This is a genomic window from Streptococcus sp. FDAARGOS_522 (genome assembly GCF_003812445.1).
Taxonomy (GTDB): domain Bacteria; phylum Bacillota; class Bacilli; order Lactobacillales; family Streptococcaceae; genus Streptococcus; species Streptococcus agalactiae.
In genome coordinates, this window is sequence record NZ_CP033808.1 from 634,385 (window position 1) to 692,055 (window position 57,671).

Consider the following 57,671-nt stretch of genomic DNA (forward strand, 5'->3'; position numbering starts at 1 on the left):
CAAGTGCTTTGTAGTTTTTAGTGTAAACTTTTTCTTAATAACCAATCCGTATCCACTTTATCACCTACTGAAAATTGGTGCTCAGAAAATTTTTCAAATCCGTATTTAGCGTAAAATGCCTGAGCTTTATGATTAAACTCCCAAACACCTAACCAAGCCCAATCTAAGCCTGATTTATAAGCTAAATCCAAAGCAAATTCGAAAGTAGCCTTACCTATACCTTGCCCTTGGTAGGCATCTAGAAGATAAATCCTTTGAATTTCAAATGCTTTATCAAGATCTTTTTCAGTTTGCTGACTTCCCCAGTTTACTTTTAAATAACCCACTAAATCTGTATCAAGATAAACAAAATAAGTATCAGATTCAGCATGGGTAATTTCCGATTTTAATACTGGTAAAGTGTAAGACTCATTGAAAAATGCTTGAAGTTGTTCCTCACTATTATCATGAGAAAACGTCTGCCGAAAGGTTTCTATAGCAATATTCTGTAAAATATTCACATTATCAAGGCCAACCTTTTTAAAAGTAATTTGAGACATTAGAAAACCTCCTATTGAGTAAGGTAATAGCGTTAACATAAATTTATCATCACACCAATGATGCTACTTGCTATCTAAAATCTTAAAATTGATCTGTGAAGCGAACATCACCTTGATAGAAGCCACGAATGTCATTGATACCGTAGCGTAACATTGCAATACGTTCTTGACCTAAACCAAAGGCAAAACCGGAGTATTTCTCAGAATCAATACCAGACATTTCCAAAACACTTGGGTGAACCATACCAGCACCCAATATCTCAATCCAACCTGTCTGTTTGCAGACATTACATCCCTTACCTCCGCACTTGAAGCAAGAGACATCAACTTCAACTGAAGGTTCTGTGAATGGGAAATATGAAGGACGAAGTCGGATTTTACGCTCTGCTCCAAACATTTTTTGAGAAATCAGTTGAAGTGTTCCTTTGAGATCGCCCATTGAAATATTTTCTCCAACAACTAAGCCTTCAATTTGATGGAATTGATGGCTATGAGTAGCATCATCAGTATCACGACGGAAAACACGTCCAGGAGAAATCATTTTTAAAGGCCCTTTAGAAAAATCATGTTGGTCCATTGTTCGTGCTTGAACAGGCGAAGTATGAGTACGTAGCAAGATTTCTTCTGTAATATAAAAAGTATCTTGCATATCACGGGCTGGATGATCTTTTGGTAAATTCATTCGTTCAAAATTATAGTAGTCTTTCTCAACTTCAAAACCATCAACCACTTGGAATCCCATACCTAAAAAGATATCTTCAATCTCTTCGCTAGTTTGTGTTAAGACATGACGGTGACCTAATGTCATTTGACGACCAGGCAAGGTAACGTCGACACTCTCAGACTCTAACTGTGCTTGAATCTTCGCAGCTTCCACTACTTTAGCTTGTTCCTCAAACGCTTTTGTTAAAATATCACGTACTTCATTGACTTGTTTTCCAACAACTGGTCGTAAATCATTAGATAAATCTTTCAGACCTTTTAGTAATTCTGTTAGAGAACCTTTTTTTCCTAAAACTTGTACACGTAAGTCTTGTAATTCTTTAGTGTGGTTCCCAGTCATTTCTTTAAGCTTTTCTTGAGTTGATATTTTCAACTCTTCTAATTGTTTTTGTAAATCCATCTTTCCTCCAAGTCAAAATAAGTAGCTTTGAAAACAAAAAAAAGCGTGCCACTACCCCTTAATCGGAGCGTTGACACGCGGTACCATCCGTTTTCTATCTGATCGACCAATCAGACCTTAATTATAGTCCTATTTGTGAGTGAATTCCACCCTCTTTCACTGATTCAGCTTGCAGTCACGGCTGAACTCCCTAAGCAGCTTCCCTTGGTTTACTAGTCTCACAGACCTCTATTCAATTAAAGACTATTTTATCAAATTTTTCAGTCTTTAACAAGCACTATTAGATAAAGATTACTTTGTCTGCTTCACTTTTCCTGTTGCATAATCAAATAATAATCCCGATTGTACATTAGGAATAAAAACGTTAAATTCTAAACTTCCATCTGAAGATTTAGCCTCAATATGTGATCCCGAAGATAAAAGATTATCTCTGTCATAAATTAAAGTCACACGATACCTAACAGTTTTATGACGATCCAATGCTTTACGAACTAAAGTTTCATAATAATTTTGCCCTGTTGATTGGTTGCTATTAGCTTGGTTTGCCCAAGCTGCTTGTGTGGCAATATTTTTAGGATTACTTGTGGAGGCATCAAATCCTCTTAAACTCCCTACTAAAGCATAACCAATTAAATGGCCTCTGTCCACAGCGTGGTTATAGCTCCCTTTTAATCCATTTATCTGATGCCATCCAGCGGGTTTCCAATAAGTTCTACCATTCCCTGTTTCTTCTCGATTTCGATATTGACGAGTTGCTTTTGTTAATAAGGCATTTGCTTTAGTCGGAACAATTTGGTTATTAACCTTCTTTATTTCATTAATAGCATATGGTGCACTTGACACTTTAGCATTCAAATCTGTTTTAATTTGATTAATGATAAAAGCACCTGACTGGTTCCAAGCTATATTTGTTCCCAATTGTTTTTTAACATTGCTAGTCAAAACAGATTCAGATAACTCTCTACTAGGAGTTCCTGATACATTTTTAAGGGAAGTATTTTTGCCAGATTCATTACTAATAATTAAATCTGTCACCTGTTTTAAAATGTGATCATTAGGCAAAGATTTGCTTTCACCTAACCCTATTGCCAGTAATGAAAAAAGCAAAGTTACAATCGAAGCTGTTATTTGTTTTTGTTTTTTTGTCATTGTATTATTCTACTGCTAAAATTAACTCTCAAAGGAAACCACTATAAGCATCAAATAACTTATAGTGGCTCTTTCTATTTTCCTAAAAATTTTCCAATAATATTTTGCCATTTATCCAGCGATAAAATAGAGTAAGCATGCTCTCCGTCACCAAAAACACTATAACCCAACATCAATCCAACCGCTAAAAACAGCAAGGCTAATAGTATGACTAATACTATTAGACCGATTTGTTTTAATACATATTTCCAACCACTAGATGCCATATTACGCCTCACTTACACGTTTAATATTAGCACCAAGAGCCGCTAATTTTTCATGGAATTGATAATAACCACGGTCTAAATGGGTTAATTGGCCAACTACTGTTTGCCCTTGCGCAACCATTCCTGCCAAGATTAAAGCTGCACTAGCTCGTAAGTCAGTAGACATGACCGGTGCACCTTGTAAAGCTCTCCCACCATGAATCATTGCAGTATCTCGTAAAATTTCCGTTTGTAATCCCATGCGACGCATTTCTTCCAAATGTTGAAAACGATTTTCAAAAACTGTCTCAATCATAGTTGATTCGCCATTAACTACTGCCATTAGAGCTGTAAATTGAGCTTGCATATCAGTAGGAAATCCTGGATGAGGGAGTGTTTTCACAGTCACTGGCTTCAATTTTTTAGTATCAGCTTTTACACGAATACCATCTTCTTCCTCTGACACTTCAACACCCATCTCCATCAATTTAGAGATTAAAGGACGGTTATGTTCCCAAATAGCATCCTTTACTAGAACATTTCCAGAAGTCATAGCAGCTGCCACCATAAAGGTTCCAGCTTCAATACGATCTTGGACAACATCATGTTCTGTACCATGTAAAGCATCAACACCAATGATCGTTAATGTTTCCGTACCAGCACCCTTTACTTTAGCTCCCATTTTATTTAGTAACTGCGCAAGGTCTACAATTTCTGGTTCACGTGCAGCATTCTCTATCGTTGTTGTGCCTGAAGCAAGTGTAGCAGCCATCATTAAGTTTTGAGTGGCACCGACTGAGGGAAAATCCATGTATATATTAGCTCCCTTAAGCTTTTCAGCTTGGGCAGTAATATCACCACCATTTTGTGTAATCGTAGCTCCCATAGCTTCTAAACCTTTAAGATGAAGGTCAATTGGTCGGCTACCAATTGTACAACCGCCTGGCATTGAAACCTTAGCATGGCCATTTCTAGCTAAAATAGGTCCCAAAACAACAATAGAAGCTCTCATTTGACTAACAAATTCATAAGGTGCAACATCTAAAATATCACCTGAGGCATCCACTAAGATTTCTTTTTTATCGCAATTAAAGTCAACTTGAATATCTAAACCACGAACAACATTGTTCATTGTAAATACATCAGACAAGATAGGAACATTGGTCAACAATGTTTTCCCTTGGCTTGGTAAAATTGTGGCTGCTAAAAGAGGTAAAACTGCATTTTTAGCTCCTTCAATAACAACTTGACCTTGAAGCTGCGTTTGCCCACCTTCCACAATAATTTTATCCATTTGAATCTCCATTCTTATAACAATAGTAAGTTGATTATATCATAGTTCAGCTAATATTTCCTTTATTGGAGAGCCCAAAAGATTGATTGACACAACTGAATCACTTCCAATAAAAAATGACTAACCACATAGCCACCAACTATACTTATCAACAAAATAAAAACTTTTAATTTTGAGATGTTTTGAGGGGACATTTTAATCATTTTAGACCAGTCAAATAAATCTACAAAAAGTTGATAAAAAAGGGCAATAAAAATAAAATTACTAACTATAGTTACTATATTTAATATCATATTCATGCCTTCTATTATACACTAAAAAAGCCTAATTAGTCACAAAACTAATTAGACCATTTTTCTACTTTTTACCGACGCTAATACGGTTAATTGCGCGACGAAGAGCAACCTCAGCTCTACGCATCTCATCAATATTCTGAGTTGTTTGAGCTTTTTCTAATGCACGCTCAGCGCGTTCCTTAGCCCGTTCTGCACGGTTAAGGTCTATATCACGTGCTCGTTCTGCTGAATCCGCAACAATTGTCACCTGATCCTCATTAACTTCAATTATACCACCATTAACAGCTACCCAGTCTACACCTTCTTGATGAGAACGATTAATCTTCATCTGATGAACATTAAGGGGAGCAATCAAATTTATGTGACCTGGTAAAATTCCCATTTCACCATCTGGCGTTCTAACAGTAATGAGACTAGCGTGATGGTCATATCTAATACCATCTGGTGTTACTACTTGAACAGTCAATTGTGCCATAGCATCACCTCATTAATAGTTCATTTTTTCTGCTTTTGCGATAACATCCTCAATACCACCAACCATACGGAAGGCATCTTCTGGAATTTGATCATGTTTACCATCTAGGATTTCTTTGAATCCGCGAACAGTTTCTTCAACCGGAACATATGAACCTGGTTGACCAGTAAATGTTTCTGCAACATTGAAGTTTTGAGAAAGGAAGAATTGGATACGACGTGCACGTCCAACTAACGTTTTTTCCTCATCTGATAATTCATCCATACCTAAAATCGCAATGATATCTTGTAACTCACGGTAACGTTGAAGAACACGCTGTACTTCTGTTGCAACTTCATAGTGCTCATCTCCAACGATTTCTGGTGTGAGTGCACGAGAACTTGAAGCTAATGGGTCAACGGCTGGATAAATCCCCATTTGTGTCAATTTACGTTCAAGGTTAGTTGTTGAATCTAAGTGAGCAAAGGCTGTAGCTGGCGCAGGGTCAGTATAGTCATCTGCTGGCACATAAATAGCTTGGATTGATGTAACAGAACCTTTTTTAGTTGAAGTGATACGCTCTTGTAATTGTCCCATTTCTGTAGCAAGTGTTGGTTGATAACCAACGGCTGAAGGCATACGACCTAAAAGCGCTGACACTTCTGACCCAGCTTGTGTGAAACGGAAGATATTATCAATGAAGAGAAGCACATCTTGTCCTTCTACATCACGGAAGTACTCAGCTATTGTAAGACCAGTAAGTGCCACACGCATACGTGCTCCTGGTGGTTCATTCATTTGACCAAAGACCATAGCCGTTTTTTCAATAACGCCAGATTCTTTCATTTCCCAATAAAGGTCATTCCCTTCACGAGTACGTTCTCCTACACCAGTAAATACTGAAATACCACCATGTTCTTGGGCGATGTTGTGGATTAATTCTTGAATAAGAACGGTTTTACCAACACCTGCACCACCGAAAAGTCCAACTTTACCACCTTTTAAGTAAGGTGCTAATAAGTCAATAACTTTAATACCAGTTTCTAAGATTTCTGATGATGTTGATAATTCATCAAACGATGGTGCTTTTTTATGGATTGGTTGACGTTCTGCATCTTCTGCAAAAGGCTCTTCAAGGTCAATAGCATCTCCAAGAACGTTGAAGACACGACCCAAAGTATCCTTACCAACCGGCACACTAATTGCGCGACCAGTATCTAATACTTCCAAACCACGTGTAAGCCCATCAGTTGATTCCATAGCGATTGTACGAACGAGGCCGTCACCAAGTTCAAGAGCAACTTCAAGTACTACTTTTTGTGACTTATCGCCATTTTTATAGACAATCAATGCATTATTAATCTCAGGAAGTTTGTCGCCACTTGCAAATACAACGTCAACGACAGGTCCAACTACCTGAGCAATTTTGCCTGAGCTCATGTATTTCTCCTTATCATATGATACAAAGGATTTAAAATACCTTTGTTCACTATTTTTTCTATAGACTAATTAATTATTCAAGTGCATTAGCACCTGCAACAATTTCTGTAATTTCCTGTGTGATAGCTGCTTGACGAGCGCGGTTATATTGAATAGTTAAATCATTGATAACATTTTTAGCATTATCAGTTGCAGTCTGCATAGCTGTCATACCAGCCGCATGCTCTGCTGTTTTAGCATCAATAATAGCTCCATAAATCAAACTCTCAGTATATTGAGGCAATAATTGCTCCAATATAACTTCACGGTTTGGCTCAAGTTCAAAACCAGTAATCACTCTATCCTCAGAAGCCTCTTCTGCATCCAATTCTTTGATAGGAAGCATTTGTTGCATTCTGACTTGGCTAGTTAAACTGTTAACATGGTGATTGTAGCAAACATATAATTCATCGAACAACTCATTTTTGTACATTTCAACTGCTTGAGCAATAATTTTACCAACTTGATCAAAACTTGGTTGGTCCTCTAAACCACGTAATTCGAAAGAAACATTCATTCCACGTGCTTTGAAAAAATCAGAACCAACACTACCAATTGAAATGATGGCATAATCATCATTCTCAGTATGATAGTCAGTTATAGTGTCCATCATCGCTTTTAAGATTTTTGAATTGTAACCACCAACTAAACCCTTATCAGAAGTAATAACAATATAACCTGTTTTCTTCACCGGACGTGAAGATAACATAGGGTTATCTGATCCAGATACTAAGTCTGACTTTAAGAGGTTAGTAGTAATTTGACGAATTTTAGAGGCATACACTTGAAAATCTCTAGCAGCTTGTTCAGATTTAACCAACTTAGCAGATGAGACCATCTGCATCGCACTAGTAATCTTACTTGTTTTTTCTGTAGAGAGAATCTTGTCTTTAATTTCACTAAGAGAGCCTGCCATATTAGAACCCTCCTATTATTTAAATTGTGATTGATCTTTAAATGCTTGAATAGCAGCATCTAATTCTGCTTCTTCTGGTAAATCTTTTGTTGTGCGGATTGTTTCGAAGAGATTATCATAATGAGCATCAAAGTAATCATACAAAGCTTCTTCAAAAGCTAAAATATCATTTACAGGTACATCATCAAGGAATCCATGTGTTAGAGCATATAAAATCACAACTTGTTTCTCAACTGGTAATGGTTTGTGTAATGGTTGTTTTAACACTTCCACTGTGCGACGACCACGATTTAGTTTTGCTTGTGTTGCTGCATCAAGGTCTGAACCAAATTGAGTGAATGCCTCAAGTTCGCGATAAGAAGCAAGATCTAGACGAAGCGTACCTGCAACTCTCTTCATCGCTTTAATTTGCGCTGCACCACCAACACGAGATACTGATGAACCTGCATCAATCGCTGGACGAATACCTGAGTTAAAGAGATTTTCTTGCAAGAAAATTTGGCCGTCAGTAATTGAAATAACGTTTGTAGCAATATATGCTGAGATATCACCTGCTTGTGTTTCAATGAACGGAAGCGCTGTAATCGAACCTCCACCTAAAGCATCTGATACTTTAGCTGAACGTTCCAAAAGACGACTATGAAGGTAGAAAACATCCCCTGGGTAAGCTTCGCGACCTGGAGGACGGCGAAGAAGAAGCGAAAGTTCACGATAAGCTACGGCTTGTTTTGATAAATCATCATAAACAATCAAAACGTGTTTCCCGTTATACATGAATTCCTCAGCCATTGCTACTCCTGCATATGGAGCAATGAAAAGTAATGGAGATGGTTGTGATGCTGAAGCTGTCACAACGATTGTATAATCAAGGGCACCGTATTTACGCAAAGTTTCAACTTGTGTACGTACTGTAGACTCTTTTTGACCGATAGCCACATAGATACAGATCATATCTTGACCTTTTTGATTCAAGATTGCATCAATCGCTACAGACGTCTTACCAGTTTGGCGGTCACCGATAATCAATTCGCGTTGACCACGTCCGATAGGAACCAAAGCATCAATCGCTTTGAGACCTGTTTGAAGAGGCTCAAAAACTGATTTACGTTGCATAACACCAGGTGCTGGTGTTTCAACTGGGCGTGTTGCTGTCGTCTCAATTTCACCTAGTCCATCAACTGGTTGACCAAGCGGATTGACGACACGTCCAATCATAGCTTCCCCTACTGGTACTTCCATAATTTTACCAGTACGTTTTACCACATCACCTTCACGAATTTCTGAGAAATCACCCAAAATAATGATACCCACGTCATTAGACTCAAGGTTTTGAGCCATACCGTACGCACCATTTGAAAATTCAAGAAGTTCTCCACTCATAGCATTATCTAGCCCACGAGCACGAGCAATACCATCACCGATATATGTAACAATACCAGTTTCTGTGACGTCAAAATTTGGCTGGAAGTCTTCAATTTGCTTTTTAATTAAAGCGCTAATTTCTTGTGCATTAATTGCCAAAAGTCACACCACTTTCTATTTTAATTTCATTTTAAATTGATGTAATTGATTACGAACACTTGCATCAATTACTTTATTGTTTGCATTGACAACAAATCCACCAACAATAGATGGGTCAATGTGCTCAACTAACTGTCCATTTGGTAAAGCTAATTTAGTTTTAGCAATATCAAAAAGACGTTCTTTTTGTTCTGGAGACAAAGCAACTGCAGTTGTAATTTGAATTGGATATTGACCATTCACTTTGATAAGTTCCTGATCAACTGATTTCAAAATAGGATATAGAAGTGCTTCACGTTCATTTTGTACAATAACCTCAAGGAAATTAACAAGATAAGTTGAACATGATGTTTGCAATGTCTTCACAAAATGTTGTTTTTCATCATGTGAAACGGCAAGACTTGACAGGACACCCTCAAGCTCGCTTGTTTCAAAAATATCAATTAAAGCTGCTACTTCTTGTTGGATTTTTTCAACAATTTTATGTTCAATGGCAACTTCAACAAGGCTTTTTGAATATTGCTCAATTAGAGCCTGCGTCTTTTTATTCATTAGGCGTCTCCTAGCTTTTTAATATAGCTATCAATGAGATTACTCTGAGCTTCTTTATCAAGATTTGATACCATAATTTTTTCAGCTAATAAAACTGTTAAATCTGCTACTTCACCCTTAACATCTGCTAGTGCTTCTGCCTTATTTTGGGCAATATCTTGATGTGCTTTTTCTTTTAATCGATCAGCTTCAGTTTTTGCTTCTGAAATAATTTGATCACCTTTTGCAAGACCTGTCTCTTTAGCGTTATCAATGATTTGATTAGCTTCAGTTTTAGCGTTAGATAGTTCTTCCTCGCGCTTAGTTGCAAAAGCTTCAGCTTGTTGACGTGCCTGTTCAGCAGTATCAATATCATTAGCTATCTTTTGTTCACGGGCTTCAAAAATACCTGTGATTTGTTTCCATGCAAAAGTCTTAATTAAGATAAATAAGAGAAGCACAGAGCCAGATACGATAATGATATCACCAATCGTTGTACTATTAATAAGTATTGACATATTTCTCCTCTCTTTTCTTATTCTTCTTCGTCACCATGAACTTTGTGTCCAATATAACTTGAGCTCAAGATAATGAACACATACGCTTGGATGAAACCAATAAACATTGAGAATGCTGTCCAAACGATATTCAATGCAAAAGCTAGTGGACCTGTAAATGGTGATAAAACTGCAAGTTGTAAAAGTAATCCAGTGACAACTTCACCAGAAAAGATATTACCAAAAAGACGCAATGCTAATGAAGCAACATTAGTAACTTCTTCCAATAAATTCATCGGAAGCATTGCTGGTGTTGGTGATAAGAAACCTTTGAGATAACCACCAATTCCTTTTTTGCGAATACCTTCAATATGACAAATAAATGCTACTAATAATGATAATGTAATATCTACACCAAAATTAGCGGTCGGAGATGTCCAAAAATTATGCTCATGTGTTTTCAATGATGTCATCAATCCTAAGTTGTTAGCAATGAAGACAAAACTGAATAAAATAAACATCAATAAACTATAATTTTTAGTATAGTGTCCTAAATTTTGTGAGATTGTATTATTAACAAGCTCATAGACATATTCCAAGACATTCTGCTTACCTTTTGGTTTTATTGTCATCTTACGACTAGCCCAGAAGACTAAGATAAAGATAATAGTAATTGTCAAGAGAGACATAGCTAGGATGGTTAAATCAAAATCAATGCCTAAAAAAGATACGGTTGGATTACTTGTAGATTCCAATCCTCATCCCTCCTTTTTTTCTAAATTGTCGTCTATCTTACTAAGAATGTAAACGCAAATAGAACGAAGAAGGTACCTTCAATGAAGGCCACACCTGTAAACATCAATGTTTGCAGTTTGCTAAACATTTCAGGCTGACGAGCCGCTGATTTGGCAATATTTGCAACCAAAATTCCTTCACCGATTGAAACACCCATCACGGCGAAACCAAGTGCTAAAATAGCTAAATTCATAATAGAATTCTCCTTTAAAAAATATTTACTCCGTTATTTTATTCCTATTTCTTGTGCATGTCAATGAATTTCCTCATTTGATTACGTTTTCATGAAATAGTTTGAGATGGTTTACACAATCCTTTTCAAATAACAATTTTTAGTTTTTTTAGCTTTAATTTAATCCCTTATTAAGATATGACAACACTTTATTTTTGATATAGTGTCTCTTTACATTAATAATATTTTACCTTATAGGATAATAAAATCTCTATACTAAAGTGGTTTTACATAAGAAACGTTTAGCATAGAGATTCGATAAGCTTATCAACTAATCACTAAAATAGGGTGATTATTGTAGTTGCTGATACAGTTGTTCGTAAGCAACACATGCTGTATCCCATGAAAAATCTTTTGACATAGCTTGCCATTGTAACTTTTTCCACGCTTCAGGATAATCATTATAAACTTCTAATGCTAGTTTTAGAGTTTGCATTAACCAATAGCCTGAAAAATGATTAAATGAAAAACCTGTACCACTACCATCAAATTGATTGAAGGCTACCACAGTATCTTTTAATCCTCCAACTTCATGTACCAAGGGCAAGCTACCATATCTCATAGCCATCATCTGCGAGAGACCACAAGGTTCAAAAGCACTTGGCATCATGAAGATATCTGAAGCCGCATAAATCTGTTGCGCTAATCTTAAGTCAAAAGTAATATTAGCAGATAGTTTTTCAGGGTAACGACTAGCAAAATAAGAGAACGTTTCTTCAAAATGGTGATAGCCTGTTCCTAAAATAACCATTTGAATATCTTGTTGAAGCATATTGTCCAATTCAGAAGCAATAATATCAAATCCTTTTTGATCGGTAAGTCGTGAAACAATACCAATTAATGGTACATTTTTATCTTGAGGTAAGCCCAAATTTTCCTGTAAAGCCAACTTATTTTTAATTTTGCCCTCTAAGTTGCTTTTTGGAAAATGATATGGCAAAAAAGCATCTGTTTCTGGATTTAACAAATCGCTATCAATACCATTTACAATTCCAGATAATTTGCCTGCTTCCATACGCATAATTTGATCTAAACCTTTACCAAATTCTGGAGTTTTTATTTCATTTGCGTAGCTTGGTGATACCGTTGTCACTCTATCTGAGTAAAGAATTGCTGCTTTCATCCAATTAAGACAATTATTCCATCTAAGAGTTCCATCTTCATATCTCTCAGCGCCAACTCCAAATAAATCTCCTAACATTTCTGGACCAAACTGCCCTTGAAATTCAATATTGTGAATAGTAAAAACTGCTCTTATATTATTATAGGCCTGAATCCAGTGGTACTTCTCTTTCAATAAGAAAGGAATCATTGCTGTATGATAATCATGGACGTGTAAGACATCGGGAATAAAATCGATTTTCTCCATCAACTCTAAAGCAGCTAATTGGAAATAAGCAAAACGCTCCCCATCATCCCAATCACCATAGACATGACCTCTATAAAAATAATATTGATTATCAATAAAGTAGAACGTAACATTATCTTGAGAAAGTCTCTTAACTCCTACATATTGATGACGCCAGCCAACATCTGTATAGAAATACATGAGGTTTTCTATTTGGTCTCCAAATTTTTGGTCTACCATATCATAATATGGCATGACAACAGCGACATCATGACCTTTTTTACTAAGTGATTTTGGGAGTGCGCCAATCACATCTCCCAAACCACCTGTTTTAGCAAAGGGAGCACCCTCTGCCGCAACAAACATTATTTTCATTGTATAATATCCTCATTAATCTCTGAAAATTTAGGAATCACTAACGGTTTATCTAAACTACCTTTCAATGTAACTCCGGATGCAACCTTAACGCATTTGTCAATAATAGTATTTTCAATGGTTGCCCCTTCTCCGATTTTTACTTTTGGAAAGATAATACTATTGACTACTCGAGTCCCTTTTTCAAGGAGACAATTTCTAGAAACGATAGAATGGTCTAAATAACCTTTAATAATACTTCCAGAGGCTAGTTGCGAATTAGAGACATTTGATTGTTTATCAAAATAAGTAGCTTCCTCATTTTTCACCTTAGTATAAACTTTTTGGTTTGAAAAGAAGAGCGAATAAAATTTATTTGGTGTTAACATGTCCATGTTAGCATCATAATAGGATTTAATAGAAGAAATGTTTGACAAATAACCAGTGTATTCAAAAGCCAAAGCATTACTTTCAACAATTAAATCACGAAGTAAGAAGCGGAGTTTACGTGGTTCATTATTTTGAGCTTCCTCTTCCATTTTTTCGATTAACCAAGGTGTATCGATAACATAAATCTCAGCAGACATTTTTTGGTTATCGTCATTATCTACAGCTTTACCTAGACTCACTACATGATCAGATTCATCAATGGTCAAGACTTGATTAGCCTCTGCAATAGCTGATCTCGGCATTTTTTTATAAACCACGGTGGCTTGCGCACCATTTGCATTATGCAAGTGGATTACTTGACTTAAGTCAATATTACAAAGCATATCACAACTCATATATATCGTCTGGTCGCTACCCGAACGCCTCAAGTAAGTTAAAATTTGATCGTAATAATCCCCATTGACTGTACGAGTATCATCGTCTGTATCATAGAATCCTAAAGAATAGTGACTCAACAGTGTACCTAAGCCCCACTCACGACCACTTCTAATATGGTCAAAAACAGAGCGAACATTATTCCCACGAAAAATACCATAAATACTTCTAACGCCTGCATTAGCTAAAGAGGATAATTGAAAATCAATTAAACGATACTTACCATCAAAAGGTAGAGAAGCAAGCGGACGATTATCCGTCAAACTGTGCATATCTGGGTAACTAACAGTATTTCCTAAAATCGCAGTATATTTATCAATCTTCATTTGGAACCCCCGCTACTTCTTTATAACCAATAACTTCTACTTCTTTACTTCCATCAATCACAACACCATCACCAATAACAGCATCCTCACCGATAATAGCTCGATTTATCTTTGCACCTTCACCGATAGTCGCGCCACTCATAACAAAGGAGTCTTTAATAATAGCATTTGGTTTTACCTGGACATTAGTTGATAAAATGGAGTGCTCAACATTTCCTGCAACAAAGCATCCATCTACAACTAAAGAATCTTTAACATTTGCATCTTCTGTCATGAAATTAGGTGGTGCAATCAAATTTTTAGAATAGATTTTCCATGAACGATCACGACTATGTAATTTGTTATCTTCTCCAATATATTCCATATTAGCTTCCCAAAGGGATTCAATAGTACCAACATCTTTCCAATACCCATCAAAATTATAGGTATAAACACGTTCACCCGATTCAAGGTATGCTGGTATAACATTTTTACCAAAGTCTGACATGTCTATGCCGTTCTTTTCACCATCAATTAAAACTGTCCGTAATCTCTTCCAGTCAAAAATGTATATTCCCATTGAAGCCTTTGTTGACTTAGGATGTTCAGGTTTTTCTTCAAATTCGACAATACGGTCGTTTGAATCAGTATTCATAATTCCAAAACGGCTTGCTTCTTTTAAAGGAACATCTAAAACAGCGACTGTTAGGCTTGCTAAATTATCTTTATGCGTCTGTAGCATGTCATCATAGTTCATTTTATAGATGTGGTCCCCAGAGAGAATGAGTACATATTCTGGATTAATACGATCAATGTAGTCAATATTTTGATAGATAGCGTGGCTGGTACCTTGAAACCAGCGATTACCTTCTGTTGCAGAATATGGCTGTAATACAGTTACTCCCGAATCGATACCATCTAGTCCCCAGCTAGATCCGTTTCCAATATGAGTATTGAGTTCCAGCGGTTGATACTGAGTAATAACTCCAACATTATTAATACCTGAATTCGCACAATTTGAAAGCGCAAAGTCAATAATACGGTAACGACCTCCAAATTGAACAGCAGGTTTCGCAATGCTCTGAGTCAATTTTCCGAGTCGAGTGCCTTGTCCTCCGGCGAGAATGAGTGCTAACATTTCATTTTTCATATTATTCTTTCCTTTCAAAATGAGGTTACTAAATTGCAGACTTATTTACGAAGCCGACGTTTTATTCTCCAAACACTTGCCCCAAGGGCTGGTAATGTAAAACTTAAAGTATGATCATAATCTTTCCATGTAGCCACTTGTGTTTTCGTTACAGGATTGTGGTTTTTCCAAACACCTCCAAACTCTTCCATTTCAGTATTTAAAACTTCTTCATAAATACCCGCTTGCGGAACACCAATAGTAAAGTTAGGGCGTTCTACAGGAGTCATATTAAAGACACAAAGTAACAAATCGCCTTTATCATCTTTTCGTATAAAAGATAAAACAGTTTCAGATTTATTATCCGCATCAATAATTTCTAGCCCGTCAAAGGAATCATCAATACGCCATAGGCACTTATGATCTTTATAAAATTGATTCAATTGTTTAGTATAGCGTTGCATCTTTTGGTTCATATCATCATTTAAGTTTTCCCATTCTAGTTGATCATTATATTTCCATTCTAAAAATTGACCAAACTCACTTCCCATAAAGAGAAGTTTTTTCCCAGGATGACACATTTGATATGCATATAAATTACGTAAACCAGCAAATTGATTATAACGGTCACCCCACATTTTATGCATCATACTCTTTTTACCATGTACTACTTCATCATGTGAAAAAGCTAGTACAAAGTTCTCATTGAATATATACATAAAACTAAAAGTCACTAAATTAAAATCATATTGCCTATAGAGAGGATCTTCTTCATAAAAACGCAGGATATCATTCATCCAGCCCATATTCCATTTAAAGTCAAAACCCAATCCTCCAGACTCTAAGTCTTTAGTTATTGGGGTAGAAGCTGTTGACTCTTCAGCAATCATCATAACATTAGGATGACGCTCTTTAATTACTTTGTTAAGTTTCCTTAAAAAGTGATATCCTTCCAAATTACGATTATCCCCAAATTGGTTAGCTTCCCATGGTCCTTCATCATAATCGAGATATAACATATTACTAACCGCATCAACACGAATACCATCAATATGATAATGTTCAATCCAGAACAAGGCACTCGAAATCAAAAAGGATTGTACTTGATTTTTTCCTAAATCAAAGTTCAGAGCTCCCCATCGATAGTTATGCGCACGATCATGATTTTGATACTCATAAGTAGCAGTTCCATCGAAATAGGCTAAAGCATCGTCATTCTGAATAAAGTGTCCTGGAACCCAATCTACAAGAACTCCTATATTATTTTTATGACATGCTTCTACAAAGTCTTGAAATTCTTCTGGAGTACCATAGGTATGTTCAAAAGCAAAATACCCCATTAATTGATATCCCCAACTCATATCAAGCGGATGTGCCATTAAGGGCATAAATTCAACATGAGTATAATTCATCTCAACAAGGTAGGGGATTAAGTAATCTTTTAACTGAGAAAAAGTCATAGGATGTCCAAAATCATCTTTTTTCCATGAACCAGCATGAACTTCGTAAATATTAATTGGACGCTTCTGAAAACCCAGACGTTTGCGCCTTCCCATCCAAAGACCATCTTCCCACTTTTTATTTCTAAGAACTTTAATAACACTTGCAGTTCCAGGACGTCTTTCCATATAAACTGCCATAGGATCGATTTTCTCAACTACTTGACCACCTTTACGAGTAACCAAATATTTATATAAATCACCTTCGCGCGCATCCAAACTGTTAGCTTCCCAAACTCCTGCTTGATTTTTGTTCATTTGGAGAGGTCGATTTCGCCAATCTGTAAAATCTCCAATAACTTGAACATTTTCAGCATTAGGAGCCCAAACTCTGAAACAAAAGCTTCCATTTTCGCTATGTACGCCTAAATAATTCTGGAGATGAAAATTTTCACCTATTCCAAAAGTATATAACTCATCTTTATTGGACATCTACTCACCTCACAGGTCCTACTAGTCAATATAAGACAAAAATATTTCCTCAATGGTACAAAAAAAGAGGAATACATTTTCCTCATACAGACGCATCTGAAAATATTTCACCCTCTATATTTCCGAAAAATTAACTAAAATATAAGAAACTCAAATTCAAATCAAATTCCTTAATATACACAAAAATAACCTGAATGTTTTCAGGTTATTTTGTGATATCAAGGATCATTACAGAAAGCTCATCATCTAATGAATCTATCGCTTTTCCTTCTTCATGATTTGATATTATTATATCACCTATGAAAGAATTCTGCAAGCGTTTTCCTTTAATATTGAAAATTATTTTTAATTTCTTATGTTCTTCGACTGTAAAACTTATGAAACCTGAATGGTATTGAGCAGACTCTACAAAAACATGTTTGCGAATCTCTTCAAAGCTAGAATAAGAAAAGTAAGGAGAGTTTGTCTTCAAAGTAATTATTTTCCTAATAAAATTAATAGTACTCTTATGAAAGGTAACATTATCCCAGTTGACCTGATTAACTTGGTCTGGGGCATTGTAAGAATTCATAGCCCTTTCTTTATCTGCTTGAGTAAGTTGACCTTTATCACCTGTAGGATAACACTTTGTTCGAAGAAACTCCTGACCTAATTGCATGAAAGCCATCCCTTGCATCAATAGATTCATAGCACTAGCTACTTCAACTCGGTAAATATGTTGTTTCTCGTTGTCATTAGGATGTAATTCCCATAGCAAATCATTTAAGTTGTAGTTGTCATGTGCTTCAACATAATTTAAAACTTGACTAGGATCAATGTATGATACTAACTCATCACTTCCTAAAATGCCTTTTGCAACAATATCTTCTGTACTGTTTCCAGAAACTAAGCCTTTTTTAAATTCTCCGTAAATTTCCGCACCTTTGACAGCGTCTCTTACATCATCATTGAAAAAGCCAATTCCAGGCATCTGATAAGCATTATCTTTTTTAGCTTTATTTTGAGGCGTGAGACCAGCTCCCATGTCCCATCCTTCTCCATAAACCAAAATACGAGGGTCGATTTTATTTAGCTCATTTCTTATAATGTTCATCGTTTCTACATCATGTAGTCCCATCAAATCAAATCGAAAACCATCAATATTATATTCTTTCACCCAATACAAAACTGAATCAAGAATATACTTACGACACATTTCTTTTTCACTAGCTGTTTCATTACCACAGCCTGACCCATTTTGAAATGTTCCATTGTGATTCATTCGATAATAATAATCTGGAACCGTTAGTTGAAATGCAGAATCAGTTGATGAAAAAGTATGATTATAGACAACATCCATAATAACACCAATGCCTGCATCATGGTACGCTTGGATAGCAGATTTTAATTCTAAAATACGCGTTGCAGGTTCATGTGGATTACTAGAGAAGCTTGCTTCTGGAACATTGTAGTTTTCAGGATCATATCCCCAATTATAAGCATAGTGACCATCATCATCAAATGTCTGATGATGATCGAAAATTGGTTGAAGTTGGATATAGTTAACTCCTAGGTCTTGTACATAATCAAAGGTCGTTTTATCACCATGCTGATTAACCGTACCTTTTTGATGCAATCCCTTAAATTTTCCGTGATAATCTGTCTTAACTCCTGAAGTCTCAGATATCGAAAAATCACGCACATGCATTTCGTAAATGACTGCTTGATTGGGGTTTTCGAGCCGCCACTTAGCTTCTTTTCCATGACTTATTTTAAACCCTTCCGGAGTTAATGCTTCTGGAGCAATAACAATAGACCTTTTACCATTTGCAGTCGTTGCAATGGAATAAGGGTCTCTCGTAATTTTAAAGGTACGTCGTCTATAGTAGACTCGATAAGTATATGCTTGGTAATTATAGTTTCCTTCAAGTTCAGTAAACCAGACTCCATGGGTATTTTCTTTATGATTTTTATAATTGACGGCTGTCCCTCTTTTCATAGAAAGAACTTTTGATACACTTGCTGTTTCATCTGTCGAATGATATAAAATCAGTTCTACACGTTCCGCAGTAGGGGCCCATAATCTAAAAGCCGTTTTAGTTTCTGAATATTCAAAACCTAACCAACCATCAAATCCCCATTTTTTGTCAAACGCTCTACTATTGATTGCCATGTCGTAGGCATGAGGTTGGCGTCTACTATAATGATGGCTACTAACTGCTGCTTGACGAGAATAATACAGATTGTCATCCCCATCTACAATCCAAACTTCTTTACGTGCACCACCTTGAGTACAATCAATGCGATAATCTATTGTTTTATGATGCCAATTTTTATCCTTAACAATCACATAATAATGGCTTAAAAAATATGGCAAGGGATATTTTAGTATCGCAACAGCACCGAAACTGTCAAACCGTGAAAAATGAGCATCTTGACCCTCTGAGCCATCGCGCCACTGCCATAAACTTAAATTAAAGTAATTTTTCTTTCGGCTATGGTAATGTACAATGACAGTATTATCCATTCATCAATCTCCTAATCCTTCTAAATCATCTACCTCATTAGCAAACTTCTGTGCAATAGCTTCTATCGCTAGTTCATCTTTATCTAAAACTAAAGCATCATCTGAAATTTCATCAGTATTAGCAAAGAACCTAATATGATTTTTAAGGTTTGCTAGAGTAATGGGAGCATCTCCTCCATATTCTCCATCTAAGTTAATCATCATACGCTCGTCTGATAGGGGTTCGATAGTTAGATAAGACGTTTTAATATACTCTACTCGTTTATCATTAATATGTTTTCCACCTGCTAGCACCAAACGAATGAGATGCATAATCTCAATAAGATTTGCAGTTTTTACTAAAATAAGGGTAAATTTCCCATCATCCAATTTGGCATCAGGTGCAATTTGTTCAAACCCTCCTACAGAATTTGTGATGGCAACAAAAATCATTGAAGCATCACCGATAAATTCACCCTTATCGTGAGTAATTTTGACTGGTACTTTTCGAACTCGAGGTAATAATTCAACACCCTTTGCTAGATAAGCAAGATAGCCAAACGTTGTTTTCAATTGACTTGGTACACTATAAGTTAACTCTGTCAAACTACCTGCAGCTGCAATATTAATAAAATAATTGTCCTCTTGAGCTTGACCAATGTCCATCTTAACGATTTGATTTTTACCAATTAATTTAGTTGCTTCAATAGGATTACCTCGCGGTATTTTTAAGGCACGAGCAAAATCATTAGTTGTTCCAGTTGGAATAATTGCCATCTTAGGACGACGTTTCAAAGGTGCAATACCATTAACAACTTCATTAATAGTACCATCTCCACCTGCTGCAACAATCAAATCAAAACCAGCTTGAGCAGCTCTAGTAGCTTCATCTCTGGCAGAATTTTTAGTTGGTGTTGTTTGAAAGGCTGATGTTTCATACCCAAATCCTTCAAGTATATCAAGAACTTCCGCTACATTTTTTTTCATAATTTCTTGACCAGAAGTTGGGTTATAAATTAAACGCGCTTTTTTTTGTTTCTTCATTTCTTCCTCACTTAAAGGTTGAGTAACCAGTCTTCATCTTGTATTGTAATCCCTAAATCTTGAGCCTTGGTTAGTTTACTTCCTGCATCGCTTCCTGCAACAATTAAATCAGTCTTTTTAGAAACGCTACCTGTCACCTTAGCACCAAGGTTTTGTAATTTCTCTTTTGCTTCATTACGAGTCATTTTTTCAAGCTTACCGGTTAAAACGACTGTTAAACCTGAAAGTTGTGCATCTGTACTAACTCGTTTTCCTAGATAATTAAAATTAACGTTATAGGAAGTTAATTCCTCTAGTAGTTTATCTACCTCTTCTTTTTCAAAGAAGGTATGAAGTGATTTGGCAATAACCCCTCCTAGTCCATCAATTGAGGCAATACTTTCTTGACTTGCTTGACTTAGTTGCCTCAAATTACCAAATTCCTCCAATAAAAGGCGGCTCGCCTTGCTTCCCACATGACGAATACCTAGGCCAAAAAGAAGTTTTTCAGCAGAATTTTCCTTTGAAGATTGGATTGCATGATAAATCTTAGTTGCAGATTTCTCTTTAATACCATCTAAAGTTAATAAATTCTCTATACTTAAACGATAAATATCTGCAACATCTGCTATTAAATGAGCATCAAATAATTTTTCGACTAAGGATGGACCAAAACCTGTAATATTCATAGCATCTCGGCTAGCAAAATGAGCTAAACGTTCTTTGATTTGGTTGGGGCACAGCGGATTAATACAACGTAAAGCCACCTCACCTTCAAAATGAACTAATTCACTACCACAAGAAGGACATAGTTTAGGAATAAGCATGACTTCTTGCTGGTTTCGCTTACTCATAACGACATTTAAGACTGCAGGGATGATATCCCCTGCTTTGTATACAACAACAGTATCTCCAATACGGATATCTTTTTCGGCAATATAATCTACATTATGCAGAGTGGCCCTACTAACGGTTGTCCCTGCTAGTTGAACTGGAGTTAGGTTAGCTGTTGGTGTTACGACTCCTGTTCGCCCAACTGTCCAATCAACAGATAATATTTCTGCTTCCTTTTCTTCAGCAGGAAATTTATATGCAATCGCCCAACGAGGTGCCTTTACAGTGAAGCCCAGCTCTTCTTGCATTGCTAAGCTATTAACCTTAATAACAATACCATCGATATCATAAGGGAGGGAAACTCTATCTTTTTCTATAGTTTGGATAAAATCCCAAATTTTCTCCATAGACGAGCTAATTAAACGATGATGATTGACTGAAAAGCCATAGCTTTCTAGCTCTTTTAAAACATCATCTTGTGTTTCTTTTTGCGTAGGGCTAGCTTCTTGATAAAGAAAAGTTGCTAATTTACGTTTCGCAACAATTCCTGTGTTTAATTGGCGCAAGGTTCCTGCTGCTGCATTCCTAGGATTAGCAAATTCCTGCTCACCATTTGCTCGTTTTTCTATGTTAATAGCTTCAAAAGATTCTTTGGGAAGGTAGCACTCTCCGCGAACAGTAATATCTAAACTTTGGTCTAAATGTAGAGGAATATCATGAACACGCTTTAAATTTTCAGTAATATTTTCTCCAATATTGCCATCACCACGTGTTGCCCCAACCTGTAAAACACCATTTACATAAGTCAACGAGACAGATAGACCATCAATTTTCAGCTCTGCCATATAAGCAGCAGTTGGAAACTCTGCTTTAACACGTTTATCAAAGGCTATCAATTCTTCTTTTGAGAAAGCATCCTGCAATGAATACAAAGGATATTCATGTTGGTATTTTTCAAAGCCTTCTAAAACTAAACCACCCACTCGATGTGTGGGACTATTTGGCAAAATGTTTTCTGGATGTTGCTTTTCTAATTCTACTAACTCTCGATATAACTGGTCATATTGACTGTCAGAAACTGTGGGATTATCTTGTGTATAATACTCTTTTGCGTACTGATTCAACAAAGATACTAATTCATTCATACGATTTTCCATATTTCTATTTTATCACAAAGACTAAGGATATTAGTAAAAATTGGAGCATTTCTCATAAAAGTTGCAGCATTTTCTAGCTATGCTAACTATAAACCCAAACAAAAAAGCCGAGATCAATGTCTCGCGCTTTATAATATATTTATTTTGTAAAATCGACGTGTCTACTCAACTTATCCACAAGGACTGCTCCAACCAAAAGTGAAGCCAATTCACCAACAGCTGTCGTTAACCATGTTAATAATAAAGGTAATCCTGCTACAATTTTCAATTCAACTGCTACCGTAATCATTGAAGCAGCAAAGAAGAAAGAAAAGAAAAAGAATGCTTTGTTAATAAGGCCATTAAATAGATAATCTTTTTGATATTGCTTGAATAAAATGGTTCCAAGATAAACAAAAAGTAAGGTTGAACCACCACCTACAAAGACATCAATCATTCCAAAACTATAAAGATTAGAAATCATACATCCTAACGTTACCGCAAAAAGGTATTTTCGGTGGTAAAAGGCCAAGAAATTTAGCATTTCTGAAACACGGAATTGATAAGCACCATAAGCAATAGCATTAAAAGGTGGCGTTATGGTTAAAACGATATAGATAGCTGTTACAATAGCCATGTGAGCGTAATCGCGAGTTGTAAATGTGTTCATAATTTCTCCTTTAACGTTTAGATAGTTAACACTTCTAACGTTTGTAATATGCTTGATGAAAGGGAACTAAGCATCAAGGGTTGTGTAAAACAACTTACTAAGTATATCACAAACAAAAAGTAAAGCCAAGCTTATGGGAGATTTCCTCATCACTTTGAAGCATCCGTGATATAATAAAAATATGGTTAAATTAAAATCGTTACTGAAAAAAAGTATTCAAAATGAAGTCAGCTTATATTTACTGTTCGGACTATTAACATCCCTTCTTTATTTAGTTATTCGACAAGGGATTTTTAATTTCTCGCAGGACGCTCCATTCTCTGCAATAGTTGCTAACATAATAGCTATACTTTTTGCTTTTTTTACAAATGATCGATTTGTTTTTAAACAAACTAAAATTGGACAGCTTCAACGCTTACAAACATTTGTCATCGCTAGATTAGGCACATTAGGATTAGATTTGATATTAGCTGTTATTTTTGTTGATCAATTTCCTTCTATTATCGGACAATTCGTTCAGCACAATTTAAATAAAATCAACACCATTGAAAGCCTTGTATCTCAAATATTAATTATTTTACTCAACTACATCTTGAGCAAATTTGTTATTTTTAAAGACAAAAAAAGACAACTCTAACAAGAGCTGTCTTTTCTTATTTTTCTTCTTTGGATTTTTGGATAAGAGACATAATATCTCCACGCCTTGATTCAATTTTTCCTGTCGCAATTTCTTGAACGCTGGCATTCAGTATTGCACCTAAAATCATAATGTGGGCTAAGAAAATAAACCATAGCATTAAGATAAAGATAACGACCGAACCAAACGTTTTAATATCTACCATTTTCTCAACCCTATTTAAGACGTATTGGCTAATTAAATTACTAAAAAAACCAATAACAAACGTTGAAAATAATGTCCCTGGAATGACATAACGTACTTTTCTAATTCGTGCGTTAGGTAAAATAAAGTATAAAATTCCAATACCTAAAAATATAGTCAAAAATGTAACTGGTTGTGCAAGATTTAAAAGCCACGCCGTTAGAGTATCTCCCAAATCATACATGTTTACAATTATCTGTAAAACTGGTTTTGAAAAGGTTGAAAAAATTAAAACAAAAGTCAGTAAAAATAGGATGATCAGCCCAGTCCCCACACCCACTAAACGACTAATCACAAAGTCTCTGTGTTGGTCAACACCGTATGCTTTATTAATGGCTTTTTGAAGAGAGGTCAAACTTTTAGACATTGTCCAAAAAGCTGTTAATGACGCGAATCCCAAAATGCCGGTAGACGGTTTCGAAAAAGCATCTACTGCTAAGCGTGAGGCAGGTTCATAAATATTTTTCGGAAGATTTTTTTGCATAAATGACAATAAATCCGACACATTAATATGAAAATAAGGAAAAATATTAGCAGCAATAACTAGTAATGGAAAAGCTGTCACTAATAGATAATAAGCAACTGCTATGGCTGATAAGTCCATCTCTGCACTTTGAAAATGACGCATAAAAACTTGAATGGGTCTATATTCTAGTTTAGCCAGCAAATCCTCAAAGAATTTTTTTAATTTCATTTTAGTAAGTTCTTTCTTCTCCTTGACTCGTTAAAATAACAGGACCATCTTTAGTGATAACAAATTGATGTTCATATTGACAAGAAAGACCACCATCTAAGGTTTTATGTGCCCAACCAGTTTTCATGTCTGTATCAATTTCCCAAGTACCAGTATTAATCATTGGTTCGATGGTTAAAACCATCCCCTCACGAAGACGGAGACCTCGACCTGCTGTACCATAGTTAGGCACCATAGGCTCTTCATGCATTGTTGGACCAACACCGTGACCAACCAAATCACGAACAACTCCATAACCACGACTCTCTGCATAATCCTGAATAGCAGCTCCAATATCACCAATGCGGTTTCCGATAACTGCTTTTTCAATCCCAATATACATTGCTTCTCTTGTCACAGACATTAAGTCTTTCACCTCTTGTGAAACTTCACCTACAGCATAAGCCCAACACGAGTCTGCCAAACCACCACTATATGTTTCCGTGTACTTTTTCATTTGAGCCACGTTGTCAAAGTTTAACGATGAAACGTCAACAATTGATTTATCTAAAGGTTCGCTTAAAACCATATCTACTTTTAAAAGGTCACCTTGTTTTAGGGTATAATGACGAGGAAAGGCATGAGCCACTTCATCATTAAGCCCACAACAAGTAGCATATGGGTAATCCATAACTGCACCATCAACCCCGATTTGCAATGGCAATACGTTTTCTTCTTTACAACGTCTACGAACGTATTCTTCAACTTCCCACATATCAACTCCTGGTTTGATAATATCACGAAGTCCAATGTGGATGCTGGCTAAAAAATCACCTGCTCTATCCATTGCTTCAATTTCGCGTGCTGACTTTAATGTAATCATTTTCTATTTATTCTCCTTATATCTAATTAATTTTTACCGCTATCATAGCTTTAGCAATAATTTTATTTTCTAATTTTAATTCTAAATCGAGTGTAGCTTCGCGCCGTTTTTCTGAAATAATTGTTGGCGTTACCATTATTATTTCATCAATTTGAACAGGTTGCAAGAAATAAAGTGTCATTTGTTTAACAACAATACTGCGTTGATGCTTACGAGTTAAGACACGAATACAAATTTCTTTTAAGAACTCCGTCAAAACTCCTTGTGTTAAGCTACCTGTATGGTCAATCATAGCGGGTTCTACTAAAAACGAAAAGTGACCATCTTCAATTTGTAAATTAGACAAGATTTGATCACTATAGGTGTATAAATCCGTCCCTTGCGACATCGATAAATTTTCTACAGCTTGTCGTCTTGTAATAACGCCTAATAATTCAAAGTCATCCGATACTACTGGCATCATATTCAAATCTTCAAAAATCATTTTTTGACTGATATTAGCTAGACTCATTCGAGGTTTAGCAACAATGATATTTTTTGACATGACTGTTGCCAATTTTACTTCTTTATCTTTTCCAAGAATATCTTGAACACTAACAACACCAACGACAACATTAGCTTGGTTGACTATTGGAAAACGAACATTTTTAGTTTGTTTAACAAGAAGATTAAATTCTTTTACGGTATCATCCTGCGCTAAGAAACCGTAATCCATTTGCGACTGATAGACTTGTTCAACGGTCTTTAAATCAGTACGAATTTTGGCATTTGACAAAGTGTGATTAATCATCGTTGATACTGTGAATGTATCATAGTGTGTTACCATTACGGGAATTTGAAGTTTATCTGCTAAACGACAAACAGATGGGGAAACATTAAAGCCACCTGTAACTAAGATAGCGTTTTGATGTTGTAAGGCTAAATGTTGTATCTCATCACGGTCGCCAACAATCAATAACCCTCCTTGCACCAAATATTTTTCAATATTTCTGTGAGTCATTGCACCTATAGAAAATTTACTAAACTCCTTGCTGAGTCCCTCTATTCCTGCAACAACTTGTGAGTCACTAATCCTTGCAATTTCAGCATAAGTCAGTTTTTCAATATTAACCTTTGCTTTTTGAGCAACACGTACTGTCCCACTACGCGGTCTAGTCTCAACAATACCCCTATTTTCTGCCTCTTTTATAGCGCGGTATGCAGTGCCATCACTCACCTTTAAATGATTTGAAATACTGCGTACACTAACCCTCTTACCAACAGCTAAATTTTCTAGGTACTCCAAAATTTCTTGATGTTTACTCATAACGATAATCACCCCTAGTTAATTGAAACTCAATATAGTCTCTTATACGGCGTGTGTAACGGTCGCTTCCTTTAAAACTCCTAGATTGTTTGAAATGCGCCTTCAAAGCAACCTTCTGACTAGCAATATTCTCTTTATGTGTTACTATGATCAATTTGTCCATCCCAAACTCTCGAAAAGCAAAAAAAGAAAGTGTCTTTAGACATTCAGTCATAATGCCTTGACCCCAAGAACTTTCTTTCAAAAAATAGCCAATTTCAGCTGTCTTTTTAGATAAATCAATGTTTTCAAAACGGATAACTCCAAACATTTTATGACTAACTTTATCTTCAATCGCCCAAACTCCCAATGGCTCTTTCATAAAAGAATGAACTAAAAGAAAATCACTTTCCTTCTTACTGGTTTGAACAGGAAAAATAAATTGTAAATTTGTCCTTTTTGAAGCTATTCGCCAAAAAGCTTCCCTATCAGTGTAGGCAACAGGACGTAGGTTAACATGTTCTGTTTCAATGAATGCAAACCGTCCTAAATTTGTCCATATATCCATGATAATATTATACCACAAGAGATTTCAAATACCTATAAGTGACTTAATCTAAAACAAGAAGAAAAGAGCTAAGAAATATTCTCAACTCTTTGTTATATATACTATTCCTCAACCAATTGGATATCCGCACCCAATGATGTTAGTTTCTCGATGATATTAGAATATCCACGTAAAATAAACTCGATATTCGTAATTTCAGTTCGTCCCTCTGCCATTAAGCCAGCGATAACTAAAGCAGCGCCTGCACGCAAATCTGTCGCTTTTACAGGTGCACCAGATAATTGATTAGGACCACTATAAACTATTTTGCCCCCTAGGGTAGAAATATTAGCTCCCATACGTGCTAATTCGGGAACATGATTAACACGTTTCTCATAGATAGTATCTAATAAACTCCCGTTTCCTTCTGCTGTTAGTAATAAAGGAGTTAGAGGTTGTTGTAAATCTGTAGCAAATCCTGGGTAAGGTGAGGTTTTTATGGATACAGCTTTTAACCTTTCTTGTTCTTCGACAAAAATTGAATCCTCTTCAACTGTCATTCGAACTCCCATCTCATCTAACTTAGCAATGAAACTCTCAAGGTGTTCATATAACACATTGGTCACTTTTATTCCTCGTCCGATAGCTGCTGCCATAGCAATATAAGTTCCTGCTTCAATACGATCTGGAATTACTTGATGACGCGTGCCATGGAGCGATTTCACACCTTCAATTGTAATAACATCAGTCCCAGCACCACGAATATGAGCTCCCATATTATTTAAAAGAGTAGCCACGTCAATAATTTCTGGTTCACGTGCAGCATTTTCAATAACCGTACGGCCATTTGCCTTAGCTGCTGCGATTATAGTGTTAATTGTCGCACCAACACTGACAGTATCCATATAAATATTTGCTCCTTGCAAAGGCTTTCCGTTTGTTGCTAGACGCATTGAATCACCTTCATAAGAAACACTAGCTCCCATCGCTTCAAAAGCTTTTAAATGTAAATCAATCGGACGGGGGCCTAAATCACAACCACCAGGTAAACCTAATGTTGCTTGACCATAACGCCCCAATAAGCTTCCATAGAAATAATAGGATGCACGAAGACTATTGATTTTGCCATAAGGCATTGGAATATCTTTAACGCCACATGGATCAATTTCAAGCGTCTCACCATAACGCTTAATCTTAGCTCCCATAGTTTCCATAATGTCAACTAAACTGTCAACATCAGAAATAGCCGGAACTCCATCTAAGACCACAACATCATCAGCAAGAATAGTGGCAGGAATCAAGGCAACTACACTATTTTTGGCACCCGATACAGCAACTTCTCCCGTCAGTTGCTTGCCACCGTTAATAATAATTTTACGCATACTTTCAAATCTTTCTTTAACTAGAATTCAACTCTACTATATTATCATAGTTTAAATTCTTTTTCAAATACCAGTATTGTGTGATGATATAATATCTTAAAAATTCTTATAATTAACGATGTAGCCTTATTTGATTACATCACTGTGTTTTTGCCTATTAACCAGAGCTTTTTCAACTTCATAACGCAATTGTCTGGTTGCATCTACAATATGATTTGCTTTTGAAATAGCCGATATAACAGCAATCCCATCTGCACCTGATTCTATAATATCATGAACAAAATCACTAGTGATTCCGCCTATTGCAACGATTGGAATATCTTGATTAATTTCTCTAACTGCCTTTGTTGTCCTATTGCCAACAGCAGGCTTAGCATCTGCTTTTGATTGTGTCGGATTAAAAGGACCAATTCCGATGTAATCAACAACAGATAATTGTGATTTCTGATATTCATCCATTGTACTCACAGATAAACCGATGATTTTATCTGGTAAACGTCTCCGTGCCTCATCAACAGGTAAATCATTTTGTCCAATATGAAGACCATCAGCATCAATTAACTCAACTAAGTCAATGTCATCATCAATAATAAAAGGAACTTGATATTGCTTACAAAGTATTTGGAGTTGCTTAGCCATAGCAATTTTTTCCTTACCTTGTAATGCTGTAAAACCTTTTTCTCTAAATTGAAATAGAGTTATACCTGCTTGTAAGGCTTCTTCAACAACAGTCAATATATTCTTCCTAGAGCAATCCACAGTTCCACAAACAAAATATAATTTCAATGTATCTTTCATCTACTGACACCACCTATTTGTCCATAATCATTTCTGATTTCATCTGGGAAAGGGCATCTAAAAATGCAACTTGGAAACTTCCCACCCCCTTACCTTTTGCCACCTTCTCTGCAATTTCTCCAGCAACATTATAAACAGTCATGGCCTCTGTCAGACAAGCAAGATCATCGCTTCTGTCAGAACTACCAATAAAAGCAGCCAATACTGCCCCTAATAGACATCCAGTTCCTGTAACAAGTGGCATTAAAGGACTACCATTTTGTAATAAGCGAACTTCTCCTCTAACAGCGATAGCATCAGTTTCTCCTGTGACAACCACTGGCACATCAAAAACTTGATTGGCTTTTACAGCAATTGATTCTAAATCAGCCACTTTTCCGCCATCTGCCCCTTTAGACGCTTGTTTTTCACCAATCAAAGCAGCGATTTCACTACCATTTCCTCTAAGTAAACTAATAGAATAATTCTTCAATAAATCAAGTGACACTTCTAATCGAAAACGACTTGCTCCTGCCGCTACAGGATCTAATACAACTGGAACTTGGTTTTTATTTGCTATTTTGATTGCTTCTTGGTAAAGTTGCCAACTTTCTTTTGTTAGTGTTCCTATATTAATTAATAATGCATCTGCAACTTTTAACAAGTCTTCTAAGTCCTCTATGCACTCGCTCATAGCCGGAGAAGCTCCTAAAGCTAATAAACCATTGGCTGTAAAGTTTTTGACCACATTATTAGTGATACAAATGGTTAAAGGATTTACCTCTTTTAATTGTTCTAAATACATTTTAGTCTCCTTGATAGCTAGTATGATTGACAGGACCGTTTCCAAGGCCCAACTCAGGCGCTGTTTCGATAGCTGAAGTAATAAATGATTTAGCGGTACTTACCGCGTTTAGAATTGATTGCCCTTTAGCTAACTCCGCTGCAACGACTGCTGCAAATGTACACCCAGTCCCATGAGTATGAATAGTATTGATACGTTGATTACTAAGAGTTATCAACCCTTCTTTTTCCCAAAATAAATAATCTTTAGCCAAGCCATCTAGATGTCCTCCCTTTATAAGAACATTTCTAACAGAATATTGTTTTTGAATATCGTAACCTGCTTTAATAATACTTACTTCATCTGATAAGTCATATCCCACTAAAACCTCAGCTTCTGGTAAATTTGGTGTGATAATAGTTGCTAATGGCAATAAGTCTTCTTTTAATGCTTCTACGGCATCTGAATCAATTAAACGATGTCCGCTAGTTGCCACCATAACAGGATCTAATACATAAGGTTGCGGATATTTTTTTAAATATGAAGCGACTAAACTAATTGTTTCCCTCTCCGCTAACATTCCTGTTTTAACCGCCTTTGGCTTAATATCATCATAGACACAAGCTAGTTGTTGATCAATGATAGCTGTTTCTATATGCTGAACGCCTCTAACCCCACAAGTGTTCTGAGCAACAACACTAGTCACAACAGCCATCCCGTAAGTCCGACGAGCTTGAAATGTCTTTAAATCCGCCATAATCCCTGCTCCACCGCTAGGATCAGTTCCTGCAATAGTTAAAACTGGTGCTAAATAAGTCATATTAATCCTCCCATTTTTCTTGATTTATTGCCATTTGAAAAAAACGTCTCTCATGCTGACAAGATTTCACAAAAGCATCTACCAAATCAGCTTGCTTCTCTTTTGACAAATTCTGCGCATAATAATCCATCATACGAAAATAGTTTTCCATTAACTCTTCAACTGTATCGTTAGCATAAAAAGTTATCCAATTATTAAAAGGGTTACCATTCAAAAACTGGTTCTCCTCAATTATTTTTTTAGCCAATTGATGGTAAATCCATGGACATGGGCTCATTGCAGCTAAAGCACCAGCAATACCATTTTCGTAAAAATGAAAATACATATGTTTAATGTAATGATCTGCTGACGGGTACCATACACCCTTTTCGATAATATCCTGATAAGATCGATTAGTATAAGCGGCCAAGGCTTGATGTGGGCCTTCACCATCTGCTAACTCCCGATTTAATGTAAAGTCAATTTGTTCAAGGAAAAATTGTTTATCTCGTAAATTATCAGATTTTGCCAAGCACAGGGCATAAATATCAGCAAATTTCCCAAGGTAGATATTATCTGCCTGTAAATAATGGCAGATTACGTCATGGTCTAAACGCCCTTTTATAATTCCTTGAATAAATGGATCTTGATAGATGGATTGGATATATTTTGCTCCTTTAGCAATCATCTTATCTTTTAACATAGTAATCTCCTTTGTTATGATCTCATGAGCAGAACACGCTCATTCTATATAAATGCACAATTGTATTACTAAACTAATTGTACTTATTTAAAAATCATTCCTATAGACAATAAAATACTCATACCAAGTAAACTATAATCTCGAAAACGAACGGGATAAGTTGAAGCATGTGTTCGCTCTTTACCCACTTCAAAACCTTTAGAAAGCATTGCTAACTCTAACTGTTCTACCCAATATATCGTCTTTAATAAAACTGACAATATTAGTCTAGGCGATAATGCCCAAGTTACCTGATTCTTCAGTCGGAATGCGAGTCGATTACGTTGGTATTGTAATTTAATTAATGGTAGAAGATTAAAGACCGCAAAAATACCATATGCAAAATGACTAGGCACTTTGAAAGTTTGATAAAGAGATTCTATAAAATCATAATTAGAATGTGATGCATGAAATAACAAACCCACGTTCATAAAAATAAGCGGACGACAGGCCACTAGACTAGCTAAGACGAATTGATGGGGTAATTTTCCCCAAAAATACGTCCCTAGAAATAAAGAGAGTCCCATCACAAATGATATCAGATTGACCTTCGCCCAAGTTTTTAAAGAAACCTTTACGAAGCATTGCAGTGTTACTACTATAATTAGAAATAACAAAGACGTTCTTAACCTCAATGTGAAACTAAACGAAAAGGTTGGTATTAATAAACATAGGAAGGTAATAGCTGGATGATAGTTTTTCAAATTGAACAAGATGACACCTCCAAGAAACGTGTTGCAAAACACTCTTTTAAGTGAGGATCATGGCTAGTAAAAATAACCCCACAATGATTTTTGTGACAATAACTCAAAAGAAGAGTTGTAATCATATTAGCGTGATAGGCATCTTGTCCATAAGTTGGTTCATCTAATAATAGAAGTTTACTATCACTAGCTAAAATACTGCCAATGGCTAATCGCCTCTGTTGGCCTTGACTTAGTTGAAATGGTGAAAACTGTTTCTTATCCCAAAGATTTATGGTTTCCAAAATATCCCTCGCTTTGTTACTATCCTTGCAAACCTGAAAAATTTCGTCATAAACTGTTGAAAAAATAAATTGGTCTAAGGGATTTTGAAATAAAAAGCTTATAGGAATTTGCTTTCTATGAGTAAATTGTTTTTTCCCTTTAGTCCTATAAAGCCCTAACAATCCCATAAACAAACTAGACTTCCCCACGCCACTTGGTCCATCTAAGCACAACCTCTCCCCACTTGCTAAATCAAAATCAAGGTAAGAGATGAATTTGTTTTTTGAAAGTTTAACTTGGAAATCTTTAATTGATAACAGTTTGTCACCTGTATTATGACTTTTCTTTTCTAATTCGAAGACATTCAAACGATTGAGCATATAATCAAAATTGACCCTTGTCAACCGTTTTTCCAACCAAAAATAGTGATCCATTATATCTTGATAATAAGTAATCAAATGATCGATTACAATCAGCATTGATTGATTGTTTGCTTGATAATTAAGAACTAATTGTAATAGTTGACTGGCACTCTCTTGATCCAAATTCGCAAAAGCTTCATCTAAAATAATAAGTTTAGGAGATTTTAAAAAAATGGTCGCCAATGCTAATCGCTGTTTTTCACCTTGAGATAAAGTATAAATCAACCGATTCTGAAATCCTTTTAAACCAACTTGTGCCAATACAAACTCACTTCTATCTTGCATTTGCTCCGGTTCTATTTGTAAATTTTCTAAAATAAAATACAACTCATGCGCCACAGTATCCATACAAAATTGCAAATCAGGATTTTGGAAAAGAAACCCCACATCGCTTGGTTCTATTAATGAGCCGTTTAATAAAACTTGACCTTTCCCACTTTCTTTTAACCCTGATAGTAAAAGAGCCAATGTACTCTTACCACACCCTGAATAGCCACTGATTAAAATTCGTTCTCCTGGGTTAAGACTAAAAGTCACTTCATCAAATAAATAATGACTATCGCCATGGGTGCAAGCTAATTTTTCAACAGATAGCATAGGCTACTTCCTTTCATGAATCCCATAAGCATTCAGTACACCACTTCTATGCAATTGGTCGCATATATTCTTTGTTAATAAGAAGAAAATAATAGATGAAACAGTTCTTACTATAAGCATCAGAATGTTATATGAAAATGAAAACGCACTAAGTCCATTGGCATAAAAACTCCATGCAAAACTAAAAATTGATGTCAAAATAGCAGACAATATAAAAGCTGGCAACTTGTAATTATGATACCTAAATAGTGTAAAGCCTAATTCTGACCCTAAACCTTGAAGGGTACCAATAACGAGTACACTTGGTCCATAAATTGATCCAATTAAAACCTCTATCAAAGCAGCTAACAATTCTGCTACAATAGCGGTTCCTGGTTTCCTCAATATATAAAGAGCCATTGGACCTGCCACAAACCAAATACCATAAATAACTTCATGCGCTATAGGGCCTACAAAAGGTACAAAAGCATTTGAAATATAGCCTGCTCCAAAGTAAACAACGCCCAGAACAACCGCTAATAGAGCAATCAATAATACATCTTTTAAACTCAATTTCATTTTACTTTTTCTCCTTTAAATAATGCTTGTATTGTCATAAATACAGGAACCCGCTTTAATCCCTGAAGTAGCAACAAAGCAATAACACCGCCAATTATAGTCGCCCCTATAAACCTTGGCATAAAAAGAAAAATGGATTGAGCTGCAGATGCTTTAGCTAACACTTCGTGATTTCCATCCGCTGTCCAAGTCCAAAACCAGACCATAATTGGAGCTGATAAAAGTGCTCCAATTATCCCTGTTCCTATAAACTCACCCACCCAAGACATCCAGTCTTTCGCATAAAACCGATAAAACCAACCCGCTAAGAAAGCTCCTGGACCAGCTCCTAGAATAGCTAAAGGTGCAACAGATGCTACTCCTGCTTGAGTTAAAATACGAATAAAAGCCGTTACAAGTGCCATAACTAATGCATAGATTGGTCCCATTATAACTCCAGCGATAATATTAACCACACTAGACATAAAGGCCATGCCTTCTATTCTAAAAATGGGCGTTAAAAAAACATCTAAAGCAATCATAATTGCTAAAACCGTTAATTTTTTTGGTTTATGATTAGTCATCATAACTCCTTCTCTATGACAGATAAGGGGCAACAACCTACAAAAAATTTTGACAACAAAAAACTCCATCTGCAAGCAAACGGAGTTTATTATCTGATTAACTAGAGCTAGCTGTCTACTAAGAAGACACTACGCCCTTTTCCACCACAAAAAACTTGTAATGGCACACATTTCCCTTCGACAGTACTAACTGCATCAAGTTCAATGGGTATAATCTCAGCTGTTACGCACCCCAAATGTCCTATTTAATTTACTTAAGAATAATAACATAGTTCCTTTGAAATGACAAGGCTTACATTCTGATCAGAAAGCTATTTAAAACAGTAAAACCCTACTCACTAATCAATGAGTAGGGTTTTATGTCTTATATTTAGGAATGTTTGTTAGTTTAGAAACTAATTATATTTTTGGATATTTCTGTTTATCGCCTCCACTCTACTTTCATTGAGATAAACATGTTCATACATATCGTCCAACTCAGCATAAAAGTTTTTTAAGTCTGTATTATCTTGATGCGATGCAAGTAAGACTTGAACCTTATCACGTGTAGATTTGATTTTTTCAAATAAATCATAGTTACGTTTATACAAAGCCTGAGCTTCATTAACAATATCTGAGACATTTTCCAAAGAATAGGCATTATCAATACGTTGGATGAACCCTTTAGACTCCTGAGAAATAAGAATGCCTAAATTGTAGATATCATTTCTAGCCTTTTCTTGTTTAAGAGGTAGTTGATGCCTTATTTCTGAATTATTAAAAGTCTTCACAGTAGTATGTGCCTTACGTTGTTTTTCTTGTAGTCTTTGATAAAATGCTTTTGATTTTTCACTCATTTTAACATAACGCGTTGGCATTTCAAAGTTATCATCAGCTTTAACCGATGTCGTTGCAACTAGTAATAAGCTACTAGCTAAGATTAAAGTTGTTATTTTTTTCATATTAGTCTCTTTCTATCTTTTAGGTTAGTTTAATACAAAAGTTTAAGATCGCCTTGATAGCAGTGTCTACTCTTTTATACGCGATGAGATTGATTTACTCATCTCAGTAACTTCTAATAAACTAGCTACAAAAGCTTGATCCATGTGGCGCGCTCCGATACGATTGTCCAAATGGCTAATTTTAGCTTGAGAACCTGCTAAAATAGCTTCAATATCATTATCAACTGGAACTGTTTCTGTCTTGATTTGGTTATTATAAGTATTACGAGCGACGTTGAATTCTTCAATAGCTTGGTAAGCACGATTCCAAATCATATTCTCAAGACGAGCTGTATCTTCTCTCAATACATTGACTGCACCATTATTAACCTTATTATTTCCTAAAGCTTTCTCAACATCAGAAAGATTAGAAGTTTGAGTATTAATGAGCGTGGTCATTTCCGCAGTTGTTACACCGGCTGTATTAGCAATATTGACTGTTGATTTATACGCCGAAATAGCATCGTGTGCTGCATTAATCTCCTCTTGAGAAGCTTTGGATTCTTGAACAACTGATTGAACCGGAGCCGGCTGTTGGACAGAAGTTTGCGCAACTGAACTTTGTTGTGGAGTTGCCACAGTTTCAGATTTCTTTTCTATCTCTTGAGTATTTCCAGATACTTTTTGCTCAGTTTGTTCTTTTACAGCCCCTTTTTGAGGAGCTAGCGATTTAGTTTTTTCCTGTTCTACTTTTTGGTTTTGAGCATCATTTTCTACTAGTGAGTCATGATTCAATACTTCTTTATTAGAAATTGTAAATGGGGTGAGTAGCTTCACTTTTTCAACTTGCTTTTGAGGCATAAGTACATTAGACGTTGTTGTCATAATTACTTGCGGGACGTAAGGTAATCTTTTGACTGAATAAACAAACTTTTTAGTAGACCCATAATTGGAACTAATTGCTTGCATGTCTAATAAAATATTGTCATTAGAAATTACTTTTGTTAACTCTGCATTTACTAATTCTTTTTTAGAATAACTCTTAGTAGCTTTTCTTACTTCTTGTTTATACTTAGTTACAAATTTTCGAAGTGACTTAATAGCAGTATCTAATTTATTATATTGAATGTCCAATGTATTAAAATTATTTTCTATGGGTAAATCCACAGTGTTATCGAGTGCCTTTTTTAGATTTATCTCTGAACTTATAACTATTTGAAGAAGTTGTAAATACTGATTAAAAATTGAAGGGCTTAGATTCATGGACTTAATTTCATTATAATTATCTTTTGCAATCTTCACTTTTTGAAGCAATTCTTTTGCAGCATCAATTTCTTCACTATATAGTGCATAATGAGCAGACGTATAAATTTTAGAAGACTTTTTGTATCCATATTCCAATTTTTTTATTTGCTTTTCCTTCAATTCTTTATAATTTGAAGGTAAGTTAGTTTCAATACTATACGGTTCAGTTGAATTAAGATATTTTTTATGGAATTCTGTGTCCTTTAACTTTTCAAGAGAAGGCTTATCTTTTCCTGTATTCTTAAAAAAGTCATTGATAACTCCATCTAAATCTTCAATTATTTTCGCTGCAATTCTTTTATTTGGAATATATTTATATCCAGGAGCATCTTTTGAAACAAAAGTTATATCTCTGATTAAAATATCCAGTATTTCTGCTTCATCTTTATGCTCCCCATCTTTATGGTTATTTACAATTTGATATCCTAACCTTGCTTTTCGTGTAATTTCATTTAATAAAGCAATGTACTCTTTAAAATCTTTATTATCCTTGTAGTTATCATTATTATCTAAATGTTTATCATACCATACAGAGAAAGGAAATAAAGTACTATCTAAACGATAAATTTTATCTACCCCATCCGAAAACTTGTGCTTCGCTGAACTAATTTCTTGATATATATAATTATAAACACCTTGGTCTAAATTATATATTCCACTTTTTTCATATTTATCTAATGATTGAAGAATATTTCTTTGATGCGCATCTTCTTTAGCAATATTACTTAAGTTAATTAAGTAGTATTCAATACTATCTATTTTATCTTTAAATTCTGATAAAATAGTTCTATACTCAGGTTCCTGAAACTCACTTCGGTTAATCCATTCGTTTGCTTCAATGAGCTCATAACTTAGATAGTTATAAATTTTTTCACCCCATCTCTCATCAATTTTCTTTCCAGATTTTTTTGAATCAATATACCCAAGTTGCTGTCTTAATTTCGTTTCATCTTTTCCCACTATCGCCCCTACCGGCTGACTTGTAGATACTGCTGTTACTGCTAGCGATAGAATCGCTGCTGATTTTAAAAATTGTTTTTTCATTTCCATCTCTCTTTTCCTTTTCATTATAATTTTTACATCAAAAACTTATCACGAGATAATATATTAGCATAAGATTAGTAACATGGCAAATCAATTAAATTACGAACTTTTGTTTTTGTTTTCATGTTTTAAGGACAATAATGTTCGGTTATAATAACTAACGCTGTTTGTCGAGATGGAATTTTTACTTTTTTTAGAAACTTTGTATTTTTATTAAATACATTTAAATCAAATAAAAATATCATTTTTTAATTTTTTTACATTTTATACTTATATAATATTTTTATAAAGGCTATATTTATTTGATAATCAAATGATTTGAGTGTGAAATTATTTTTTTGGAAAATTTTTCGATAGGAAAATTCAATTAACTTGGCCATCATTTTATTCACAATATACACCATATTTTCAAGAAATATGCAGTATTTCCTATACTTAACCAGTTTATTATAAGATTTTATAAATGTTCTATAAATTATCATGAGCAAAAAAAGCGTAAACTTTCGTTTACGCTTTTTATTATTTGCTAGCAATAAAATCCTTTAAGGCCTGGACTTTATCAACTCGCTCCCATGGCAAATCGATATCAGTACGTCCCATATGCCCATAGGCTGCTGTTTGTCGATAAATAGGTCGTTTGAGGTCCAACATATTAATAATGCCTGCTGGTCGCAAATCAAATATTTGACGTACAGCTGCCTCTAGGTCTGCTTCTGCTATAACACCTGTTCCAAATGTATCTACACGCACAGAGACAGGCTGGGCAACACCAATTGCATAAGCAAGTTGTACTTCTACTTTTTTAGCTAAATCAGCTGCAACAATATTTTTTGCAATATAACGAGCTGCATAAGATGCTGAACGATCTACTTTAGTAGCATCTTTACCTGAAAATGCACCACCACCATGACGAGAATAACCACCATAACTATCTACAATAATCTTACGACCTGTTAGTCCTGAATCTCCTTGAGGGCCTCCAATAACAAAGCGCCCTGTAGGATTGATAAAGAATTTTGTTTGGTCATCTAAATAATGGCTTGGAATAACTTCATTGATAACTTTCTCAATCACGTCCTTATGGAGTTGGTCATTAGTTACATTAGGATCATGCTGTGTCGAAATAACTACTGCATCCACACGAATTGGTTGATCATTTTCATCATATTCAACCGTTACTTGAGATTTTGCATCTGGTCGAAGATAAGTGAGTTCCCCAGACTTACGTAGATCTGTCAATTTCTTAACTAACTGATGAGCTAAAGAAATTGGCAATGGCATTAACTCAGGTGTTTCATCAACAGCAAACCCAAACATCAAACCTTGGTCACCTGCACCAATTAAATCTAAAGGATCTTGTTCAAGAGAACCACGTACCTCAAGAGCTTCATTGACTCCCTGTGCAATGTCTGGCGACTGTTCAACGAGTGACGGATGCACTCCAACAGATTCAGCTGAGAAGCCATATTCAGCTTTATCATAGCCAATTTCAGCGATTGTGTTACGGACAACTCGGTTAATATCAACATAGGCTGTCGTTGATATTTCGCCAAATACATGAACCGACCCTGTATAAACAGCTGTTTCGGCTGCTACGTGGGCATCTGGATCTTGCTCTAAAATTGCATCTAAAATCGCATCGGAAATTTGGTCAGCAATCTTATCAGGATGTCCCTCAGATACTGACTCAGACGTGAAAAGTTTACGTTCTGACATAAAAATGTCCCCCCTAAAATGTAAAATGTGTCGAGTTACAAAGAACTAGCCTCTAGGCTACCTTTTCGGGACTCATATAGCTATTGTACCACTATTTCATCTTTTGTGAAATAAGTTACCAATAAATAAAAAAATATCTCTATTTTCTTTAGTCTTTTTTCTCGATTTATACTATACTAGATTTATGAAAACCTACGAAAAAATTTATCAAATACTATCAAAAAATAACAACTTTATTAGCGGAGAAACTATGGCAAATCAACTTAATATTTCCCGCACAGCTATTTGGAAAGGTATAAAAACGTTAGAAGAATTAGGCCTAGAGATTGAGTCTGTCACTAACAAGGGCTACCGATTGGTATCAGGTGACATATTATTACCAGAACAACTCGAACAAGAAATTGGTATTAAGGTTAGTCTTAATAATAATAGTGCTTCAACCCAACTAGATGCTAAAATGGGGATAGAAAGTAAATTAAAGACTCCACACCTTTTTTTAGCTCCTAATCAAAAAAAAGCTAAAGGACGTTTTGATAGACCTTTCTTTACATCAAATCAAGGCGGCATCTATATGTCTCTTTTATTACAACCTAATGTACCGATTGAAGATATAAAACCTTATACTGTCATGGTAGCCTCTAGTGCTGTAAAAGCTATCTCACGGTTAACAGGAATTACTCCTGAAATTAAGTGGGTCAATGATATTTATTTAGATAATAAAAAAATAGCTGGTATTTTAACCGAGGCTATCGCTTCTGTTGAGAGTGGGTTGGTAACGAATGTTATTATAGGATTAGGTATCAATTTCTATATCAAAGAGTTCCCTAGGGCGTTAACTAAGCGCGCAGGTAGTCTCTTTACAGAGCAACCGACCATAACTAGAAATCAATTGATTACAGAAATCTGGAATCTCTTTTTCAATATTCCACTAGAGGATCACTTAAAGGTATATAGAGAAAAATCCCTAGTCTTAGATAGAACCGTTAGCTTTATGGATGGTCAAACAATGTATTCTGGGAAAGCTATTGATATTACAGATAAAGGATATTTAGTGGTTGAGTTAGATGATGGTCAGTTGAAAACACTTCGCAGTGGCGAAATCAGTCTTTCTTCTTGGTAGATTTGATAAGCTCTTTTGTGAATTTTGAAATCGCATACACCTTTTGAAGATCTCGAAGTAATAAAACTCCCCAAAAAATAGCAAAAATCCAGGAGCCATCCATAACGGATTGATTAAAAAAATAAGTTTCAAAAGAGCATAAAAGCGCCATAAAAATAAATTGTCGTTTTGTCATATCACCATTATAACAGAATCTACTAAATAATTAAAAAACTTATCAAAAAAATAGTTGCCTGTAACAGGCAACTATTTTTAGTTACGTTTTAATCTTCAACGATTGCTATTCGTTCTGCTAGATAAGAAAAGTCTTCTGGAATTTGATGATTAACTTCAGGTTCTGTTTCCGTCTTTTGAGCTTTCATTTTCTTTGCAAAATCGCTCCGAATTTGATTAAAATCATTTCTAGGTACAGCTAAAATATTAGGTGAAAAACCTGCTGCTTTACTCATAATATTACCAAATATATCATTGAGATCGGTACGTTTCATAGCTTGTTCAGCATTAAAGGCCGCATCAAATGCCAAAATAGCATTCTCGCTATTAGCTAAGACAGGTTCAGATCCCATTAATAAGGCTCTATCTTGAGCCGTAATATTATCTAATATCTCGTTCCAAGCGCTCTTTAAAGCTTCTAAGTATTCACGTGAACGTTGACTATCTACAACCGTTTCTTCCATAATGGTCAAAATCTTTGTACGGTCAACTTTAAATGTGAATGTCTTATTATTAACCTTTACTTTTTGAGTTGATGAACTTTGATCTGCTCGAGAGAGTTGGCTCATTTCGTTTTTTAACGATTTTAACTCTCGACGAAGACTATCTAATTCTGCTGTCACATCTGCGGGTATGTTTGACGAATTTTTTTCTACCATTTCAGACAATTGGATGGTCATCATCTCTGCATAAACTTTAGGATGGCTACCATTTTTTATCTCAGGAAGAACAGATGTCACTTTATCAATCATTTCAAATAAAATATCTTGTTTAACATTAAGATTGGCTATAAAAGTATCACTTGAATGACTATCTTCACCACCTGCTTGAACAACAAGTAAATCTCTTAAGTACATCAATAAATCTGTTGCAAAACGACTCATACTTTTGCCACTATCAAAGATTACTTCAAGTTTAGCGAGTGCTTCAGTTGTATCGTGAGCCAATATATTCGATACATAATCATCTATAGCAGATAAGGAAATGCTCCCTGTAATTTCTTCTGCTACATCTAAAGAAATGTGGTTATCTTTCGCTAAACTCAAGGCTTGATCGAGAATTGATAAAGCATCACGCATACCACCTTCGGCTCGTCTAGCGACTAGTGTCAGAGCATCCAAATCATATGAAATAGCTTCTTTATCTAAAATCTGTGCTAAATGATCTCGAATAGCTAATAATTTAATCGCTTTAAATTCAAAGCGCTGGACACGAGATAAGATTGTTGCAGGGATTTTATGGAGTTCTGTTGTTGCTAATATAAAAACAACATTTTCTGTTGGCTCTTCAAGTGTTTTCAATAGTGCATTGAAGGCACCTGTAGACAACATATGAACCTCATCAATAATATAAACTTTATAGGTTGCCCTACTTGGAGCATAAGTTGATTTGTCCCTGATATCACGAATTTCATCGACACCATTATTTGACGCAGCATCAATTTCAATGACATCCTCTAAACTACCATTTGTAATATCTCGACAAATATCACAATGATTACAAGGTTCGCCATTAATTTGATTTGGGCAATTCATCGCTTTTGCAAATATTTTAGCAGCACTTGTTTTTCCAGTTCCCCTAGGTCCTGAAAAAAGGTAAGCATGGCTAATTTTTTTGCTGGACACAGCTTGCTTTAAAGTAGTTGAAATAACACTTTGTCCAACCATTTCATCAAATGTTTGGCTACGATATTTCCGATAAAGGGCCTGATACATTACTTTTCAACTCCAAACATATCCAAATTCCAAATCGTATGTTCTACTAGAATACCTACAAATTTTTCTAAGTATTCTTGATCAATCTCATCATAATCTGCTACTAAAGAAGAATCTAAATCTAGAACTCCTAGAAGTTTGCCATTTTTAAACATAGGTACTACGATTTCACTCATAGCTTTTGAATCACAGGAGATATAGTTAGCATGCTTTGTAACATCATCAACGATCAGCGTCTTAGCAGTTTGTGCAGATTCACCACAAACACCTTTTCCTAAAGTAATATGCACACATGATACACCACCCTGGAAAGGGCCAAGAATTAACTCTTCTCCATCAAATAAATAAAAGCCTGTAAATACAGAATTTGGAAGCATAGCATTTAGCATAGCTGAAGCATTTGATAAGTTGGCAAGAGCATTTGTTTCATCTGAGAATAGAGCTTGCGCTTGTAGTAATAATAATTGATAATTTTCGATTTTCTTAGACTTGTTCATAGCACTTATTATAGCATAATTTGAAAGTTACTAAAACTAAATAACCATCCTATATAAAACAAAAAAATAAACACAAACCATTGTGTTTATTTTGCTTCATTTAAGATGCTAGCCACTTTGGTATTGATTAAATCAATAGCGACAATATTACTTACTCCTTCTGGAATTACAATATCCGCATAACGCTTTGTTGGTTCGATAAATTGATGATACATAGGTTTTACAACTTCTGTATACTGTTCAATAATACTATCTAAACTTCTATCGCGCTCTTCCATATCACGCTTAATACGACGAATAATACGAATATCATCATCTGTATCAACAAATAATTTGATATCCATTAAATCACGCAAACGCTGATCTTCTAATACCAAAATTCCCTCAACAATAATGACATCCTGGGGTTCTTGGCGGATAGTTCTATCACTACGGGTATGTTTTGTGTAATCATAAACCGGAATATCGACCGGACGTCCCTCAATCAATTCGTTCAATTGCTCAATCATCAAATTGGTATCAAAAGCAAGGGGATGATCATAATTGGTTTTTACACGTTCTTCAAAAGTTAAATGACTTTGATCTTTATAGTAAGAATCATGTTCAATCATGGTAATTTTTTGATCTGGGAAATTTGATAAAATCGCCCGAGAAACACTGGTTTTACCACCACCAGATCCACCTGTAACACCAATAATAATAGGTTTTTTACGCATTTGTCACTCCAAATTAAATTTATCCTCTATCTATTGTACTATAAACTTATTTTTTTTAAAGTCTAAATTTTATTGAAAACGCTCTAAAAATTAAAAGCATGTTATAATAACAATGATAATATATAAAATAACAAGAGGATTCTTATGATAACAAAATTTCCAGACCAATGGCAGGATAAATTAACCCAGCGTCAATTTGATGATCTAACAGATATTCAAAATAAACTTTTTCAACCTATTACTGATGGTGATAATATCCTTGGAATTAGCCCTACAGGTACTGGTAAAACTCTAGCATACCTTTTCCCAACGCTTCTTAAGTTGCAACCTAAAAAGAGCCAACAACTCTTAATTTTAGCTCCAAATTCAGAATTAGCTGGACAAATCTTCGACGTTACAAAAGAATGGGCTGAACCATTAGGACTGACCGCACAACTATTCCTTTCAGGTTCTAGTCAAAAACGCCAAATTGAGCGACTAAAAAAAGGACCAGAAATTCTTATAGGAACTGCTGGACGCGTATTTGAACTTGTGAAACTAAAAAAAATAAAAATGATGAACATTAATACTATCGTCCTTGATGAATTCGATGAATTACTCGGCGACTCACAATATCATTTTGTGGACAATATTATTAATCGCGTTCCTCGTGATCAGCAAATGATTTACATTAGTGCCACCAACAAACTGGACAATAGTAAACTTGCCGATAACACTATAACAATCGATCTATCTAATCAAAAACTTGATACTATAAAACATTATTATATTACAGTTGATAAAAGAGAGCGTACTGACCTACTTCGTAAATTTTCAAATATTCCTGATTTTAGAGGTCTTGTCTTTTTTAACAGCTTATCAGACTTAGGTGCATGTGAAGAACGTTTACAATTTAATAGGGCCTCGGCAGTTTCTTTAGCAAGCGATATTAATATTAAATTCCGTAAAGTTATCTTAGAGAAATTTAAAAACCATGATATTTCATTACTCCTAGGAACTGATTTGGTAGCTCGTGGCATTGATATCGACAACCTAGAATATGTGATTAATTTTGATATCGCACGCGACAAAGAAACATATACACATCGTTCTGGACGAACTGGTCGTATGGGGAAAGAGGGATGTGTTATTACATTTGTAACACATAAAGAAGAGCTCAAACAACTTAAAAAATACGCCACCGTTACAGAACTTGTACTTCACAATCAAAAATTACATTTAAAATAAAAAAAGAAACAAGTAACTTGTTTCTTTTTTTATTAAGGCGTTGAATATAATTCACCTACAGTAACAAAATAATAGCCCTGGGTTGTCAGATAATCCATAATTGTAGGCAGAGCATCTATGGTTGTCTGGTGAATATCATGCATCAAAATCACTCCTCCAGGACGTAATTGTTTTTTGATATTGGTCATCATTGCTTGTGTATTATGATTTTTCCAGTCTTCTGTATCAACTGACCACAACATTTCTTTCAATCCTGTCACTGTTTTTACAGTAGCATTTGTTGCTCCGTAAGGGGGACGTAAGTACACCGGTTTTTGTCCTGTTGCTTTCATAATCAGATCATTAGTCTTATGAATCTCTTCCTTGATTTTCTCCGCTGGTAGTTTGGTTAAATTAGGATGATCCCATGTATGATTACCAATCTCATGACCTTCAGCATGCATCCTTTGTAAAATATCTGTGTGCCCTACAGCACTTTGTCCCATTACAAAGAAAGTCGCTTTAGCATTATATCTTTTAAGGATTTCTAAGGCTTTAGGAGTCGTTTTTTCATTTGGTCCATCATCAAAGGTAAGTGCAACACGTGGTGCTTTAGCTTTTAAATTAGAAACTAAATCTAGATCACTTGATTTTAAATATGACTCATCGATCACATTATATAATTTATCAAGTGGTAATTTTAAATCATTAATAATTAACTTACCATCTTTAACATCTAGCCCATCTGTTACTCTTCCAGTTTTTAAAAATTCTTTATTGCTATCATGTTCCTTTAGTTGAGTTCCTGGAGCTATATTTTCTAAAATAGCCTTAAATCCAGATATATTATGAGCTAAAAGCTCATCTAATTCAAAAGGTTTCTTATTTTGATCAAGTAAGTAGGTTCTCAAAAGGCGACTTGATTTTTGAAACATACTTCCTTTTTCCTTTTGATATAAGATTTGATAAATGGATAATTTTTTAACATTTGCAAAGTTAGAATCTGCTAATTGAGGACGTAGAATAATGTATTGATTGTCATAAAATTTTTTATGCTCAAAGCTTTTTTGATTCCACTTTAAAATATCAGCGCTTAGACTTTTGTCATATCCTTTAGGTTCAAGAAAAAGAACACGTTCAGTTTTCTGTCTTTTCACCACTTCTACCGTTTTCTCGGCTATGCGAATTTCTTTTTCAACAACAGCTTGTTGAAGTTTTATTTCTTTATGTTTCAAAAACGAAAAACCTTGCCAAGCAAGAATCGCTATAATAATTAGACTAAAAATACCTATAATTAATTTCTTCATATAATGACTCTTTTGTTATTTTTTATGACAATTATATCACAAAAATAAAACCACTTTAGAAGATTATATAATTCTTTATTTTTAATGTAAAAGAGGTTTATAAAACGACTCAACTGACAATAGTTGAGTCGTTTTACGTCTATTTCATATCAAAAACTATCGATTTTACATTTGTCATTGCTTCAATTGAATATCTGATACCTTGAACACCTGCACCAGATCCTTTGAGTCCTAAGAATGGGAAATTATCAGGACCACGTCCAGTCTTATTGTTAATGTGAACTGTACCAACTTCAAGTTTATTTGCTATATCAAATGCTTTTTGGAAATCACGTGTAAAGACTGATGATTGTAATCCAAAATCAGATTTGTTGGCAATAGCAACAGCTTCTTCTGCATCCTTGACACGAATAATTGGGAGAATTGGTCCAAAAGGCTCTTCCCAAGCTAGTTTCATATCTAAAGTAACATGATCAAACAATCCTGGAGTTAATAGACGACCATCACGTTTAAATTCATTCAATTCTTTCGCACCTTTTTGACGTGCATCTACTACTAAGCTTTCAATAAAGTCGGCTGAATTATCATCAATAACCGGTGTCACCGTTGCATTATCAAATGGATCACCTACTGATAATTTTGCTACATTTTCAGATATTTTTTCTGCCAATTCATCTGCAACTTCTTCAACGACAAGTACACGCTTAATTGCCGTACAGCGTTGTCCGGAGTAATCATAAGCACCTGCAACGATTTGTTTAGCAGCGTTGTCAAGGTCAGCATCAGCTAAGACGACACCTGCATCCTTACCACCCAACTCAAGCATAATTGGACGCATTCCTGCTAACTTACCAATACGTTTTCCAACTGGCGTTGATCCTGTAAAGTTAATAAAATTAACTTCTTCATGCTCAACAATGTAATCTCCAATCTCAGAACCGCGTCCTGTAATAGTATTAAAGACACCTGCTGGAAGACCTGCTTCTGCAAAAGCTTTTGCTAAAACAAGTCCTGAGACTGAACCTTGTGTTGGTGGTTTAAACATCACAACGTTTCCACCAATTAGAGCTGGCGCAATTTTTGATCCTGAGAGGTTAACAGGGTAATTATAAGGTGCGATTGCTAAAACGATACCTACTGGTTGACGACGAATAACAGCCAACTTATGACCTGTTGAAGCATCCATTTTTCCACCTTCGTCAGCTGAAGTTGATAAACGAATTCCTTCTTCTGCTGCATAACGAATAAGATCAGCTGTCCTTACAACCTCAGTTACTGAAGCATTGTAAGCTTTAGAAATTTCTTTTGCTAAAACAGTAGCAATTTCTTCTTTATCACGTTCAATAATGTCTGCGGCTTTATGAAGGTATTGTGCACGTTCATATACTGTCAAAGCAGCCCAGGCTGGTAAAGCCTCACGACCCGCTTTCATAGCATGATCAACTTCTTCTCGAGTCATCGCTGGCACGAATCCCAATGAAGAATCATCAATTGGTGACAAAATCTCAATCTGATTAACAGATGATTTCCATTCGCCATTGACATAATTTTGATATTCTTTTGTCAAAGTAAATCTCCTTTTACATTGTAATAGGTTTATTCTATCACTTTATCTATTTATTTCAATTATCTGACATATTTTTCTTAGAAACTTAACAATATCCAAACTTTCAATAAAAAAGTAGAGATTTTTTAATCCCTACTTTTTTATTATTCTCAGTCAAAGTCAACGTATTCTTTTTGAAGTTCGATAACTTCTTCCATAGTTGAACACTCTGAAAGAGCACGATTAGCGTATTCTTCCATTTTAGCTGTGTCCAATTTTTTCATTAAGCTACGTGTACGAAGTACTGAGGTTGCTGACATTGAGAATTCATCCAATCCCATACCAACAAGAAGTGGAACCGCAGTTTGATCACCGGCCATCTCACCACACATACCTGCCCATTTACCTTCAGCATGAGCAGCTTTGATAACGTTGTTAATCAAACGAAGGATTGATGGATTGTATGGTTGATAGAGGTATGAAACTTGCTCATTCATACGGTCCGCAGCCATTGTGTATTGGATAAGATCATTAGTACCAATTGAGAAGAAATCAACTTCTTTTGCAAATTGGTCTGCAAGCATAGCTGCCGCTGGGATTTCAATCATAATACCAACTTCAATGCCTTCAGCTACTGCTACACCGTCAGCTAACAAGTTCGCTTTCTCTTCTTCAAATATAGCTTTAGCAGCACGGAATTCTTTAAGCAAAGCAACCATTGGGAACATGATGCGTAGCTGTCCATGAACTGAAGCACGAAGAAGTGCTCGGATTTGTGTGCGGAACATTGCATCACCAGTTTCAGAAATTGAAATACGCAATGCACGGAATCCTAAGAATGGGTTCATCTCTTTTGGAAGATCAAAGTAAGGAAGCTCTTTATCTCCACCGATATCCATTGTACGAACAACAACTGGTTTACCATTCATACCCTCAAGAACTGCTTTATATGCTTCATATTGCTCATCTTCTGTTGGGAAATCTTGTGAATCCATATATAAGAACTCTGTACGGTAAAGACCAACTGCTTCTGCTCCATTTTCGTTAACACCCTCAACATCTTTAGGTGTACCGATATTAGCAGCTAATTCAAAATGTTTACCATCAGCAGTAACTGTTTGTGCATCCTTAAGAAGTGCCCATTCAGCTTTTTGTTTGGCATAAGCTTCACCTGCTGCCTTGAAGGCTGAAATTTGAGCTTCAGTTGGTTCAATGATAACTTCACCAGTAATACCATTAACAGCAATCAACTGACCATCTTGAACACGTTCAGTAATATCATTTGTACCAAGAACAGCTGCGATTTCGAGTGTACGTGCCATAATAGCTGAGTGACTTGTACGCCCTCCAATATTTGTTACAAAAGCTTTAACAAATTGTTTATTTAATTGAGCTGTATCAGAAGGTGTCAAATCGTGTGCAATAACGATTGATTCTTCATTGATAGTTGCTGGGTTTGGTAATTTAACACCCAAAAGATGTGCTAAGACACGTTTGGCAACATCACGGATATCTGCTGCACGTTCTTGCATGTATGGGTTATCTTCCATACCTTCAAAGATAGTGATGAACATATCAGTCACTTCTTTAAGACCTGTTTCTGCATTTACTTGTTTTGCACGAATAGTCTCTTTAATTTGATTAATCATTTCTGGGTCAGAAAGAACCATTAAATGAGCATCAAATACAGCTGCGGCTTCTTCGCCTAAGCTTTCTACTGCCTTCTCACGGATAACAGAAAGCTCGTCTTGTGAAGCTTGGAGTGCAACATCAAGGCGAGCTTCTTCTGCGTTTGTATCTTCGACTGTTACAGTCTCAAATGACAAATCCGGTTGGACAAGTAGATATGCTTTAGCAACTGCAACACCATCAGAGGCTGCGATTCCTTTAAGCATTTCTGTCATTTTCTTATGCCAATCCTTCTTTTGTCATTGTTTCTTCGATAGCTGCAATTGCATCATCTGCATCTGCACCTTCTGCTGAAATAGTAACATCAGCACCTTGACCAACACCAAGACTCATAACACCCATGATTGATTTAAGGTTTACTGCTTTACCTTTGTAATCAAGCGTGATGTCTGAAGCAAATTTGCTAGCTGTTTGGACAAGCAAAGTAGCTGGACGTGCGTGAATACCTGTTTCTGCAACAATGTGGAAATCTTTTGAAGCCATATTATGGTTCTCCTTTTGTCATTTGTAAATATTTGAGTCACCTATTGGTAACCCTTACAAGTTAAAAGTATAACATATTGCTTTTTAATTTTCAAGATTAAATGTCTCAAACAGAAAAAAACTTGAATGTTTTCCACAGCTTTTCATATTAAAAATGAGAGTCTTAGAATTTAAAAATAGAATTCTAAAAATGATTTTTTTATGTTCTTCTGAAAGGAATTGGAAAACAGGCTGAAAGCTTTTAAACTAACCCTAAAAAACGAAATATAGTGTCTCATTTTATTTTAAGACACTATATATTGTGTTTTGTTAGAAATAAAACACTTGCTTTTTCCATTCTTTTTTTATATGCTATTACCATGAAAAAAATTAGGAGGACAACATGGCAGCTATTACTGTTTTTTCGAAAAACAACTGTATGCAATGTAAAATGACTAAGAAATTTCTTGACCAGCACGGCGCTGATTTTGAAGAAATTAATATTGATGAAAAACCAGAAAAAATTGAATATGTGAAAAATCTCGGCTTTTCTGCGGCTCCAGTGATTGAAGCTGGTAATGTTGTTTTTTCAGGTTTCCAACCAAGCAAACTAAAAGAACTTGTTTAAGCAAATTAGAGTCTGGGAATAAAGCAATTAATTGCTTTATTCCCATTTTGTATTGTTAAGTTAAGAGGATAAATTCAATGAGTTTAAAAAATATTGGCGATGTATCTTACTTTCGCCTAAATAATGAAATTAACCGTCCTGTTAATGGACAAATCCCACTCCATAAAGATAAAGAAGCCTTAACTGCTTTTTTCAAAGAAAACGTACAGCCTAATTCAAAAGCTTTTGACTCAATCACTGATAAAATTGCTTACCTCCTTAAGTATGATTATCTTGAAGAAGCTTTCCTCAATAAATATCGTCCTGAATTTATTGAAGAATTATCTACCAAACTCTTCGATAAAAAGTTTCGTTTTAAATCCTTCATGGCAGCCTATAAGTTTTATCAGCAGTATGCATTAAAAACAAATGATGGAGAATACTATTTAGAAAGTATTGAAGATCGCGTTCTCTTTAACGCTCTTTATTTTGCAGACGGTGATGAAGAACTAGCAACTGACTTAGCTCTAGAAATGATTTCACAACGCTATCAACCTGCAACACCAAGTTTTTTAAATGCTGGTCGAAGTCGTCGCGGAGAATTAGTCTCATGTTTCTTAATCCAAGTAACTGATGATATGAATGCTATTGGTCGTTCGATTAATTCAGCTCTTCAATTATCTCGTATTGGTGGTGGGGTTGGAATATCACTTAGTAACCTTCGTGAGGCTGGAGCTCCTATCAAAGGTTTTGCTGGTGCTGCTTCTGGAGTCGTTCCAGTCATGAAATTATTTGAAGACAGTTTTTCTTACTCCAACCAACTTGGACAACGCCAAGGTGCTGGAGTTGTTTACCTTGACGTTTTCCATCCAGATATTATTTCATTCTTATCAACTAAAAAAGAAAATGCTGATGAAAAAGTACGTGTTAAAACATTGTCATTAGGGATTACTGTACCCGATAAATTCTATGAACTAGCACGTAACAATCAAGAAATGTACTTGTTTAGTCCTTATAGTATCGAACGTGAATATGGTGTTCCTTTCAGCTATATTGATATTACCGAAAAATACGATGAATTAGTCGCTAACCCTAATATCACTAAAACAAAAATCAATGCTCGTGATTTAGAAACAGAGATTTCTAAACTTCAACAAGAATCAGGTTATCCTTACATCATCAATATTGACACTGCTAATCGTACTAACCCTGTTGATGGAAAAATTATCATGTCAAATCTTTGCTCTGAGATTTTGCAAGTACAAAAACCAAGTCTTATCAATGATGCTCAAGAATACCTTGAAATGGGAACTGATATTTCTTGTAACCTTGGCTCAACTAATGTTTTAAATATGATGACATCTCCTGATTTTGGAAAATCAATTAAAACAATGACTCGTGCTTTAACTTTCGTTACTGACTCATCAAATATTGAAGCTGTTCCAACTATTAAAAACGGAAATGCTCAAGCACATACATTTGGACTTGGAGCAATGGGACTCCACTCCTATTTGGCAAAAAATCATATCGAATATGGTAGTCCAGAATCAATTGAATTTACTGATATTTATTTCATGCTAATGAACTACTGGACCTTAGTAGAATCAAACAATATTGCCCGCGAACGTCAAACAACATTTGTAGGTTTTGGAAAATCAAAATACGCTGACGGTACATACTTTGATAAATATGTATCTGGAAAATTTGTTCCACAATCTGACAAAGTAAAATCCCTATTTGCTAATCATTTTATCCCCGAAGCTAAAGATTGGGAAAACCTTAGATACGCAGTTATGAAAGACGGACTATATCATCAAAATCGGCTTGCAGTTGCTCCGAATGGTTCTATTTCGTATATCAACGATTGTTCAGCATCTATCCACCCTATTACACAACGTATTGAAGAGCGTCAAGAGAAAAAAATCGGGAAAATTTATTATCCAGCTAATGGCTTAGCTACAGATACTATCCCTTATTACACTTCTGCCTATGATATGGATATGCGTAAAGTAATAGACGTCTATGCCGCAGCAACTGAGCACGTAGACCAAGGTCTCTCAATGACACTCTTTTTACGAAGCGAATTACCAAAGGAGTTGTACGAGTGGAAAACAGAAAGTAAGCAGACTACTCGCGACCTTTCAATCCTACGCAACTATGCTTTCAACAAAGGTGTGAAATCAATCTACTATATCCGTACTTTTACAGATGATGGTAGCGAAGTCGGAGCTAATCAATGCGAAAGTTGTGTCATCTAACGAAGAAACTCTACTTAAAACATCAGAAACTAGACTGAGATAAACTATCTCAGTTTCATGATGTTATCTTATTTTCTAAGGTATTTTCATCTTTATTTTTCTAAAAATCGATAATACTTGAAATATTGCTAGATCAGAATTCTATATTCTACTCTTCTTCCATCATCATTATATAAAAACCTATTTACCATTGGAGAAAACCATGACAACTTACTACGAAGCTATAAACTGGAACGAAATTGAAGATGTTATTGATAAATCAACTTGGGAAAAACTAACCGAACAATTTTGGCTCGATACACGTATCCCTTTATCAAATGACTTAGACGATTGGCGCAAACTTTCTGCTCAAGAAAAAGATCTTGTTGGCAAGGTTTTTGGAGGCTTAACCCTACTTGATACCATGCAATCAGAAACTGGTATTGAAGCTATTCGTGCCGATGTTCGCACGCCTCACGAAGAAGCTGTCTTAAACAATATTCAATTCATGGAATCTGTTCACGCTAAATCTTATTCTTCAATTTTCTCAACTTTAAATACTAAATCAGAAATTGAAGAAATTTTCGAGTGGACTAATAATAATGAGTTCCTTCAAGAAAAAGCACGTATTATCAATGACATTTATGCTAATGGAAATGCCCTTCAAAAAAAGGTGGCTTCCACCTACCTCGAAACTTTCCTTTTTTATTCTGGCTTTTTCACACCTCTTTACTATTTGGGAAATAATAAGTTAGCAAATGTTGCTGAAATCATTAAATTAATTATTCGTGATGAATCTGTACATGGTACTTATATCGGTTACAAATTCCAGCTTGGTTTTAACGAATTACCAGAAGATGAGCAAGAGAATTTTCGTGATTGGATGTATGACCTCCTTTATCAGCTGTATGAAAACGAAGAAAAATACACCAAGACACTTTATGATGGCGTAGGATGGACTGAAGAAGTTATGACCTTTTTACGCTACAATGCTAATAAAGCTCTTATGAATTTAGGACAAGATCCTTTATTCCCAGATACAGCAAATGATGTCAACCCAATTGTTATGAATGGTATTTCAACAGGAACATCAAACCATGACTTCTTCTCTCAAGTAGGTAATGGTTACCTACTTGGTAGCGTTGAAGCTATGCATGATGATGACTATAACTATGGATTATAAGAAAAAGACACTGATTTAGTGTCTTTTTCTAGTTAAATACAAATTTCTTGACAAGCAAACCCTTTCAAGATAGAATGTTAGAGTAAATACACAAGGGAGTGCCTTGAGCTGAGATTGCAGATATGCAAAATCCTCTAACCTGATCTCGTTAGGACGAGCGTAGGAATTGTGGTTTGAATTGGTTAAACATGACAAATGACAAAAGAATCTCCTTTGCTGTATAAAAAAAGGAGATTTTTTATGTCAAAAAATAACAACACTACCTGTCTTATTGAAACTGCTATTTTTGCAGCGCTTGCTATGGCTTTATCAATGATTCCTGATTTTGCGTCATGGTTCACTCCCTCTTTTGGAGCAATTCCTCTGATACTTTTTGCATTACGTCGTGGTACAAAATACGGTCTATTTGCTGGCTTAATTTGGGGCTTATTGCACTTTGTTCTTTCCAAAGTATATTACCTTAGTTTATCCCAAGTTTTTATAGAATACATCTTAGCATTTATAAGTATGGGAGTTGCAGGCGTATTTTCTGCTAAATTTAAAGATGCACTTAGCAGCAGCTCTAAAACTAAAGCTTTATCATTAGCATTATCTGGAGCAATATTAGCAACATTTGTTCGTTATGTTTGGCATTATATCGCTGGTGTTATTTTTTGGGCTAGTTATGCACCAAAAGGTATGTCTGCTACATTATACTCATTAAGCGTCAATGGTACTGCTGGTTTGTTAACTCTATTTTTTGTAGTCATTAGTATTATTATTTTAGTTATCAGCTACCCTAGCTTCTTTTTACCTAAGAAATAGAAAAAATAAAAGGACTGATTTTCAGAGAATCAATCCTTTTATTTTACACTAATATAAGTTTTTTGATAAAAAATCTAGCTACTACTATCTATAAAAATGACGTGCTGCTTTTAAAGACTTAATGAGAATGTAGATATGAATAGATGTTGTTATAATAATTGCTACAATCTCCACTTTTTGAAAAACAAATGAGATAAAGAATAATACAAAATAGATCGTAGGGAAAATAAAACCACTTAAATTCATGACAATATCAAAACACATCTTATAATTTGATTCCAACTCTGCTTCGTCCAATTGTAAGACATTGTTTTTCAACTCTTTTAAAGTTGGAGCGACTGTCATTTTTATACCTCGGATATTCCGATATACCTTTAAAAAATATATATGTAAACCCAATAAAACAAATAGCAGTGATAAATCATATATTGGAATAACTAAAGTAACTGAATCATCAAAAATATTTAGTTTATAGTTAAATAAAGTATTAACTATACTGAGTACTATTGAAATTGACACAAAAGTCATCCCATAAGAATGTCTTAAATTAATCTGGCGATAAATTTCTTCAGATTGACTTTCATCAACATTGAAAAAAACTTTCTGATATTTTTGAATCTGATAGAGGTAGATGAGACTAAAGAGAGCTGTTATAATTACAACAATACGACTAACCCATAGGAAATATTGAACAATATTAATTTCAGATAAGTACTTATCTTGACCAAATATGATAAAAAGAGCTCCTACGGAACCAAGTATGGCCCCTATAAAACCACCAATTAAAAGACTTTTGATAATTCGAACAAATGTAGTATCACTTTGTTTTATAAAATTTTTCATCATTATTCCTCCATTGACACTAAACTAAAAACATTCTCTAGGGATTCTTTAAATACTTGAGAAATCTTCATAGCAATAATAACAGATGGCGTATATTCTCCGCGTTCAATTAGGCTAATTGTTTGTCTTGAGACTCCTGTTAATTTAGCGAGTTCTGTTTGATTGATACCATCTCGTGCACGCAATTCTTTGAGTCTATTTTTTAAAATTAATCCCATCATTTTTCTCCTTTATAAAATGATATATAGATTTATTCCTCGCTCTATTTATTGACTGGACGCAATTCCTTGATATCATGAATACGGACAATACGCACCTCCTCTTTACTTCGTTTCAAGTTGCGACGAATCTGTACCCAATCCTCATCTACCTTTAAAATCTCATAAGGATGAGTTTGAGAACCATCCTCTAAATAAATCATACATGTGCTTCCTACTAAATCTTGAATCATTTGTGACATAAGTGTTTTTCCTCCCTGATTTATTTTTTCTAATTGTTTACCCCTACGACTGAGTGCCTTTTGCTCTTTAGGTACACCAATATACGTCATGACCATAAAAAGCCATTAAGCCAAACAATTCCATCTATCTACTCCCTTTCTTTTTGCAAACAAAACTCAAGCCCTGCAATTGATGCTACCAACACACAAAATACAATTTCATTTATTTCTATTATATCAAGCATATCAAGAACAAGATTACTTACCATACATAAGCAAACTAGGGTTTCCATAACTCTTGCAACCATCCGACCTGTAATAATAAATTCCTTTTTCATTTGAGTAACTCCTAAAACCATTATGCTTTTGAAACAATGATTAATTTGATTGTTCAATGATTAAGTGATTTTAACACGCTCCTCCTTTGATATTATTTTTCCTTTTTATAAATAATTATTAGCAAAGATTATTGATATCATTAAAATATCACCCCAAAAAAAGTTACTAAATAGAAATAATTTAGTAACCTTTTAAATCTTCAATTTTTAGTTAAAGCCTCTTTAGCCATAAACTTATAAAGGCCCGAGTAACGTCCTCTATAATCTTTTTTCCATGGTTTATCTCGTCCTGCAAAATGTAAAAAAACAGTATGGTTAATAACCCACTCTAAATCCCATTCATTGCGACTTTTTAATTGATAAATAAGACTATACCTAGCATCATAATTATAAATTTCATCAGGTATTGATTTAACCAAATTAGCGTATAAGCCATTTAAGATATCCTGATCTGGTAAGATTAGACGACCACGGTTTTGCATTATGTAATCTAAGATAGTTTGTTGATGAACAACTTTTCGTATAGCAGGCAAGTTCATCAAGAGTACCCCTGTATTGAAATAAGAGGATTCTAGCTCTACATTTTTTAACCGTAATTTATTGACATAATCTAGAAACTTACCATCAGTATTATGACTTGCCGCTGCATATAGTTGATCACCTAACTCCATATCATATAAACTTGAGAAATCATTTAAGCAAAGCATATCTGCATCTAAATAAAGTATCCTATCTAAGGTCTCAGGTAAAAATTTATGAGCCAAAAGTCGATAATATATTGTATCTGGATAGC

59 protein-coding genes and 3 riboswitches (1 of these 62 cut by a window edge) are annotated in these 57,671 nt (G+C 35.2%); of the genes, 7 read left to right on the forward strand and 52 right to left on the reverse strand.

What is annotated here, in order from left to right:
• Nucleotides 1-17: 17 nt before the first annotated feature.
• The 22 genes from EGX70_RS03115 to EGX70_RS03220 all read right to left on the reverse strand — a co-directional run bounded on the left by EGX70_RS03115 (nt 18) and on the right by EGX70_RS03220 (nt 23,111).
• Nucleotides 18-539, reverse strand: coding sequence for a GNAT family N-acetyltransferase (locus EGX70_RS03115; protein ID WP_000078400.1), 522 nt, complete (start codon nt 537-539; stop codon nt 18-20).
• 82 nt (nt 540-621) lie between these two features.
• A complete protein-coding gene (pheS, locus tag EGX70_RS03120; protein ID WP_000365655.1) occupies nt 622-1,662 on the reverse strand; it encodes a phenylalanine--tRNA ligase subunit alpha in 1,041 nt (346 codons plus the stop codon).
• A 291-nt stretch (nt 1,663-1,953) separates the two neighbouring features.
• Nucleotides 1,954-2,811, reverse strand: a complete 858-nt coding sequence (locus EGX70_RS03125; protein ID WP_123947905.1) for a DNA/RNA non-specific endonuclease — start codon at nt 2,809-2,811, stop codon at nt 1,954-1,956.
• A gap of 74 nt (nt 2,812-2,885) precedes the next feature.
• Nucleotides 2,886-3,077: a DNA-directed RNA polymerase subunit beta gene (locus EGX70_RS03130; protein WP_000168511.1), complete on the reverse strand. Its 192-nt coding sequence runs from the start codon at nt 3,075-3,077 to the stop codon at nt 2,886-2,888.
• A gap of 1 nt (nt 3,078) precedes the next feature.
• The gene (gene murA / locus EGX70_RS03135; protein WP_000357877.1) at nt 3,079-4,350 is read right to left on the reverse strand and encodes a UDP-N-acetylglucosamine 1-carboxyvinyltransferase; all 1,272 of its coding nucleotides are present in this window, start codon (nt 4,348-4,350) and stop codon (nt 3,079-3,081) included.
• A 62-nt stretch (nt 4,351-4,412) separates the two neighbouring features.
• Complete coding sequence (locus EGX70_RS03140; protein WP_000602601.1) at nt 4,413-4,643, reverse strand: DUF1146 family protein; 231 nt, start codon at nt 4,641-4,643, stop codon at nt 4,413-4,415.
• Nucleotides 4,644-4,707: 64 nt separating this feature from the next.
• Nucleotides 4,708-5,121, reverse strand: coding sequence for a F0F1 ATP synthase subunit epsilon (locus EGX70_RS03145; RefSeq protein WP_000068054.1), 414 nt, complete (start codon nt 5,119-5,121; stop codon nt 4,708-4,710).
• 12 nt (nt 5,122-5,133) lie between these two features.
• Nucleotides 5,134-6,540, reverse strand: coding sequence for a F0F1 ATP synthase subunit beta (atpD, locus tag EGX70_RS03150; RefSeq protein WP_000094375.1), 1,407 nt, complete (start codon nt 6,538-6,540; stop codon nt 5,134-5,136).
• A 73-nt stretch (nt 6,541-6,613) separates the two neighbouring features.
• The gene (locus EGX70_RS03155) at nt 6,614-7,495 is read right to left on the reverse strand and encodes a F0F1 ATP synthase subunit gamma (protein WP_000919085.1); all 882 of its coding nucleotides are present in this window, start codon (nt 7,493-7,495) and stop codon (nt 6,614-6,616) included.
• Nucleotides 7,496-7,510: 15 nt separating this feature from the next.
• Nucleotides 7,511-9,016 (reverse strand): F0F1 ATP synthase subunit alpha, encoded by a 1,506-nt coding sequence (gene atpA / locus EGX70_RS03160; RefSeq protein WP_000996613.1) that lies wholly within the window; start codon nt 9,014-9,016, stop codon nt 7,511-7,513.
• Between the two features lie 15 nt (nt 9,017-9,031).
• Complete coding sequence (locus EGX70_RS03165) at nt 9,032-9,568, reverse strand: F0F1 ATP synthase subunit delta (RefSeq protein ID WP_001036760.1); 537 nt, start codon at nt 9,566-9,568, stop codon at nt 9,032-9,034.
• Nucleotides 9,568-10,065, reverse strand: a complete 498-nt coding sequence (atpF, locus tag EGX70_RS03170; protein ID WP_000025478.1) for a F0F1 ATP synthase subunit B — start codon at nt 10,063-10,065, stop codon at nt 9,568-9,570. The genes EGX70_RS03165 and atpF overlap by 1 nt, the downstream gene beginning before the upstream one ends.
• Before the next feature lie 17 nt (nt 10,066-10,082).
• A complete protein-coding gene (gene atpB / locus EGX70_RS03175) occupies nt 10,083-10,799 on the reverse strand; it encodes a F0F1 ATP synthase subunit A (RefSeq protein WP_000446421.1) in 717 nt (238 codons plus the stop codon).
• Between the two features lie 32 nt (nt 10,800-10,831).
• Complete coding sequence (locus EGX70_RS03180) at nt 10,832-11,032, reverse strand: F0F1 ATP synthase subunit C (RefSeq protein ID WP_001046538.1); 201 nt, start codon at nt 11,030-11,032, stop codon at nt 10,832-10,834.
• Nucleotides 11,033-11,363: 331 nt separating this feature from the next.
• The gene (gene glgA, locus EGX70_RS03185) at nt 11,364-12,794 is read right to left on the reverse strand and encodes a glycogen synthase GlgA (protein ID WP_123947907.1); all 1,431 of its coding nucleotides are present in this window, start codon (nt 12,792-12,794) and stop codon (nt 11,364-11,366) included.
• Complete coding sequence (glgD, locus tag EGX70_RS03190) at nt 12,791-13,924, reverse strand: glucose-1-phosphate adenylyltransferase subunit GlgD (protein WP_000687087.1); 1,134 nt, start codon at nt 13,922-13,924, stop codon at nt 12,791-12,793. Before glgD ends, glgA begins: the two co-directional genes overlap by 4 nt.
• Nucleotides 13,914-15,053, reverse strand: a complete 1,140-nt coding sequence (locus tag EGX70_RS03195) for a glucose-1-phosphate adenylyltransferase (protein WP_000787290.1) — start codon at nt 15,051-15,053, stop codon at nt 13,914-13,916. The genes glgD and EGX70_RS03195 overlap by 11 nt, the downstream gene beginning before the upstream one ends.
• Before the next feature lie 41 nt (nt 15,054-15,094).
• Nucleotides 15,095-16,963, reverse strand: coding sequence for a 1,4-alpha-glucan branching protein GlgB (gene glgB / locus EGX70_RS03200; protein ID WP_000066082.1), 1,869 nt, complete (start codon nt 16,961-16,963; stop codon nt 15,095-15,097).
• 205 nt (nt 16,964-17,168) lie between these two features.
• Nucleotides 17,169-19,469 (reverse strand): type I pullulanase, encoded by a 2,301-nt coding sequence (gene pulA, locus EGX70_RS03205; RefSeq protein ID WP_123947909.1) that lies wholly within the window; start codon nt 19,467-19,469, stop codon nt 17,169-17,171.
• A 3-nt stretch (nt 19,470-19,472) separates the two neighbouring features.
• A complete protein-coding gene (locus EGX70_RS03210; protein WP_000744293.1) occupies nt 19,473-20,492 on the reverse strand; it encodes a diacylglycerol kinase family lipid kinase in 1,020 nt (339 codons plus the stop codon).
• 11 nt (nt 20,493-20,503) lie between these two features.
• Nucleotides 20,504-22,462: an NAD-dependent DNA ligase LigA gene (ligA, locus tag EGX70_RS03215; RefSeq protein ID WP_001873525.1), complete on the reverse strand. Its 1,959-nt coding sequence runs from the start codon at nt 22,460-22,462 to the stop codon at nt 20,504-20,506.
• 139 nt (nt 22,463-22,601) lie between these two features.
• A complete protein-coding gene (locus EGX70_RS03220) occupies nt 22,602-23,111 on the reverse strand; it encodes a QueT transporter family protein (RefSeq protein ID WP_001091613.1) in 510 nt (169 codons plus the stop codon).
• Nucleotides 23,109-23,222: riboswitch (PreQ1 riboswitch) on the reverse strand. Its footprint overlaps the gene before it by 3 nt.
• 70 nt (nt 23,223-23,292) lie before the next feature.
• Here EGX70_RS03220 and EGX70_RS03225 point away from each other — a divergent pair.
• Entirely contained in the window at nt 23,293-23,748 is a 456-nt protein-coding gene (locus tag EGX70_RS03225; RefSeq protein ID WP_000239850.1) for a GtrA family protein, read from the forward strand.
• A 16-nt stretch (nt 23,749-23,764) separates the two neighbouring features.
• Here EGX70_RS03225 and EGX70_RS03230 read toward each other — a convergent pair whose 3' ends face one another.
• The 17 genes from EGX70_RS03230 to metK form a co-directional block, all read right to left on the reverse strand.
• Nucleotides 23,765-24,685, reverse strand: a complete 921-nt coding sequence (locus EGX70_RS03230; RefSeq protein ID WP_000768435.1) for a YihY/virulence factor BrkB family protein — start codon at nt 24,683-24,685, stop codon at nt 23,765-23,767.
• Between the two features lies 1 nt (nt 24,686).
• On the reverse strand, nt 24,687-25,547 hold the full coding sequence (locus tag EGX70_RS03235; RefSeq protein WP_000631567.1) for a methionyl aminopeptidase: 861 nt from the start codon (nt 25,545-25,547) through the stop codon (nt 24,687-24,689).
• Nucleotides 25,548-25,569: 22 nt separating this feature from the next.
• On the reverse strand, nt 25,570-26,853 hold the full coding sequence (spxR, locus tag EGX70_RS03240) for a CBS-HotDog domain-containing transcription factor SpxR (protein WP_000033788.1): 1,284 nt from the start codon (nt 26,851-26,853) through the stop codon (nt 25,570-25,572).
• The gene (locus EGX70_RS03245; protein ID WP_000355953.1) at nt 26,846-27,400 is read right to left on the reverse strand and encodes a GNAT family N-acetyltransferase; all 555 of its coding nucleotides are present in this window, start codon (nt 27,398-27,400) and stop codon (nt 26,846-26,848) included. Before EGX70_RS03245 ends, spxR begins: the two co-directional genes overlap by 8 nt.
• Before the next feature lie 101 nt (nt 27,401-27,501).
• Nucleotides 27,502-28,761 carry a UDP-N-acetylglucosamine 1-carboxyvinyltransferase gene (locus tag EGX70_RS03250; protein WP_001226242.1) on the reverse strand — a complete coding sequence of 420 codons (1,260 nt, stop codon included), beginning with the start codon at nt 28,759-28,761 and terminating at the stop codon, nt 27,502-27,504.
• Between the two features lie 126 nt (nt 28,762-28,887).
• Nucleotides 28,888-29,559, reverse strand: a complete 672-nt coding sequence (gene thiE / locus EGX70_RS03255) for a thiamine phosphate synthase (RefSeq protein WP_000655661.1) — start codon at nt 29,557-29,559, stop codon at nt 28,888-28,890.
• Nucleotides 29,560-29,572: 13 nt separating this feature from the next.
• A complete protein-coding gene (thiM, locus tag EGX70_RS03260; RefSeq protein WP_000280417.1) occupies nt 29,573-30,343 on the reverse strand; it encodes a hydroxyethylthiazole kinase in 771 nt (256 codons plus the stop codon).
• A 1-nt stretch (nt 30,344) separates the two neighbouring features.
• Complete coding sequence (thiD, locus tag EGX70_RS03265) at nt 30,345-31,142, reverse strand: bifunctional hydroxymethylpyrimidine kinase/phosphomethylpyrimidine kinase (protein ID WP_123947911.1); 798 nt, start codon at nt 31,140-31,142, stop codon at nt 30,345-30,347.
• A gap of 1 nt (nt 31,143) precedes the next feature.
• Complete coding sequence (gene tenA, locus EGX70_RS03270; protein ID WP_000910184.1) at nt 31,144-31,824, reverse strand: thiaminase II; 681 nt, start codon at nt 31,822-31,824, stop codon at nt 31,144-31,146.
• An 83-nt stretch (nt 31,825-31,907) separates the two neighbouring features.
• The gene (locus tag EGX70_RS03275) at nt 31,908-32,576 is read right to left on the reverse strand and encodes an energy-coupling factor transporter transmembrane protein EcfT (RefSeq protein ID WP_000482627.1); all 669 of its coding nucleotides are present in this window, start codon (nt 32,574-32,576) and stop codon (nt 31,908-31,910) included.
• The gene (locus tag EGX70_RS03280) at nt 32,564-33,850 is read right to left on the reverse strand and encodes an ATP-binding cassette domain-containing protein (protein ID WP_000953593.1); all 1,287 of its coding nucleotides are present in this window, start codon (nt 33,848-33,850) and stop codon (nt 32,564-32,566) included. Before EGX70_RS03280 ends, EGX70_RS03275 begins: the two co-directional genes overlap by 13 nt.
• A 3-nt stretch (nt 33,851-33,853) precedes the next feature.
• Nucleotides 33,854-34,408, reverse strand: a complete 555-nt coding sequence (locus EGX70_RS03285) for an ECF transporter S component (protein ID WP_000777526.1) — start codon at nt 34,406-34,408, stop codon at nt 33,854-33,856.
• Nucleotides 34,405-34,971: an energy coupling factor transporter S component ThiW gene (gene thiW, locus EGX70_RS03290; protein WP_123947913.1), complete on the reverse strand. Its 567-nt coding sequence runs from the start codon at nt 34,969-34,971 to the stop codon at nt 34,405-34,407. Before thiW ends, EGX70_RS03285 begins: the two co-directional genes overlap by 4 nt.
• Nucleotides 34,972-35,126: 155 nt before the next feature.
• Nucleotides 35,127-35,216: riboswitch (TPP riboswitch) on the reverse strand.
• A 150-nt stretch (nt 35,217-35,366) separates the two neighbouring features.
• Nucleotides 35,367-35,912 carry a GA module-containing protein gene (locus EGX70_RS03295; RefSeq protein ID WP_000724543.1) on the reverse strand — a complete coding sequence of 182 codons (546 nt, stop codon included), beginning with the start codon at nt 35,910-35,912 and terminating at the stop codon, nt 35,367-35,369.
• A 66-nt stretch (nt 35,913-35,978) separates the two neighbouring features.
• Nucleotides 35,979-38,240 (reverse strand): coagulase domain-containing protein, encoded by a 2,262-nt coding sequence (locus EGX70_RS03300; protein WP_123947915.1) that lies wholly within the window; start codon nt 38,238-38,240, stop codon nt 35,979-35,981.
• 257 nt (nt 38,241-38,497) lie between these two features.
• Nucleotides 38,498-38,773: a hypothetical protein gene (locus EGX70_RS03305; protein ID WP_000880721.1), complete on the reverse strand. Its 276-nt coding sequence runs from the start codon at nt 38,771-38,773 to the stop codon at nt 38,498-38,500.
• Nucleotides 38,760-39,956 carry a methionine adenosyltransferase gene (gene metK, locus EGX70_RS03310; protein WP_000003953.1) on the reverse strand — a complete coding sequence of 399 codons (1,197 nt, stop codon included), beginning with the start codon at nt 39,954-39,956 and terminating at the stop codon, nt 38,760-38,762. Before metK ends, EGX70_RS03305 begins: the two co-directional genes overlap by 14 nt.
• 184 nt (nt 39,957-40,140) lie before the next feature.
• Between metK and birA the strand changes: the two genes are divergently transcribed.
• A complete protein-coding gene (gene birA / locus EGX70_RS03315; RefSeq protein ID WP_001872319.1) occupies nt 40,141-41,076 on the forward strand; it encodes a bifunctional biotin--[acetyl-CoA-carboxylase] ligase/biotin operon repressor BirA in 936 nt (311 codons plus the stop codon).
• Here the strand turns inward: birA and EGX70_RS03320 are convergent.
• From EGX70_RS03320 to udk, 4 genes are all read right to left on the reverse strand, one after another.
• Nucleotides 41,057-41,251 carry a DUF3272 domain-containing protein gene (locus EGX70_RS03320; RefSeq protein ID WP_000166926.1) on the reverse strand — a complete coding sequence of 65 codons (195 nt, stop codon included), beginning with the start codon at nt 41,249-41,251 and terminating at the stop codon, nt 41,057-41,059. The genes birA and EGX70_RS03320 overlap by 20 nt on opposite strands.
• A gap of 88 nt (nt 41,252-41,339) precedes the next feature.
• The gene (dnaX, locus tag EGX70_RS03325) at nt 41,340-43,004 is read right to left on the reverse strand and encodes a DNA polymerase III subunit gamma/tau (protein WP_000283819.1); all 1,665 of its coding nucleotides are present in this window, start codon (nt 43,002-43,004) and stop codon (nt 41,340-41,342) included.
• Nucleotides 43,004-43,501 carry a GAF domain-containing protein gene (locus EGX70_RS03330; RefSeq protein ID WP_001043210.1) on the reverse strand — a complete coding sequence of 166 codons (498 nt, stop codon included), beginning with the start codon at nt 43,499-43,501 and terminating at the stop codon, nt 43,004-43,006. Before EGX70_RS03330 ends, dnaX begins: the two co-directional genes overlap by 1 nt.
• Nucleotides 43,502-43,587: 86 nt before the next feature.
• On the reverse strand, nt 43,588-44,217 hold the full coding sequence (gene udk / locus EGX70_RS03335; RefSeq protein ID WP_001227823.1) for a uridine kinase: 630 nt from the start codon (nt 44,215-44,217) through the stop codon (nt 43,588-43,590).
• Between the two features lie 144 nt (nt 44,218-44,361).
• Between udk and EGX70_RS03340 the strand changes: the two genes are divergently transcribed.
• The gene (locus EGX70_RS03340) at nt 44,362-45,444 is read left to right on the forward strand and encodes a DEAD/DEAH box helicase (protein WP_000628861.1); all 1,083 of its coding nucleotides are present in this window, start codon (nt 44,362-44,364) and stop codon (nt 45,442-45,444) included.
• A 32-nt stretch (nt 45,445-45,476) separates the two neighbouring features.
• Here the strand turns inward: EGX70_RS03340 and EGX70_RS03345 are convergent, their stop codons facing one another.
• The 4 genes from EGX70_RS03345 to EGX70_RS03360 all read right to left on the reverse strand — a co-directional run bounded on the left by EGX70_RS03345 (nt 45,477) and on the right by EGX70_RS03360 (nt 50,448).
• A complete protein-coding gene (locus EGX70_RS03345) occupies nt 45,477-46,730 on the reverse strand; it encodes a polysaccharide deacetylase family protein (RefSeq protein WP_000733379.1) in 1,254 nt (417 codons plus the stop codon).
• A gap of 139 nt (nt 46,731-46,869) precedes the next feature.
• Nucleotides 46,870-48,297: an NADP-dependent glyceraldehyde-3-phosphate dehydrogenase gene (locus EGX70_RS03350; protein WP_000159911.1), complete on the reverse strand. Its 1,428-nt coding sequence runs from the start codon at nt 48,295-48,297 to the stop codon at nt 46,870-46,872.
• 149 nt (nt 48,298-48,446) lie between these two features.
• Entirely contained in the window at nt 48,447-50,180 is a 1,734-nt protein-coding gene (ptsP, locus tag EGX70_RS03355; protein WP_000138153.1) for a phosphoenolpyruvate--protein phosphotransferase, read from the reverse strand.
• 4 nt (nt 50,181-50,184) lie between these two features.
• Nucleotides 50,185-50,448, reverse strand: a complete 264-nt coding sequence (locus EGX70_RS03360; protein WP_000146945.1) for a phosphocarrier protein HPr — start codon at nt 50,446-50,448, stop codon at nt 50,185-50,187.
• Between the two features lie 382 nt (nt 50,449-50,830).
• Here EGX70_RS03360 and EGX70_RS03365 point away from each other — a divergent pair, with 382 nt between their 5' ends.
• The 4 genes from EGX70_RS03365 (at nt 50,831) to thiT (ending at nt 55,258) form a co-directional block, all read left to right on the forward strand.
• The gene (locus EGX70_RS03365; RefSeq protein WP_000719060.1) at nt 50,831-51,055 is read left to right on the forward strand and encodes a redoxin NrdH; all 225 of its coding nucleotides are present in this window, start codon (nt 50,831-50,833) and stop codon (nt 51,053-51,055) included.
• Nucleotides 51,056-51,132: 77 nt separating this feature from the next.
• Nucleotides 51,133-53,292: a class 1b ribonucleoside-diphosphate reductase subunit alpha gene (gene nrdE, locus EGX70_RS03370; RefSeq protein WP_123947917.1), complete on the forward strand. Its 2,160-nt coding sequence runs from the start codon at nt 51,133-51,135 to the stop codon at nt 53,290-53,292.
• A gap of 202 nt (nt 53,293-53,494) precedes the next feature.
• Nucleotides 53,495-54,454 carry a class 1b ribonucleoside-diphosphate reductase subunit beta gene (nrdF, locus tag EGX70_RS03375; RefSeq protein ID WP_000214843.1) on the forward strand — a complete coding sequence of 320 codons (960 nt, stop codon included), beginning with the start codon at nt 53,495-53,497 and terminating at the stop codon, nt 54,452-54,454.
• Between the two features lie 84 nt (nt 54,455-54,538).
• Nucleotides 54,539-54,637: riboswitch (TPP riboswitch) on the forward strand.
• Between the two features lie 57 nt (nt 54,638-54,694).
• The gene (gene thiT / locus EGX70_RS03380; protein ID WP_000042138.1) at nt 54,695-55,258 is read left to right on the forward strand and encodes an energy-coupled thiamine transporter ThiT; all 564 of its coding nucleotides are present in this window, start codon (nt 54,695-54,697) and stop codon (nt 55,256-55,258) included.
• Between the two features lie 84 nt (nt 55,259-55,342).
• On the opposite strand, the gene EGX70_RS03385 is transcribed toward thiT, so the two are convergent.
• The 5 genes from EGX70_RS03385 to EGX70_RS03405 all read right to left on the reverse strand — a co-directional run.
• Nucleotides 55,343-56,101: a DUF3169 family protein gene (locus EGX70_RS03385; protein WP_001868051.1), complete on the reverse strand. Its 759-nt coding sequence runs from the start codon at nt 56,099-56,101 to the stop codon at nt 55,343-55,345.
• Between the two features lie 2 nt (nt 56,102-56,103).
• Nucleotides 56,104-56,319, reverse strand: a complete 216-nt coding sequence (locus EGX70_RS03390; RefSeq protein ID WP_000522957.1) for a helix-turn-helix transcriptional regulator — start codon at nt 56,317-56,319, stop codon at nt 56,104-56,106.
• A 44-nt stretch (nt 56,320-56,363) separates the two neighbouring features.
• A complete protein-coding gene (locus tag EGX70_RS03395) occupies nt 56,364-56,657 on the reverse strand; it encodes a hypothetical protein (protein ID WP_000245558.1) in 294 nt (97 codons plus the stop codon).
• A 32-nt stretch (nt 56,658-56,689) separates the two neighbouring features.
• On the reverse strand, nt 56,690-56,878 hold the full coding sequence (locus EGX70_RS03400; protein WP_000711348.1) for a hypothetical protein: 189 nt from the start codon (nt 56,876-56,878) through the stop codon (nt 56,690-56,692).
• Nucleotides 56,879-57,078: 200 nt separating this feature from the next.
• Nucleotides 57,079-57,671, reverse strand: partial view of a glycosyltransferase family 8 protein gene (locus tag EGX70_RS03405; protein ID WP_001050372.1) — the 3' portion only. Its footprint extends 226 nt past the window's final position; the window shows 593 of its 819 coding nt (coding positions 227-819); its start codon lies beyond the right edge, outside the window; it ends in the stop codon at nt 57,079-57,081.

What these genes read in the sequence shown, in the direction of transcription:
- atpD (WP_000094375.1), bottom strand. Translation starts at nt 6,540, where the DNA reads ATGAGCTCAGGCAAAATTGCTCAGGTAGTTGGACCTGTCGTTGACGTT.
- EGX70_RS03360 (WP_000146945.1), bottom strand. Translation starts at nt 50,448, where the DNA reads ATGGCTTCAAAAGATTTCCACATTGTTGCAGAAACAGGTATTCACGCA.
- EGX70_RS03340 (WP_000628861.1), top strand. Translation starts at nt 44,362, where the DNA reads ATGATAACAAAATTTCCAGACCAATGGCAGGATAAATTAACCCAGCGT.
- dnaX (WP_000283819.1), bottom strand. Translation starts at nt 43,004, where the DNA reads ATGTATCAGGCCCTTTATCGGAAATATCGTAGCCAAACATTTGATGAA.
- thiT (WP_000042138.1), top strand. Translation starts at nt 54,695, where the DNA reads ATGTCAAAAAATAACAACACTACCTGTCTTATTGAAACTGCTATTTTT.
- ptsP (WP_000138153.1), bottom strand. Translation starts at nt 50,180, where the DNA reads ATGACAGAAATGCTTAAAGGAATCGCAGCCTCTGATGGTGTTGCAGTT.
- EGX70_RS03245 (WP_000355953.1), bottom strand. Translation starts at nt 27,400, where the DNA reads ATGGATATATGGACAAATTTAGGACGGTTTGCATTCATTGAAACAGAA.
- murA (WP_000357877.1), bottom strand. Translation starts at nt 4,350, where the DNA reads ATGGATAAAATTATTGTGGAAGGTGGGCAAACGCAGCTTCAAGGTCAA.
- ligA (WP_001873525.1), bottom strand. Translation starts at nt 22,462, where the DNA reads ATGGAAAATCGTATGAATGAATTAGTATCTTTGTTGAATCAGTACGCA.
- EGX70_RS03115 (WP_000078400.1), bottom strand. Translation starts at nt 539, where the DNA reads ATGTCTCAAATTACTTTTAAAAAGGTTGGCCTTGATAATGTGAATATT.
- EGX70_RS03225 (WP_000239850.1), top strand. Translation starts at nt 23,293, where the DNA reads ATGGTTAAATTAAAATCGTTACTGAAAAAAAGTATTCAAAATGAAGTC.
- EGX70_RS03220 (WP_001091613.1), bottom strand. Translation starts at nt 23,111, where the DNA reads ATGAACACATTTACAACTCGCGATTACGCTCACATGGCTATTGTAACA.
- EGX70_RS03230 (WP_000768435.1), bottom strand. Translation starts at nt 24,685, where the DNA reads ATGAAATTAAAAAAATTCTTTGAGGATTTGCTGGCTAAACTAGAATAT.
- spxR (WP_000033788.1), bottom strand. Translation starts at nt 26,853, where the DNA reads ATGAGTAAACATCAAGAAATTTTGGAGTACCTAGAAAATTTAGCTGTT.
- thiE (WP_000655661.1), bottom strand. Translation starts at nt 29,559, where the DNA reads ATGAAAGATACATTGAAATTATATTTTGTTTGTGGAACTGTGGATTGC.
- thiW (WP_123947913.1), bottom strand. Translation starts at nt 34,971, where the DNA reads ATGACTAATCATAAACCAAAAAAATTAACGGTTTTAGCAATTATGATT.
- pulA (WP_123947909.1), bottom strand. Translation starts at nt 19,469, where the DNA reads ATGGATAATACTGTCATTGTACATTACCATAGCCGAAAGAAAAATTAC.
- EGX70_RS03210 (WP_000744293.1), bottom strand. Translation starts at nt 20,492, where the DNA reads ATGAAGAAACAAAAAAAAGCGCGTTTAATTTATAACCCAACTTCTGGT.
- EGX70_RS03250 (WP_001226242.1), bottom strand. Translation starts at nt 28,761, where the DNA reads ATGCGTAAAATTATTATTAACGGTGGCAAGCAACTGACGGGAGAAGTT.
- EGX70_RS03395 (WP_000245558.1), bottom strand. Translation starts at nt 56,657, where the DNA reads ATGGTCATGACGTATATTGGTGTACCTAAAGAGCAAAAGGCACTCAGT.
- glgD (WP_000687087.1), bottom strand. Translation starts at nt 13,924, where the DNA reads ATGAAGATTGATAAATATACTGCGATTTTAGGAAATACTGTTAGTTAC.
- EGX70_RS03390 (WP_000522957.1), bottom strand. Translation starts at nt 56,319, where the DNA reads ATGGGATTAATTTTAAAAAATAGACTCAAAGAATTGCGTGCACGAGAT.
- EGX70_RS03130 (WP_000168511.1), bottom strand. Translation starts at nt 3,077, where the DNA reads ATGGCATCTAGTGGTTGGAAATATGTATTAAAACAAATCGGTCTAATA.
- pheS (WP_000365655.1), bottom strand. Translation starts at nt 1,662, where the DNA reads ATGGATTTACAAAAACAATTAGAAGAGTTGAAAATATCAACTCAAGAA.
- EGX70_RS03280 (WP_000953593.1), bottom strand. Translation starts at nt 33,850, where the DNA reads ATGCTATCTGTTGAAAAATTAGCTTGCACCCATGGCGATAGTCATTAT.
- atpF (WP_000025478.1), bottom strand. Translation starts at nt 10,065, where the DNA reads ATGTCAATACTTATTAATAGTACAACGATTGGTGATATCATTATCGTA.
- udk (WP_001227823.1), bottom strand. Translation starts at nt 44,217, where the DNA reads ATGCGTAAAAAACCTATTATTATTGGTGTTACAGGTGGATCTGGTGGT.
- EGX70_RS03330 (WP_001043210.1), bottom strand. Translation starts at nt 43,501, where the DNA reads ATGAACAAGTCTAAGAAAATCGAAAATTATCAATTATTATTACTACAA.
- EGX70_RS03145 (WP_000068054.1), bottom strand. Translation starts at nt 5,121, where the DNA reads ATGGCACAATTGACTGTTCAAGTAGTAACACCAGATGGTATTAGATAT.
- EGX70_RS03140 (WP_000602601.1), bottom strand. Translation starts at nt 4,643, where the DNA reads ATGATATTAAATATAGTAACTATAGTTAGTAATTTTATTTTTATTGCC.
- EGX70_RS03365 (WP_000719060.1), top strand. Translation starts at nt 50,831, where the DNA reads ATGGCAGCTATTACTGTTTTTTCGAAAAACAACTGTATGCAATGTAAA.
- nrdE (WP_123947917.1), top strand. Translation starts at nt 51,133, where the DNA reads ATGAGTTTAAAAAATATTGGCGATGTATCTTACTTTCGCCTAAATAAT.
- EGX70_RS03125 (WP_123947905.1), bottom strand. Translation starts at nt 2,811, where the DNA reads ATGACAAAAAAACAAAAACAAATAACAGCTTCGATTGTAACTTTGCTT.
- EGX70_RS03155 (WP_000919085.1), bottom strand. Translation starts at nt 7,495, where the DNA reads ATGGCAGGCTCTCTTAGTGAAATTAAAGACAAGATTCTCTCTACAGAA.
- glgA (WP_123947907.1), bottom strand. Translation starts at nt 12,794, where the DNA reads ATGAAAATAATGTTTGTTGCGGCAGAGGGTGCTCCCTTTGCTAAAACA.
- birA (WP_001872319.1), top strand. Translation starts at nt 40,141, where the DNA reads ATGAAAACCTACGAAAAAATTTATCAAATACTATCAAAAAATAACAAC.
- EGX70_RS03385 (WP_001868051.1), bottom strand. Translation starts at nt 56,101, where the DNA reads ATGAAAAATTTTATAAAACAAAGTGATACTACATTTGTTCGAATTATC.
- EGX70_RS03285 (WP_000777526.1), bottom strand. Translation starts at nt 34,408, where the DNA reads ATGAAATTGAGTTTAAAAGATGTATTATTGATTGCTCTATTAGCGGTT.
- EGX70_RS03400 (WP_000711348.1), bottom strand. Translation starts at nt 56,878, where the DNA reads ATGAAAAAGGAATTTATTATTACAGGTCGGATGGTTGCAAGAGTTATG.
- EGX70_RS03320 (WP_000166926.1), bottom strand. Translation starts at nt 41,251, where the DNA reads ATGACAAAACGACAATTTATTTTTATGGCGCTTTTATGCTCTTTTGAA.
- metK (WP_000003953.1), bottom strand. Translation starts at nt 39,956, where the DNA reads ATGTCAGAACGTAAACTTTTCACGTCTGAGTCAGTATCTGAGGGACAT.
- EGX70_RS03165 (WP_001036760.1), bottom strand. Translation starts at nt 9,568, where the DNA reads ATGAATAAAAAGACGCAGGCTCTAATTGAGCAATATTCAAAAAGCCTT.
- EGX70_RS03180 (WP_001046538.1), bottom strand. Translation starts at nt 11,032, where the DNA reads ATGAATTTAGCTATTTTAGCACTTGGTTTCGCCGTGATGGGTGTTTCA.
- EGX70_RS03345 (WP_000733379.1), bottom strand. Translation starts at nt 46,730, where the DNA reads ATGAAGAAATTAATTATAGGTATTTTTAGTCTAATTATTATAGCGATT.
- thiM (WP_000280417.1), bottom strand. Translation starts at nt 30,343, where the DNA reads ATGTATTTAGAACAATTAAAAGAGGTAAATCCTTTAACCATTTGTATC.
- tenA (WP_000910184.1), bottom strand. Translation starts at nt 31,824, where the DNA reads ATGTTAAAAGATAAGATGATTGCTAAAGGAGCAAAATATATCCAATCC.
- EGX70_RS03195 (WP_000787290.1), bottom strand. Translation starts at nt 15,053, where the DNA reads ATGAAAAATGAAATGTTAGCACTCATTCTCGCCGGAGGACAAGGCACT.
- nrdF (WP_000214843.1), top strand. Translation starts at nt 53,495, where the DNA reads ATGACAACTTACTACGAAGCTATAAACTGGAACGAAATTGAAGATGTT.
- EGX70_RS03300 (WP_123947915.1), bottom strand. Translation starts at nt 38,240, where the DNA reads ATGAAAAAACAATTTTTAAAATCAGCAGCGATTCTATCGCTAGCAGTA.
- glgB (WP_000066082.1), bottom strand. Translation starts at nt 16,963, where the DNA reads ATGTCCAATAAAGATGAGTTATATACTTTTGGAATAGGTGAAAATTTT.
- thiD (WP_123947911.1), bottom strand. Translation starts at nt 31,142, where the DNA reads ATGACTTATTTAGCACCAGTTTTAACTATTGCAGGAACTGATCCTAGC.
- EGX70_RS03235 (WP_000631567.1), bottom strand. Translation starts at nt 25,547, where the DNA reads ATGATTACATTAAAGTCAGCACGCGAAATTGAAGCAATGGATAGAGCA.
- EGX70_RS03295 (WP_000724543.1), bottom strand. Translation starts at nt 35,912, where the DNA reads ATGAAAAAAATAACAACTTTAATCTTAGCTAGTAGCTTATTACTAGTT.